Raw genomic sequence first — 57,671 nt, 5'->3', positions numbered from 1 at the left:
TATCTCATTTTAAATGAAAAAAGAATAATTTTAATTATTAGAAATAAAGTTTCTAAATAGTACACTCTATCTAATTTTGAAACTATAAATTATAACGGAATTAGATCAGTTATAGAAATAATCCATCTAAATAAACAGCTATCAATTCCTCTAACTAAATTAAAGATAAGTTACGAAGAGTCTAATATTTTAAAACATCAACTATCAGAGTTTTTAATTCGTAAAAAAACGATGTATAAACCCAATTAAACATGACAAAAAAAATAATCCAGTATTTGGAAAGGATTGAAGCAGAAAGAAATATTAAAATACTGTTAGCATGTGAAACCGGTTCAAGAGCATGGGGATTCCCATCACCTGATAGTGACTTTGATATTCGAATTATTTATGTTCACACAAAAGACTGGTATTTATCATTAAACGAGAAAAAGGATAGCATCGAACTCATGTTCGAAAATAATGACATCGATATCACTGGTTGGGATTTGAGAAAATCATTACGACTTCTTCAAAAATCCAATCCTCCTCTGCTGGAAAGAATTCAATCTCCAATAATTTATAAATGTGATAAAACTTTTGTAGCCGACATAAATAAGATTGCATATTCTCAATACTCTAGAATTGCAACCATTCACCATTATTTGAGTATGGCAAAAAAATTCCTAGAAGAATTGAAACAGCATGATGAATTTAAATTAAAAAAGTTCTTTTATGCTTTACGTTCTGCTACCGCATGTAAATGGATTTTAGAAAAAGAGGAACTACCACCTATTGTTTTTCAAGAAATGATTCAAGGGTTAGAAATAGACCAACAATTGATAGATCGAATTAATGAGTTAATTAACCTCAAAGCAACAATTAGTGAAAGTTACATGCATTCAGGAGAAATTGAACTCATAAATTTTATAGAAACCTGTATAAATCAAGCTAACGATAAAAGGAATACACTGCCGAGTTCCCATGGTACATTAGAAGAACTTGACACCTTCTTTTTAACAACCCTTTCATAGAATGACAATTGATTATCTTAAAGAAAACAATCTAATAATTCTTGAATGTATAAGTGGAAGTAAGGCCTATGGACTAAACACTCCTACTTCTGACACAGACATCAAAGGTGTATTTATATTACCTAAAGAATCATATTACAGCTTGAATTATGTACCCCAAGTAAGTAATCAAACCAACGACATTGTTTATTTTGAGTTGGGACGTTTTATGGAATTACTCTCCGTAAACAATCCTAATATTTTAGAGCTTTTAAATACGCCAAAGTCAGCAATACTATATAAACATCCTTACTTAGAGAGAATTGATTCAAAAAAGATATTATCTAAACTCTGCAAAAATACCTTCGGGAAATTTGCTCTATCTCAAATTAAGAAAGCAAAAGGTCTAAAGAAAAAAATCATGAATCCTATAGGGAAAGAAAGAAAAAGCATTCTTTCTTTTTGTTATGTGAATCATAATAAAGGCTCCATAAGCCTCATAAAATACTTAGAACTTAAAAAATGGAAACAAGAACATTGTGGTTTAATTAATATCTCTCATATGAAAGATGTTTATGGTTTGTTTTATAATGAAAATGTAGAATACAAAGGAATTATTAAAAATGATTATTCTAACGATGTAAGTTTAAGTTCTATTCCAAAAGAAGAGGATATGCAAACGATCTTGTATTTTAATAAAGATGGTTACTCAAAATACTGTAAAGAATATAAAGAGTATTGGAACTGGGTAGAGAAACGTAATGATGATAGATATGAAAGTACACAAAGTCATGGAAAAAATTACGATGCAAAAAACATGATGCATACTTTTAGACTTCTAGAAATGGCTATTGAAATAGGAAAAGATGCTGAAATAAATGTAGTTCGTCCTAATAGAAATTTCTTACTAGATATTAAAAATGGAAAGTTTGAATATGATGATTTATTGAGCAAGGCAAATAAACTACAAGATAAAATGACCGAATCATTTGAAACATCATCTTTATCTGAAACGCCTGACATAGATTACATCAATAATCTATTATTTGAGTTGAGAGAGCAATTTTATTCAATAAATTTAGAATGAAAAACTTCATCTTCATAATATCACTAGTTTTAACCAGTTGCGTTGATACGAAAACACCTCAACCTGAAACCACTCACATGAAAACAACCATACAGCTAGAAAAAGAGCAAGTATCTATAGACCTTTCAAAACCACATGATATTAGTCTAGCGGTACAAAATAATGCTGGAGTTGGTGCGTGGTACATAAATCAGCCGGTCATTAAACATGTAGAGGTAGATGGATATGTGGGGAATGTAAAGTTGGGTGGCTCGACTAATTTTAATGACGTTAATTTTAATCCGCATAGTCATGGAACACATACGGAATGTATTGGGCATATTACAGAAGAGTTTCATAGTGTAAATAATGCTCTAGACGGTACATTTTTTAAAGCGCAATTGATAAGTGTAACACCACAAGAAATAGATGGCGATTTAGTCATTAATGAATCGGTGACAACTCCTCTAGCTACTGGAATAAAGGCTGTCATCTTGCGTACCATGCCTAATCCAGAAAGTAATAAGAGCAAGAATTATTCTAATAGCAACCCACCGTATGTAGATGCTGGATTAATGTTACGCTTTCGCGAAAGCGGAATCCAACACATTCTCATAGATTTACCTAGTGTGGACAAAGAAAAAGATAATGGTGCGTTACTGGCACATAAGGAATTTTGGGATTATAATGGTGAGCAACGACTGGACGCTACTATTACCGAGCTGATTTATGTACCTGATGTGATAAAGGACGGCTTTTACATGCTAGATCTTCAAGTAGCGCCTATAGAAAATGATGCTGCGCCTTCTCGTCCTATTCTCTACGAGATATTGTAACTTTGATTTATGGAATTATTATTTTTTCTCGGACTGGCATTAGGAGCAGTCGCTTCATTTTTTATTTTTAAATTCTTTTTTAAAAATAGCAAAAAAGAAAACACACGCGAGCAGAGCGTTGTTCTTATGGAGAAAATACGCTCGGTTTGTAAATTTATAACCGTAGAAGGAGATTTTTCTGAAATCTACCACTATCAAAATGTAAAAGACAAAATTGCCAACTTTCTATTAGGGAAGAAAAAAGCCATTATCTTAATTAATGCAAAGGCGCACATAGGTTTTGACCTTACTAAAATAGAAATGGATAGCGATCCTGAGAGAAAAACGATTGTTCTTAAGAACTTTCCGCAGCCGCAAATTTTGAGTATAGAAACCGATTTTAGTTACTATGATAAGTCAGAAGGCTGGGCAAATTACTTTACTAGCGATGATCTTACTGAGGTAACTCGCAATGCAAAGCAACACATTATTGATAAAGTACCAGAAAGCGGCCTTATGGAACAAGCTCGTAAAGAAGCTGTTCTTGCTATTAAAATGATGGAAGGACTCGCAGCAACCATAGGCTGGACTCTAGATTATAATGCCTTAGTTTTAGAAAAACACGAGGAGACTAAAAAACTAGATTCATAAGATGCAAATAGACCAACTTAGAGACTACTGTCTTTCTAAAAAAGGAGCCACAGAAGAGTTTCCCTTTGACGAGGTGACCTTAGTTTTTAAGGTAATGAACAAGATGTTTTGTCTCGCTGGTCTTGAAAAATGGGAACGTGGAGAAAAAACTATAAATCTTAAATGCGATCCTGACAAAGCCATAGAGTTAAGAGAGCAATATGATGGCACTGTAACAGGTGGTTTTCATTCTAATAAAAAACACTGGAACACCATATACACAGACCGTGATATGACGCGAGAAGAACTGCAACAATGGATAGATCACAGTTATGATCTAGTCGTTGCAAAACTGACTCGCAAAGACAAAGAACTTTTAAAAAACAGCTAATTGGATTCAAAACTCCTCACCTTTTATAGCGAGCGTATTGCTCAATTTACAGACTCTAGCAACCGTTTACAAAAAAAACTGCGGTTATCTAGTACGTTACGGTTTCTAGTATTTTTAGGTGGTTGTGCTGCCGTTTATTTACTGATTGATTACTGGCAGTATGCTTTATTAGTAGCATTTTTGATATTCGGTGTTTTCTTATTCTTAGTTTCTAGACATGAGAATTTAAAACGCAAGCGTGATTTTCAAATAGCGTTAAGAGATATAAATGGTAAGGAATTACAAATTCTAGATCGTGATTTTCATGGTTTTCCCGATGGTAAAGAGTTTCTAACCGAAGATCATGAATATGGTCGTGATATTGATTTATTCGGTGCAGGGTCTATATTTCAATACCTCAATAAAAGTGTTACTAAAGATGGAATTAAATCTCTTGCTCATAAATTAAACAGCAACGACATCTCTCAAATAGAGAAAAAACAAGGTGCTGTAAAAGAACTAGCAAATAAGGTCGATTTTAGACAAGAATTCTGGGCAACAGCTACATTGCTTGATAAGGAACGCAATCCCAAATCGATGTTAGAATGGGTAAAAGGTTATGAATCTTTTGTCCCTAAGATATTCTCCTGGTTATGCTGGTTGTGGCTAGCGTTAAGTATATCGACATTTGCTCTATACTTCTACGATCTAGTTACTGGTTATGTGCCATCTGCTGTGTTTTTTGCAGGTTTAGGAATTACAGGTAAGTATATTAAAAGAATCACTGCTTTTTCTGGTAATATAAGTAGTCTAGAATTGTTTTTTAGTCAGTACAGTCAGTTAATTCTCGCCATAGAAAATGAGAGTTTTGAAAGTGAATTATTAGTAAAATTGAAGTCAAAAATAATAACCGATGGTGCGCCGGCTTCAAAACGTTTTTATGAACTAGCAAGATCCATAGGTAGACTGGACCAAAGAAACAACATGCTTTTTGGTGTTATGGCAAATGGTCTGGGACTTTGGGACTTAAAACAAGTACATACTATAGAAAACTGGCTGCAAGAAAACGTGAGTCATATAGAAAACTGGTTACAAGCCGCTGCAGAGATAGATGCCATGAGCTCGCTAGGTAACTTTGCTTACAACCATCCTGACTTTACCTATCCTAAAATAGTATCAGGTGATTTTCAATTAAAAGCGACAGAGGCACATCACCCTTTATTAGATCCAAATAAATCCATAGGCAACAACATAGATATATCCTCTGGAGAGTTCTTTATCATTACTGGTGCAAACATGGCTGGAAAAAGCACGTTTTTAAGAACCGTATCTATGAAAATAGTACTCTCTAACGTAGGCTTGCCCGTACGTGCTCAACAGGCTATTTACAGCCCGATTAAGCTTATTACGAGCATGAGAACCAGCGACTCTTTAACTGATGATGAATCGTACTTCTTTAGCGAATTAAAACGTCTTAAATTTATAGTTGATAAAATAGAAACCGATCGGTATTTTATTGTTCTTGATGAGATTCTTAAAGGAACAAATAGCCAGGATAAAGCTAACGGTTCTCGCAAGCTTATTGAAAAACTCTCTAGAAAACATGCGACAGGAATTATCGCTACACACGATTTAAGCCTTACTGAAGTAGCAAACGAATACGACACGATTTCCAACTATTTCTTTGATGCTGATATTACTAATGACGAGCTCACCTTTGACTACAAGTTCAAAGATGGTATCGCTACTAACATGAATGCGAGTTTTCTATTGAGAAAAATGGGAATCGTGGATGAGTAGACAGTAGACAGTAGACAGTAGACAGTAGACAAAAATAAAATATGCAATCAAAATATGACGTTAAGTTTTAACTTAAAACGATCGACTTATTTAAGCGTTTTATTTTCTAAAATATCAAAACCAAAAAAACCTTCTTTTACTTCTAGCTCAACTATTTTGAATTCATTTCTTCGTTCATAAAATTGATTTGAGAAAACTAGTTGTTTGCGATAATACGAATTGTATTGAATTTCAAAAATTGGCTTTCTTTCATTTCTATGTCTTTTTCCTCCAGACATGGAAGACCTACTAATAATAGCATGTTTTTGAATTTCTATTTCCTCACTTGCAAAATAAAAATTCATCAAAAGAAAAATCGCAGAAGCGATGAATCCAAAACTAACTAAAGACTGTAACACAGTAAAAAACATAAGTCTTATACCACTATACATAGGGTATATTTTACTGTAGTTTCTTGATATCATAACTACACCTATTATAGTTGCTATAAATACTATGATTAATAATAATCTAGGATCTACAATAGTTTTGCGATAGATTAAAATTTGCCAACACAATAAAGCAAAACCTAGAAATAAAGAATAAGTGTAAACTCTTTTTGCAGTTTTCTCAGTCATACACTCGACCTGTATTAATCTCTTAACACACTAATTTTATTAAACACATCATAAATCACAATACCGGCGCAAACAGATATGTTCAAACTGTGTTTAGTACCATATTGATCTAGCTCTATGACTTCTTTACACGCGTCTACTACTTCTTGCTGGACACCTTTTACCTCGTTACCGAGAACAATGGCTACTTTATCACCTTTTGATGGAGAGAAATTATACAGATTTTGAGAGCGCTCTGCTTGCTCGATAGCACAAGTAGTATAACCTTGCTCATTAAGCTTATTTACTATATCCACAGTATCTTCTACATATTCCCATTCTATGGTTTCTGTAGCTCCTAAGGCCGTTTTTCTAATGTCTTTATGTGGTGGTTGAGCTGTGATACCACATAAATATATTTTTTCAACACGATAGGCATCTGCACTACGGAAAACCGAACCTATGTTATTTAAACTACGCACGTTATCTAACACAATTATCAAAGGTGTTTTATCACTTTCTTTAAAACCTTCTGTAGTAAGGCGGTCTAGTTCTTCATTAAGTAGTTTTCTCATCATGTGTCAAAGGTAAGAAGTTGTCTTTTCTTTCTAGAAAAATTATTTGCGTAAAGAGTTGTAATGATTCCGCTTTCGCGAAAGCGGAACAAAAAAAAGGATAGCCACAAATAGCTATCCTTTTCTATTATAAATAAGTTAGGTAAGATTATAGGTTAACCGCAGGGCAGTTACAACTCCATCTATCTTTTTTACATAAGAAATCGATACCTAAAGTAATCTGGTGAAAACCTCCATTTGCAAACTGTACATCACCAAACTGGTAACTGTAGTTATAACCAAAGGTAAATTCTTTGTATTTCACACCTAGAATAGGAGAAAGAAGAGAAAGGTTTTGTTCTTGTACGCTAGTTCCATCTAAGAACTCAGCCCCATCAAAACTCTGACGGTAAGAAAGTCCCATATAAAGAACACTAGTATCGTTAAGGTCATAATAAGCCTTTGCATTTATGTCCGTAAATTGTTCTCCAGTGCGATCTGTACGTTGATATAACACAGATGGTTCCCACTGCCAGTCACTATTACGTGGCGCAAATAAATAACCTACTGTTGCAACATAACGACGCTGGTTAGTACTTTCAAAACCTTCTGAATAAATTTCACGATTTTGAAAAAGTTTTTTAACAGTAAAGTGAGCATAAAATTCTTTGTAGAAGTAAGACATACCTATATCTACATTAAAGTAAGAATCACTTCTAAGAACTCCTGTAATTATTGGGTCAAAGTCTGCTAGGTTGAAATCTGACTCATCTAGTCTACTTTGTACTAAACCAGCACTCATACCGAAGGACAGTCTGTTTAAATCTTCAAAACCACCACCTATTTGTAGATGATAAGCGTAAGAAAGATAAGCACCAGTTTGTGAATGGTAACCGTTTTCATCATTAAACAGTATTGCTCCTATACCACTATTCTCTCCTATACCTGTATTAAAACTTAATGTCTGTAAATTAGGTGCGTCTTCTTGATCAAACCATTGCTGTCTTACTGTACCTCTTACTTTACCACATGCGGCAGCGCCTGCCATAGAAGGGTGAAGTAGATAATAGTTATCTGTAAGATAATCTAAATAAACTGGAACACCTTCTTGTGCGATAGCTAGCTGACCACTAAAAGCGATAGCTAGTAAAATGAATAGTTTCTTCATGTATAGTTTTATGTAACTCTCTAACGTTATAAATGTTTTATATCTTGTTAGTTAATTGATTTTTCAAGATTGAGAAAAATGACTTTTTAAGTCGCATTTAAAAAAACCTGGGATAAAAACACATTTTTATATAACAAGGTGTCAAATATATAAATTTTTGTTTTAGAAGGAGGTATAACAAGGATTATGTTGAAAACAAATGAAATAAAATCGCAAATTTGAAGTATCCACCTTTAGGATTAGAAAAATAAAAGCTTGCATAAGATTAATAGATTGATTTATATAAAGCTTTAGCTTGTTAAGCTCCTTATCTTTGTATTAGATTAAAACATAGTTATGGAGAATCATCAAATTAAGGTTGTAAAAACTAGTAATGAATCGATTGTAAAATTTGAAAGCAATCATTTCTTAGTAAAAAACCATAGTTACGAGTTTAAAAATATAGATGACGCAAAGCCATCACCACTAGCACAGCAGCTTTTTTATCTTCCTTTTGTAAAAACCGTTTATATCGCACAGAATTTTATTGCTATAGAAAAATACGATATTGTAGAATGGTCAGATGTACAAACAGAGGTTGCCGAGCAAATCGGAGACTTTCTGAATAGTGGAGAAAAACTCATTAAAGCAGATGAAGAAAAGAAGAAAGTGCCGGTAACTGTTTATGCAGAGGCCACTCCTAATCCCAATGCGATGAAATTTGTTGCTAACAAAAAGCTTACCGTTAATAGCAAGGAATTTAAAAGTATCAATGATACAGAAGCAAATACACTAGCAAGGGACTTATATAAATTCCCTTTCATCAAGGAACTTTATGTAGATGAGAACTATATTTCTATTCAAAAACATGACGTTATCTCTTGGGATGAGGTAACTCATGAGGTACGTTCTTTTATTAGAGAGTCGATAGAAAAAGGTAATTCTATAGGACAAACAAAACATGAAAGTGCTGCTATTATAAAAGAAAAAGGAGAATCTGTAGATCTACCTAAGTTTGAAAATCTAGATGACATCTCTAAAAAAATAGTTGAGATTCTAGATGAATATATTAAACCAGCTGTTGCAAGTGATGGTGGTAATATAGTTTTTGAAGGTTATGAAGAAAGTAGTGGTGAAGTAAGAGTTATTTTACAAGGCGCCTGTAGCGGCTGTCCATCTTCTACCATGACTTTACGTAATGGTATTGAGACGATGCTCAAAGACATGATTCCTGGTAAAATAGATAGAGTAGTTGCGTTAAATGGATAAAATGTGTATTTTAAATGCTTAATTTAAACTTAAATACACAACCATGGCAGTTTTAAAAGTAATAGAAGTATTAGCAAACAGCGATAATAGCTGGGAAGAGGCAACAAATAAAGCGGTTGAACATGCTTCAAAAAGCGTCAAGAACATAAGATCTGTTTACGTAAACGAGCAGAGCGCTCAGGTAAAAGACGGTAAAGTGTCTGAATACAGAGTAAATGTAAAAATCACTTTTGAGGTAAATTAATCTAACCTGCCTTAAATTCTTTAAGGTAAAAAGGTTCAAAATAAGCGACATCTACAGTGTCGCTTATTTTATACTTATCCATTGCTAAATCGCACATGGTAAGTGCAGTAGGGTTAGAAGTCGTATAAGTATGCTGGTCTTCCTTAATAAGATCTTTAAACTTAATTATACCTGTCCCGATAAATGTCACAGATCCACTTTGACGAAAGCGAGAAAAACTGTCTGTATCTAATATAACTGCGCTAGGTGGTTCTAGTTGATCTACCCCACCAAAAATAGCGGCATAGACTTCCATCCTTCTCGCGTCTAGCATTGCAATAGAAACATTTGAACTGATATTCTGTTTACTTAAAGCCTTTAAAGTACTCACCGCCATCATAGGTATGCCCAGAGCATAACACAACCCTTTTACTGTAGCTACACCTATACGTAAACCTGTATAAGAGCCAGGTCCCTCACTAACAGCAATACCGTCTAGATCGTTTACGGTAAAATTATTGCGTTTTAAGATTTCATTTATATAAACATGTAATCGCTCCCCATGACTATAACCATCGCTATTATCTTCTAGTACATCTAGACAGTAAGCAATACCATAGGGATTTTCAAAACCTCCATTATCTGACGCTAGCGCAACAGAACAATTTGTAGAGGTAGTTTCTACACATAAGATTAAAGCCATAGGGATACAGGTACTAATTTTCTTAATCTTCTAGAGAATTACTTCTCACTAGAAGAATCATTTTTCTTTGAATTTACTGCCTTACCAGATTTTAATGTTTTAGTAACCGTTCTATAAGGTCCCGTAATTACTTTATCTCCTTTATCAAGCCCAGAAAGTATAACAATATTCTTATCATCTTGAATACCTGTCGTTACTACTCTTAATTTTGCTTTGCCGTTTACCTCTAGATAAACACATTCAAATTTTTCATCGCTAGTAGAAATATCATCTTTTAGAAAAGATGCTTTTTCTACGGTATCGTTTTTAATAACTATAGAGCTAATAGGAACAGCAATTACATCATTCTTTTCTCTCGTGATAATATCTACAGTAGCCGTCATACCAGGTTTAAAAGGGCTATAGTTTTCACTCTTCCCTTCTACTAACTCTTTGTAACTATCTGGTAAAATTCTTACTTTAACTTTAAAGTTAGTCACCTGGTCTGCACTTAAAGTTCCAGTAGCGGTGTTTGCTATTTCTGTCACCTTACCTTTAAACTGTCTTTTAAGGTAAGCGTCTACTTCTACTATAGCTTTGTCACCTACTTCTATCTTAACAATATCATTCTCATTTACGTCTACCTCTACTTCCATTTGAGAAAGGTCTGCAACGCGTAGTAATTCTGTACCTGCCATTTGCTGTGTTCCTACTACTCGTTCTCCTAACTCTACTGCAAGCAGAGAAATAGTACCTGACATAGGTGCAAAAATACTGGTACGTGCTAGATTATCTGTTGCTTCATTAACAGTTGCACCAGCACTTTGAACTGAATAGTAAGCAGAACGTTCTGCAGCTTTTGCTCTCTCATAAGATGCAGTGCTGGTATCAAAATCGGATTGTGAGATAACTCCTTTATCAAAAAGAGTTGAACTACGCTGGTAGTTTGCTTTAGCCTCGGCAAGAGTTGCCTTAGATTGCTCATAACCAGCTCTAGTATTTGCTAGACCAGCTCTAGATCTACTAACACTAGACTGCAATAAATCTGGATTAATTCTTGCGAGTAAATCTCCTTTTTTTACCGCTTGTCCTTCTCTTATAGGTAATTCTATAATTTCTCCAGGTACTTCTGGTGATATACTTACCTCTACTTCTGGTGTAATTTTACCGGTAGCGCTTACTGTTTCTATAATATTCATGGATTGTACGTCCATGACCTCTACAGAAACACCTTTATCACTAGAGCCTGCAATCTTTTGGTATCCCAAAGAGCCTATAGCTATAAGAGCAAGTAGTATTACTATAATTATTATTGCCTTTTTCATGTTGGGATTTTAAAGTTTTACTTCTTCTGGAGCTATACCATTGAATAATTCCAATATTTTTAGCTTGAAAATATAATCGTATTTATTGCTTAATAAAGAACTTTGCGCGTTAGTAAGCGCGGTCTGTGCCTGATTAAAGTCAAAGGCGTTCATAAGGCCTACATTATAGCGTTCTCTAGCATACTCAAATGCTTGTTCTCTAGCCTCTAGCGCTGTCACTGCACTTTCATAAGCCGCCTTAGAGCCATTTGCATCATTATATGCTTGATAAATATTACGTTTTAGAGTCAGTTTAGTCTGGTCTTCGGTAAGCTTACTATTCTCTACATTTATCTTGCTGCGTGCTATATTATTGCTCACAGACCAACCGTTAAAAATAGGTACACTAAGACTTAACCCATAAGAAATACCGTCATTGCGAGATAACTGATCAAAGAATGGATCTGCGTTACCTATTGTAGATGTAAAGTTAGGAGCAACAACACTCTGGTTAGTCCCTTCTACGATACCTATCTGTCTAGTAGGCGCATCAGGATCTAAAAAGGAATTAAAATTACCCTGTCCTGACTCTCTTGTATTATAATTAAAGAAAGCTGAAAGTCTCGGTAAAACGGCTGCCTTTGCTATTTTATAATCTTGCTCAGCTAACAAGGTGTTTTGTTCAGCTATTTTCACTTCAAATCTTTTTGAGCGTGCATTCTCATAAATATCTGCTACGGCCTGATCTAGTACAAAACCATTAGGAGTACTTAAATTAGGATCCTGAACGTCAAAATTAGTATAATTCTCAAAATTTAGTATTTGAGCTAAAGCAATTCTAGAGTTTATAATATTGTTAGTAGCAGCTATAATTTGTTGTTCTTCATTTGCATAGGTCGCTACTATTTCTAATAAATCACCGCGTGGCAAAGAACCTGCTTCCACTAGTTGAGATGTAAGATCTATTTGAGCCTTAGTCTGTACATGTTGCGTCTCTAATCGCTTTAAATTCTCTTTGTTAAAAAGAACATTTAGGTAAGAGTTTGCTACATTGAGCAAGATGTTATCCTCTATTAGCTCAGAATTATATTCTCTTGCTAGAATACTCATTTTTGCTCTTTGTAATCTATACACATTTGCCCAACCATCGAACAAGGTAACACCAGACGAAATTCCATAAGAAGAGTTACGTGTGGTTTGAGTTTGTAAAACTCCAGTTGTAATATTTTGAGTAAGACCAGTATTCCATGAATTACTAGCACTGGCATTAAGTGAAGGCAAGAAGGAGCCTAAGGCATCTTTCTTATCTAACTTTGCAACTTCTGTACTCAGGTCAGCTTGCTTTATGTCTATATTATTCTTAACTGCATACTGGACACATTCTTGCAGGGTCCAGGTTTTTGATGATTGCGCTTTCGCGAAAGCGAAACTTAAAAGAACAATGCTGCAAATTATTAACTTCTTCATAATGTGATAATGTCTATATGTAGATCTAAAATGTAATTTGTTACAAAAATTATAGGTTCCCTATTAATTTCTTCTTCCTATAGGAGCTTTAAGTGGATTCCATACTTTAATTTCATCTGACTCTGTGACACCGCTTCTAATCTCTACGTTGATACCGTCACTTAAACCTAATTCTACGTCTCTTCTTTCAAATTCTTGATCACCAGTCTGAATTTCTATAAAAGGTTTTTTAGTTTTAGGATCGTATTGCACAAGGGCTTCTTTGATCGCTAGCACATCAGTAACTCGATCTAAGATAATACTTGCATTTGCGCTAAGTCCTGCACGTACAAATGTAGAATCTTGCGCAACAGTTTTTAATGTTCCCTTTATGGCAAATTGTATTGCTCCATTCTCTGTAATACCTTTGGGCGCGATATAGTCTAATACGGCATCAAATTTCTTGTTATTATAAGCCCCTACTGTAATCTCTAGCGGCAGGCCTTCCTTTATTTTCCCAACTTCACTCTCATCCACTTTTCCTTCAAAAATCATTTTTTTAACATCTGCAATTACTGCGATAGAAGTGCCGTCATTAAAGTTATTTGCTTCGATAACTTGATTTCCTTCTTTTACCGGCACATCGAGCACCATACCAGATACAGTTGCGCGTACACTTGTGTTAGCATATTTACCTAATCCAGTGGTAGTTCCTGTTCTAATGATGTCATAATTTTGCAATGAACTGGTTAAGCTTACTTGTTCTTGCTTATACCGTTGCACCGCATTATTGTATGCGTTTTGCGCTAGATCAAAATCATTTGCTGCGATTACTCCTTTATCAAAAAGTTCTTTCTGTCTGTCGTAAATTGCTTTTTGATTATCTCTAGCAAGTTTTGCAGTTTCTACCGCTGTACGCTGTCCTGCAATATTATTTTTTGCATTAGTAAGAGAACTCACATTAGGAACTACTTTAATATCTGCTATTAAATCACCAGCCTCTATATAATCACCAGCTTCTACGTGTATTTTATCAATCACACCAGAAATATTAGGTTTAATATTCACCTCCTCTTTAGGGACTATACTACCTGTAGCAACTGTTTCCTTTAGAATGGTCTTTTTCTCGGCTTGCTCTGTTTTATACTCCATAGGATCCTCAAGATCTTTAGTATAGATATACCAGATTCCTGCTGCTGCTAAGAGTAAAATTACTAATAATGTAATTACGGTTCCTGTACGTTTCATTTATAGTTTGTTAGTTGATGTTTTATTTTATTCGGTTCTTAATGCGTCTACCGGTTTCATAGTAGTAGCCCTAGAAGCCGGTATAAAACCTGCGAGTAGTCCAGCTACACTTAATATGATTAAAGCAATAACGACTACGACAATATTCACAGAAGGATTTGCAAAGTTTTCTACTGGTCCATTATTATCAAGAAAATAATTCATTAACCAGATGAGTCCTGCCGAAAATGCAATTCCTGCAAGACCTGAAATCAAAGTCAAAACTATGGATTCTTGCAAAATTTGTGATTTTATATCCCAAGGAGTAGCACCTAATGCACGACGCACACCTATCTCATTAGTACGTTCCTTAACTACAATGAGCATGATGTTAGAAATACCTATACCGCCAGAAAGCAGTACCAGTGCTCCTACAAAGTATCCTACAAAAGAAAGGATATCAAATAACCCAGTAAATTTTGCAAATAACTCTGCTCTATCAAAATTACCTATAGCACGTTTATCATCTGGATGGACGCTGCGTTGTTCTCTCATAATGCTAAGAACTTGCCTTTTAACATCTGTTATGCTTACTTTATCATGAGCAGTTATGGCCATCCACTGTACATTATCAGCAGTATTAAAGGCTTTGGCAAATGATGTAAATGGAATAAAAATAGTATTTGCCTCTTCCTCGCTATTTCCTTGTGTATTTGGGTTTTCAAAAACACCTACTACCTTAAAGTTTACACCTTGTACTTTTATATACGTTCCTATAGGCTCCTCACCTATATCATAAAGTGATTTTACGACATCAGTACCTATTACAGCACTTTTCATTTCTTTTTGAATATCAGAGTAGTTGAGCCACCTACCCTTTACAATATCCATATATTGTTGGTAAATGTATTCTGGGTAATCACCATTTACCTGGAACGCACCAGTTTTTTCACGACGAGTAACATTATTTGCTCCTTGATAACCGCCTAATTGCTGTCTAGGTGAGACATATTTAAGTGAAGGCATTTTTTCTTTAAGCACTTCCACATCTACAAGTTTAAACTGAACCCTACGTCCTTTATTCATGCCCTTATAAGGTACTGAAGTACGTTGTCCCCACATAAACATAGAGTTAGTCGCACTATTTGCAAAATTTGCAGTGGCACCATTTCTCAACCCATTAGTTAACGCTAGCAATGCTACTAAAATAAAAATTCCCCAAAACACACCAAAAGCAGTGAGCAATGTTCTCAACTTATTAGCATTAAGTGCTTCTATTATTTCTATCCAGCGATCTCTATTGAACATATTACTCGTCTCTTAAGGCTTCTATAGGTTTAATATTTGCTGCTCTTCTAGCAGGAATAAAACCAGCTAATGTTCCTGCAACAATTAGGATAATTACCGTAGTTATAGAAGTTGTGAAATCTACTGTAGGATTGTTTATAAAGTCGGTCTCGGCATATGGCGCAATTAACTGTAATAATCCCACACCAGCAAACAGACCTATCAATCCAGAAAGTGCAGTTATAAAGATAGACTCTTGTAAAATCATCCATATAATTTCACTAGGTAATGCACCTAGTGCTTTACGTATCCCTATCTCTTTTGTTCTCTCTTTAACAACTATCAACATGATATTTCCTACTCCTACTATACCAGCAATAATAGTACCTATACCTATAAACCAAAAGACCATTCTTATGGTGTCGATTAAGCTATAGATTTTTTTTGCCTCTTCGAGCGTATCGTTCACTCTTACAGCGATCCTATCGTCTGGAGCAACACTAAATTTTGTTCTTAAATCTAGATCTATAGATTGCGTCATTGCAGCACTAAGAGCCACAGCTTCATCAAAGTTGTCACTCATTTTAACTGTATAAGCAATACGGTTAATGTTCTCCCCTGCGTTAAATACTTTTTGAGCGGTGGTCATGGGAATAAACAACCTAGTCTCTTCTCTTGTACCACCAGGATCTGTATAAACACCTACCACAGTAAAATTAATGTTGTTGTTCACTAAAATAATTTCTCCAATAGGATCCGTATCAGAAAAAAGATCTTCCTTCATTTGATATCCTAACACGGCAACTTTACGAGACTCGTCCACATCGGACTGACTCAAGAAACGTCCCTGAGTTAAAGTTGCATTTTCAATAAATTGTTGATCTGGAAACGCTCCTTCTATGCGGTAACTACCTTGTTTTTCTTTGTAATTGATCTCTCCACCCCAAGTATTATAAAGGCTTGTCTTATATTCTATTTGATCCTCATACTTCCTATTAAGAGTCTCATAGTCAGAATTAGTCATTTGTAGTCTTCTACCAGGATTGAGACCGTTGTATCCTTTGGTAGTAGTTCGTGTACTTACTTGAATGCGATTAGTAGCATCACCCTCAAACTGAGCACGAACCCCATTTTCTATACCAGACGAAAAGCCTAATAAAATTACTAATATAAAAATACCAGCGGCTACAGAAAGGCTTGTTAAAAAAGTACGTAACTTATTTTTACTAATGGTTTCAAAGATTTCTTGCCATCTCTCGATATTAAACATGAGCAGATGCTTTAACCTGATTTACTAATCTATCATCTATAATTCTACCATCTTTAAGATTCACCACACGTTTAGTCATTTCGGCTATATCAGGTTCGTGTGTTACAATGAGAATGGTTCTACCTTCTTCATTAATACCTTGAATAAGCTCCATAACCTCATAAGAAGTTTTGGTATCTAGAGCTCCAGTAGGCTCATCGGCAAGTAACACTTTAGGATCACTAGCAAGAGCACGTGCTATGGCCACTCGTTGTTTCTGACCTCCAGAAAGTTGATTAGGCAAGTGATTTGCCCAGTCTGCAAGACCTACTTTCTCTAGATAATGCATGGCTTTTTCATCTCGTTCTTTACGACCTACTTTCTGATAATAAAGTGGCAAGGCCACATTATCAACGGCCGTCTTATAATTAATCAAATTAAAAGATTGAAAAATAAACCCTAAGAACTTGTTGCGGTATTGAGCAGCAATTTTTTCATTTAAGTTTTTTATAGGAGTATTATCGAGCGTGTAGGAGCCTTGGTCTGCCTCATCTAGCATACCTAGAATATTGAGTAACGTAGATTTTCCAGATCCTGAAGACCCCATTATGGAAACTAACTCACCTTCTTTTACAGAAAAATCGATACCTTTTAAAACGTGTAATGAGGTGTTTCCTGTAACGTAAGACTTTTGCAGATTAGTAATTTCGATCATCGGTGGTGTTTATGAAACCTAATTAAATGGCCTATTTCTATAAGGCTATAAAGTTGCACACTTGTTACACTAAAGATTATAATAAAATGTTAATATCCTACAATCTACCTCTATTTTGAATCTCTATAGATAAAACTTACAAATAATTATGACTCGATATCCTTAGAACCCTTTTGGGTGTTCTTATATATCATGTAAATAATAGCACCTACTAACAGGTATGGAAAGACCATTAAATAGGTGATTCCGTTGTTAAGCCCTTCAGCAGCTGCGGTATCTCCAGAGCTTTCTATAACAGCACGGCACATGGCGCATTGCGCTTTCGCGAAAGCGGGAAAACTAAAAACAATAACTAGAATAAATATCTTTTTCATAGTAAAATATTAATAGTAAGGTTGCATAAAAGCATACACTAGAACACCAGTAATGGCCACATATAACCAGATAGGAAAGGTCCAACGAGCTATCTTTTTATGCTTTTCAAACTTTTTATTCCATGCAAAATACATCGTGTATAACACTAATGGCAGTATAATACCAGAAAGAACGATGTGGGTTAAAAGTATGAATAAATAAAGTGCTTTGAGCGGTGCTTCATCTGGATAAGATACTGGATCATTACTAATTTTAGAAATTACATAACTAACCAAAAACACAGCACTTAACAAGAAAGCTGTGGTCATTACCCACCTGTGCGCTGTTCTACTTCCTTTTTTAATCAGAATAAAACCTGACGTTAACAACACAGCGGTCATACCATTAATAACTGCATGAAATAATGGTAACAAACCTGATTCTATACCTAAAAAGTTATAACGCTCTGGCATAAGCATTAAAAAAACAACTACTAGCGGTACTAGAATAGAAATAATTATAATTACAGCGGGACCTCTTTTCTCTAACATATTTTACTTATTTAAAAGTGTTTCTGCATCTTCAATAATCTCGTTTAATTGAGCAGGTATATCATTTTCCTGAACACCACTATAGTGATATATCCAGTTTTCATTATCCTTATCGATACGCACTTTACGAGAGCGTATGTAACCATCACGATCTACTAACGCAAAATTGCCACTGTGTTCAAAACGTATCGCCTCGTCATCACTCTCGCCTATATAAGCGTTAAACCCTTCACGACTTAGTTTATAAGTAGCCTCTTTATCTCCTACTAGAAATTGCCAGTGATCATTTGCATCATACTTAGCAGCATACTCTTTTAAGACGTCAGGCAGATCATGATCTGGATCTATGGTGATAGAAATAGTTCTAAAATCTTCATAATCCGACAGTGCCTCACTAATCTTAGACATGTTGATACTCATAGGAGTACAAATAGTAGGACATGTGGTAAAGAAAAAATCAATTACATACACCTTACCGAGTAGTGAATCGTTAGTAATAGTATCGCCATTTTGATTTACAAATTTAAAATCTGGGACTTTATTGAATTTCTTTAGAAACTTATCTCCTACAGGCAGGCGATCTTCTGACCGGTTACTATCTACTATCTTATCCTTATTTACATAATGAATGACGTTAGTAATAGCAAAGTATCCAAAAATAATAATTATGATACCTAACCCTATATAGTACGGAGTATCGCTTTTCTTATCGTTCATTTTTCTGAATTTTAACGTCTCTATTTTTCTTAAATGCAAATCTATACTCTGCCAGCAAGACTCTCATGTCATCCATCATTCTTTTATTAAGATTTGCGATAAGATAAGTATCATAGCCATATACCCTACCTAACTCAGGATCGTCATTACGACCTCTCAAAGACATTTGTTTATCTACAATAAACGCGTAGTCTGAAGAAAGATCTTTATTAAGAATTAAGTTAGAATCAAAAGAATTGAATAATTTATTTATAGCATCATCACTACCTACTAGAAAATGCCAGTCATTAAGGTCTGTACTTTCTGCCATTTGTAGTTTGATCTCTTCTATGTCTTTTACCCCTGCTTCTGGGAGTATACTTATCATTTGAAATCCATCAAATTTATGAAAGTCCTTGTATACTTTTTCATTTACATTAGAAACATACCCTAACCTTTTATAAGGTTGATCACCTAAGAATGTAATTATAGAGACACTGTCCTTTAAATATACAGGATCTCCATCTAGATTTCTAAAACCATCGAGATTTGAGACTTTTTCTGTAACAATAGTCAGCGTTTTAAAATGATGTTCTCCATTTAAAAAAAACAAATAGGTGAGTAATGGCAGGGCAAAGAGTATGACTAACACACTTATTATTGCTACCCTACTGGTTTGCTTAATCCCTTCGGCTTCAGGAAATTTAGACATAATTATTATTTAAAAATGAGGTATAAAAAAGGACGGAAAAACCGTCCTTTTGTATATGTTTATTGAGTAGCTATTAAAAGTCAAAACTTACAGCTGCATTTTTATAAACTTGATAAATATATTCACCTTCTACTAAAAGAATAACCATTAAGTATATAATTAAGAAAACTGAAGTCCAAACCACAGATCTTCTTAAACCACTTGTCTCATCTCTCATGTGCATAAAATCCCATGTGATATAATAAGCTTTTACTAAGGTAAGGATAATAAATATCCAGTTTAATAATTTGAGGCCTATGATCTTTCCATTTAAAAAATCTGGTTTAATGTAACCTAAAGCTACCTCTACAATTGTTATTAAAGAAAGGAATATTAATACACCCCATATCTTTTGCGTATTAGATTTAAACTTTAAAGTACCTCTAAAAATCGCTAATTTATGTCCGTCGTGTGCTGCGTGATCTGCCATCTTAATGTCTTAAAAAAATTATACTAGGTAGAAGAATGTAAATACAAATACCCATACTAAATCTACAAAGTGCCAGTAGAGACCAACTTTCTCTACCATTTCATAACTACCTCTTCTCTCATAAGTTCCTAGAAGAACATTAAAGAAAATAATAAGGTTAAAAATTACACCAGAGAAAACGTGAAAACCGTGAAATCCTGTTATAAAGAAAAAGAAATCTGCAAATAAGGGAGCGCCGTATTCATTTTCAGTAAGGTTTGCACCTTCTACTACACCTACAGCATCCTTATTTAATTTAATTAAAGCATCTTCTCTAGAGAGAACTAGTTTTTCACTAGCACCAGTTTCTTCATTTACGATTAACTGTTGTGTTCTTATAGTAACATTAGGATTATCTACAAAACCCTTCTTAACCTCTTCAATAGTATAAGTAGCGTTATACTCACCAGATGTAGTATACCATATACCTTCACTATTACCATAAGTCTCGACATCTCTAGGACCTACTTTGACAAATTCATTTAAGGCAACCCTTTTACCTGTTTCTACATCTAGAAACTGAAGTATTTTACCACCTTTAGTTTTTACTGCTCCATACTCACCATTGATAAAGTTTTTCCATTCCCAGGCTTGTGAGCCTACAAATATAAAACCACCTATAATGGTTAGTAACATATAGAGCGATACTTTTTTCTTGTTCATGTGGTGCCCTGCATCTACTGCAAGTACCATAGTAACCGAAGAACCAATAAGGATAAAGGTCATCAATGCCACATAAAACATAGGCGCATCAGTGCCATGTAAGAATGGGAAGTGATTGAATACCTCATCTGCGATAGGCCATTCTTCTATAAATTTAAATCTCGAGAAACCGTAGGCTGCAAGAAATCCTGTGAAGGTTAATGCATCCGATAGGATGAAAAACCACATCATCATTTTTCCGTAGCTGACGTTAAGCGGCTTAGACGCTCCACCCCATTTTTGACCTTCGGTACCAGTAGTAGCTACTGTTGTGTCCATAACTTTAGATTAGTTGTAATATATTGCAAAAATAGGTTAAAAAATATCTTTAGCAAAAACTAAAAACAGAAGAAGAAAAATCCATAGCACATCTACAAAGTGCCAGAAGATTGCTCCTAACTCAAAACCTAACATTTCTTCCTTAGAATATTTTTTTGTCACAGCCTTAAATGTAATGACTGTGAGGGATATAAGACCAGCAACTATATGAGCGAGGTGTGCCATTACCATGATGTAAATAAACGATCCAGCGACACTACTTCCTTTTCCTGTAAAGAAAATACCTGCATCGGTTAATGACCCAAAAGCAATAAATTGCATGATCACAAAGACAGTTCCCAGTAAAAAAGTGATAAAAGTAAGGATAGCTGCACCAGATAAATTATTACTTCTCAAAGCTTTCTTTCCTAGAAATAAAGTAAGAGAACTAAGTAAAATAACACCGGTACTATAAAAAAATTCTGCAGGTAAATCTACATCAACCCAGTCTCTACGGCTACTACTTATAATATATGCACTAGTTAAGCCAGCAAACATCATGGTAAGACTCATTATAGCAAACCACATCATTTGTTTTTTAGACCTTGCGATCTTCTCTTTAAAAGGCAATTGCGTTATATCTATCATTTTATCTTATAAATTTATCTACCACATAAATTATCTGTATAAGTGTAATATAACTAACACTTACTAACATTAATTTTTTTGCAATAGCGTTACTTCGTTCTTTATATAATTTAATCGCGTAGTATAAAAACCACACTCCTAATAAACCGACTATTACCGCACTATAAGGCGTCATGTATAAATCACCAGTTACACCAAAAACAGGCACCAAAGATATCATAACAGTCCATATGGTGTATAAAATAATTTGCACCGCCGTACCTTTATCTGCTGCGCCAGTAGGTAGCATTTTAAACCCTCCAGCTTTGTAGTCGTCTTCTAGCATCCATCCTATCGCCCAAAAGTGAGGGAATTGCCAAAAAAACTGCAACATAAATAAAGTTCCCGGCTCAATCCCAAAATTCCCACTAGCAGCCACCCAGCCCAGCATATAAGGAATCGCACCTGGAAAAGCACCCACAAAAACACATAATGGCGTTCTGGTTTTTAATGGTGTATAAACTGCCGCATAAAGTAAGATACTTAAAGCACCAAAAAATGCGGTAGCAAAATTGATTAAAAACAACATATAAATGCCACTCAAAGCCATTACCACACCGTAAATCCAAGCATTTCTAACAGACACTCTCCCAGTAGGCAACGGTCTGTTTTGAGTACGCTTCATTAAAGCATCTAGATCTTTCTCTATAATCTGATTAAATACATTTGAAGAACCCACTAGAAAATAACCACCTATACATAAAAGAACAAGGGTTTGCCACTGATAAGTGTCTGTAGCTAGAAAATATCCAGCAATAGATGAAAACACCACCACTATGGACAGTCTAGGTTTAGTAATCTCAATGTAGTTTTTAAACGTACTAGGAGATCGTTCTATGGCATTTACTTCTGTCAAAAAAAAGCTGTTTTTAAAGGAGTGCAAAGATACCTCACAAGTCCTTTGTTGCAAAGGTTTTAAAAAGCTTTCGTTCTAATTAAAATTAATTGCATGATTAATTATTTTAAAAGTGAATCTGATAAGTGTACCGCTTTCGCGAAAGCTACATTTCAAAAAAAAAAGAGAATCATTACAATTCTCTTCTAATTTTTAAAACATCGATAATTTTATCCCACCACAAAATTCACAATCTTACCAGGCACAATAATCGTTTTACGTATTTGCTTCCCTTCCAGTTGTTGTTGCACTTTTTCATTATCTAGCACTAGCTTTTCTAAATCTTCTTTTGAAACGTCTACTGGTAAGTCCAGTGTAAATTTCATTTTACCGTTAAAAGAAATAGGATAAGTCTTACTACTTTCTACTAAGTGCTTTTCATCAAACACTGGGAAAGGCGCTTCACTTATCGACTCGTTATGACCTAATAGTGACCATAATTCCTCTGCAATGTGCGGTGCATAGGGCGATACTAGAACAGCAAGCGGCTCTAACACCTCACGACTGTTACATTTTTGAGCAGTTAACTCGTTTACCGCAATCATAAAACTACTTACACTGGTGTTAAATGAAAAGTTCTCAATGTCATCTTGCACCTTTTTAATAGTCTTGTGCAAGGTTTTCATGCTATCTGGTGATGCTTTTTCATCACTAACAGAAAAACCAGCATCGTTATGATACAGTTTCCATAGCTTTTTCATAAAACCATACACTCCGGTAATTCCTGCTGTATTCCATGGCTTTGCTTGCTCTAGCGGACCTAAAAACATCTCGTACAAACGCAAGGTGTCTGCTCCAAACTGATCGCAAATGTCATCTGGACTAACGACGTTGTATTTAGACTTGGACATTTTCTCAACTTCTCTAGAGACTTTGAATGTTCCATCTTCAGCAGTAATGAATTCTGTTGCTGCATAATCTGGACGCCATTCTTTAAAGGCTTCTACATTAAGATTATTGTAATTATCTACTAATGAAACATCCGTATGAATCTTCACTTCATTGTAATTAAACACAACGTTTTTTACATCATACTTATCAAAAGAGAATAAGTTTGAATTATCTCCATCCAAATTTTCTAGAATTGCATTTTCGATTTCTTTTTCATAATCGTGATCTGGAAAAAAACCTTTACCATCTGAAACTGCAAATCGTGTGTTCAAATTTCCTTCTTGCGAAAACTTTATTGCAATCGATTTATCTTTATCCATTTTTTCAAAAAGACCAAGCTTTAATTCGAAATCAAATTTGAATTTAATTGAAAGTCTATTTACAAAAGCACTCTCACCAAGAATCATCCCTTGATTGATCATCTTTTGGAACGGTTCTTCTACAGTGACTTTACCTAGATCGTGTAATAATTTTACCCAGAATCTACTGTACAGCAAGTGACCGGTTGCATGCTCGCTACCACCTATATATAGATCTACGTTATTCCAGTATTCTTGTGCTTCTGCAGAGAACATCTCGTTTTCATTGTTAGCATCCATATATCTAAACATGTACCAAGAACTACCTGCCCAACCTGGCATGGTGTTCAATTCTAGTGGATACACACAATCACGATCGTCATCGTTAGAAACTACTTTATTTTCTTGAGTACACCAGCTCCAGGTGGTAGCACGACCTAGTGGCGGCGCGCCATCTTCAGTAGGTAAATATTCATCTACCTCTGGTAATGCGATAGGCAAGTGCTCCCTATCTATCATTTGTGGCAAACCGTCTTTGTAGTATACTGGAAATGGCTCACCCCAATAACGCTGTCTAGAAAATACCGCATCGCGCAATCTGTAATTGGTTTTTCCTTTTCCAGAGCCTACTTCTTCTAATTTTTCAATCGCTGCTGCCATAGCACCAGTCTGATAGCTCATTCCGTTTAAGAAATCACTGTTAGATAGCGGCGTTTTATCTTTTGGCGTGTAGGCTTCTTCACTGATATCTACACCTTCAAAAATATTTTTAATTACAGGCATACCATCTTGACCAGCAAAATAGTTTGCAAACGCATGATCACGCTCATCACCGCACGGTACTGCCATTACAGCGCCAGTTCCATAACCTGCAAGCACATAATCACCTATCCATACCGGCACTTGCTCACCGCTTAATGGATGCCTAGCATATGCTCCTGTAAATACTCCAGAAATAGTCTTCACATCGGCCATGCGTTCTCTTTCTGAACGTGCGGCAGTTGCTTTTTTGTAAGTTTCTACCGCGTCTTTTTGTGCCGCAGTAGTAATTTGATCTACTAACTCATGCTCTGGAGCAAGTGTCATAAATGTCACACCATAAATAGTATCTGGTCTAGTGGTAAAAACATCTATTTTATGGTCATCTAGTTGAAAAGACACCATCGCACCGACAGATTTCCCTATCCAGTTGCGTTGTATTTCTTTAATAGATTCTGCCCAGTCTAATCCTTCTAGACCTGTTAACAAACGCTCTGCAAAGGCGCTAATTCTCATCATCCACTGGCGCATTTTCTTGCGCACTACAGGATGTCCACCACGTTCTGAAACACCATTGACAATTTCGTCATTTGCCAAAACTGTTCCTAATCCTGGACACCAGTTCACCTCTGTATCTGCTAGAAAGGTTAATCTGTAATCTAATAAAATCTCTTGTTGCTCTTTATCTGTAAACGCGCTCCACTCTGCCGCCGTGAACTGTCTCAAATCTTCGTCTGTAGCAGCGTTGATGTTGTTTGTTCCGCTTTCGCGAAAGCGAGATTCTAACAAACTTATAGGTTGTGCCTTATCTAAGTCCTTATCATACCAGCTATTGAATAGCATGATGAAAATCTCTTGTGTATATTTATAATAATCTGGAGAAGAAGTTCTTACCTCACGATCCCAATCAAAACTAAAACCGATGCGATCCATCTGATTGCGGTATCCAGCAATTTTGTTTCCAGACTTATCAGTTCCTCCTTCTATGTTAGTTTTAGTAGTCGCTGCAGGATGTTGCCCAGTCTGTATCGCATATTGCTCTGCAGGTAGTCCAAAACTATCATATCCCATAGGGTGCAGGACATTAAAACCCTTGTGACGCTTATAACGGGAGACGATATCACTAGCAATGTAACCTAGGGGATGACCTACATGAAGTCCAGCACCACTAGGGTATGGAAACATATCGAGTGCATAGAATTTAGGTTTACCTGATGTATTGCTGGCTTTAAAGGTCTTATTAGTAGCCCAATATTTTTGCCATTTTGCTTCTATTGCTTTGTGATCGTAGAGTAACATATTTTGTTCTTGTAATAAGGCGCAAAAATACTAAAGCGTTTCTGAATTGTGGTATTAAATAAGTTTTGAGATAAAAAATGGTTTTTGCGCATAATCTATATGCCATTTTCTCCCTAATTTAAAGACTAAAAAACAAGTTATATCGTTTGTGAAATAAAATAACTATCTGGAAATCGTTATAGGTGTGTTACTTTGTTATTTTTGTATCACAATTCAAGTAGCTGTAAAATTTATGTCATCACAGTCCAGTTATCAAAAACGTCGTTTATTCAGCTCCTATTTTTGGGTGGTGATCAGTTTGTTTTTGGTACTTTTTATGCTAGGTCTTCAAGGTTTTTTCTTGCTCAACAGCCAGAAACTGGCCGATTATTTCCGTGAGCAGGTACCTATGTCTATCTATTTTAAGGACACCGCAAAGGATGTGGACATGAGACAACTAGAGAAGAGCTTACAAATGGCAGACTATACAAAGAATGCTGTTTTTGTGAGTAGTGAAGAAGGTGCACAACGTACCAAAGAAGATCTAGGAGAAGATTTTATTAAAAAATTAGATGGATTTAACCCTATACCTAACTCTATAGATGTGAGGCTTAATGCAAATTTTGTTACCGCAATAGAAATACAACAAATTGCAGACCGTCTTGCTGCAAAAGAATATGTGCAGGAAGTAAGCTATGATAAACCGCTGGTTTCACTACTTAATAAAAATGTAAAGCGCATCTCTTTCTGGATGCTTATCGTGTCTGGAATCTTTGTTTTAATAGCATTTCTATTAATTAACAGCTCTATAAGATTAAGCGTTTATGCAAAAAGGTTTACGATAAAAACTATGCAAATGGTAGGCGCTACCAAAGGTTTTATACGCAAGCCATTTATACTGACTAGCATAAAATTAGGATTAATCGCTGCGATACTGGCTCTAGGATTACTAGCTGTTGTCGTTTATTATGCAGACGGTTTTGTACCAGAATTAGAAATACTAGAGAATTATAAGATGCTGACTATTTTATTTGTAGGCGTTCTAGTTTTTGGAATATTAATAAGTTTGATCAGTACATTTTTTGCAACGACACGTTATTTGAATTTAAAAACAGATCAGTTGTATTATTAGCAAGCAAAACCTTTCCCTAGCATTAAAGGGTAGGCTTATATAAAGAGTGATTAAAGTAAAATTTTCTCAACCTATATGGTTGGGAATGAAAAGTGAGAACAGATAAACAGATTCTGCGATTGATGCAGAATGGCAATATTATAAAAATGAAAAAAGGAATCATTAAAGAATCTTACCATAAAGCTTCTCAACCTATTGGTAAACAAGAATCTGCCGAAGCAGAAGAGAATATCAAGCCTAATTTTGAATTTGTTTTCAAAAAGAAAAATTATCTATGGATGGTAATAGGACTAGTAGTCATTGCTACAGGATTTGCCCTTATGGCTGGTGGTGGCAGTGAAGATCCTGCTGTTTTTAACGAGGCTATTTTTTCGTGGAGACGCATAAGACTTGCACCTATGATGGTTCTTGCAGGATTTGGTATCGAGATGTATGCTATTCTTTTAAATCCAGATAAAAAATAAATGGAGACTATAGACGCATTTGTTTTAGGAGTTATTCAAGGACTAACCGAGTTTTTACCTGTTTCTTCTAGCGGCCACATAGAATTAGGAAAAGCGGTTCTAGGAACAGATATAGCAAACAAAGAGGAGAATTTACTTTTTACAGTGGTAGTACATTTTGCCACAGCGCTAAGTACCATTATCGTTTTTAGAAAAGATATTATAGAATTACTTAAAGGTATTTTTGCTTTTAAGTGGAATGAAGAGACTCAATTTGCTTCTAAAATTGTTCTATCTATGATACCTGCCGTTATAGTAGGTTTATTATTTGAGAAACAACTGGAAGAACTTTTTGAAGGTAAAATAATTCTAGTCGGATTTATGTTAATCATTACTGGTTTACTGTTATTTCTAGCAGGCCGCGCAAAGAAAACAGAGAAAGGTGTCAGCTGGAAAGATGCCTTAATTATAGGAGCATCACAAGCCATAGCAATGTTACCAGGTATCTCTAGAAGTGGTGCAACTATTTCTACCTCTGTATTACTAGGTAATGATAGAGCAAAAGCCGCTCGATTTTCATTCTTAATGGTTGTTCCATTAATTTTTGGAAAAATCGCAAAGGATTTATTAGATGTAGTAAAAGGTGACACTATTATAGAAAATGTATCTACAACTCCTTTAATTGTTGGCTTTTTTGCAGCGTTTATAGTAGGGTTACTGGCTTGTACCTGGATGATATCCTTAGTACGTAAAGCAAAACTTCATTACTTCTCTTACTACTGCTTTGCGGTAGGTATAATAGCCATAATTGCTGGTCTAGTTAATTCTTAAATAATCTAGCACAAAATAAATAATTACTTTTAGCATACTAAAAATTAGAAATGCAAAAGTTAATTATAGCTCTCATATTAGTTACAAGCACTGCCGTCACGGCACAACAAACAACCGTTAAAGGCGCTTTTTTAGAAAAATGGAACAACTCACGCGATTACCTTATCGCTGTTGCTGAGGCGATGCCAGAAGAGTTTTATGACTATAAACCTACTACACGCCAAAAGTCTTTTAAAGAACAACTCTTACATATTCAAGGTAATATCAATTGGATAAACAGTACTTATTTTTCAAGACGCGAGACAGAAACAGCGTCACAAGATTATTACAGCTTTAATAAAAAGCAAATCATTGATTTATTGCAGCATACTTTTAATGACGCACACAACAGCATTAATATCACCACAGATCAGGAATTAAAAGAGGTTGTAAAATTCTTTGCTGGACCTAAATCAAAATTGCAGCTCATGAATTTACTCCAGGATCATGTAACACACCACCGTGGTCAGTTATTAGTTTACCTAAACCTTAAAGACATCACACCACCTAGCTTTAGTGGTTGGTAGATTCTTAATTAATTTCATAAAAAATGGCTTCCATCTCTAGAAGCCATTTTTAATTATTAATTAGATGTATATGAGTCCGCTTTCGCGAAAGCGGAACACATATTCATTACACTCTTTTATTCAAAGTCTGCATCTTTAACTGTGTTCACAGATACCTTTTCTACTTTAAAAGCAAGATTTTGCCCCATCATTTGTTGAGTTATAGTCATAGGAAACTTAACACCGCTGGTCGCTTTGTAATCTGCATACTTAACCATAACAGCTACTTTCTGACCTTGTGCTTCTTGAGTAGTTTCTTCAGCCACCTTTAAACCTGTATTTACATCATAAAAAGCCTTTTTATTATCAGACCATTTAATAACATAAACTTGGTTATCGCCCATCATTTCAGCACCTACAAGAATTGCTTTATCTGCTGCATAAAGTTCTGGAATAAACATAGCCTCTACTTGTGCCAGTTCTAAGTCTGCACCAGATAATTCCTGACTACCGCGCATACCACTAACACTTCCCTTGTTGTTTGCAACGACCTGGCGCATCATAGTATTACCAGCCATTTTAAGCGTTTTTACTAGTTTATCATTTTTGGCAGCTTTCATATCTAATATAAGATCACCTTGAGGTGTGGTATAAATAGCAAAGTACGAAGTAGAATTTACTGCAGCAACAGCATCTTTACCACCTATAGCTTTTACATAACTATCTACTACCGTTTGAGCTGTTAAACCAGCAGGAATTTCTATAGTAGAAGGACGCTCTGTCTCGTTTGCATCTTTGTCATAAAATTTAATCGGTACTGTTTTACCATTTAATTTCATTTTTTCAAGAGGCTCAAGAATATCAGCAGCTTTACCTACTAATACGATACGCAAGTTATCTGGGTTTAGGTATTTATTTGCAACACGTTTAACATCTTCTTTAGTTACCTTATCAATGTTGGAAATAAAGTTCTTATAAAAATCTTTATCAAGATTATTCTTCTCGATATTAATAGAACGACTTGCTACTACAGACTTATCCTCTGACTGCATGATAAAGCTACCTAAGAACTTTGCCTTTGCAGTAGAAAGCATCTCGTCCTCTACATACTCATCTCTGATTCTATTCAGTTCTTTAAAAGTCTCTACTAGGGCACTATCAGTAACCTCATTACGCACCTTTGCAGTTGCAGTGAAAGTTCCTTTATAGTTTCTACCTGTACCTATATTAGAACGTGCACCGTATGTATAACCATTTGCCTCACGCAAATTCATATTAAGGTAAGAACCGAATGATCCACCAAACACATAATTTGCAACAAGAACAGCGTAATAGTCTGGATCGCTCATCTTTAATTCAGAAAGACTCATAACCGCAAGCTCTGTCTGAACTGCGTTAGGTACATCAATTAAGTTAATTTGAGTTTCCTCTACGTCAGCTAATACTGGAAGAACGGACTTAGTAGCCATTCCTTTATCCCATTTACCGAAATACTTTTTTACTAATTTCTTAGCTTCTTTCTTCTCGATATCACCAGTGATGATTAAATAGCCATTAGACGGCTTAAAATAATTTTTATAAAACGTGTTAACGTCTTCTAGAGTCACAGAGTTGATAGTTTCCTCTGTAGAGAACTCTCCAGCTGGGTGATTTTTACCATAAACTAAAGCACTACGTACTTTGCCAGCAATGGCAGCTGCGCTGTTCTCTCCAGATTTTAATCCTTCAATAGCTTGAGACTTTTCAAAATCTAATTCCTTTTGTGTAAAATTAGGCTTAAAAGCTGCTTCAGTAAATAGTTGAAAGATTTCTTCTTTGTACTTAGAAAGACCACCTGCAAAACCACCGTTTACACTTACAAAGATATCTGCACCCAGATAATCCACCTTTTCATTAAACTCCTCCTTAGAAGTCTCTGCAGTACCCTTACCTAATAAAGCACCAGTCAAAGACTGTACTCCGGCCTTATCACCTTCATAAACAGGCGGATTATTAAGATCAAGACTCATGTTTATAGTAGGCAGTTTTTTATCTGATACTACAAGAACTTGAAGCCCATTCTTTAATACAAATGTATACGGTTTACCTAAGTTAATTTCTGGAGTTGGTCCAGAAGTAGGCATTTGTGATCTATCAATCTGTGCAATGGCAGTAGCTCCTGTAAGGAATAGTACCATTAAAAATATAAGTTGCTTTTTCATTGTGGTAATTATTTTTTTGTAATGGTAAACTCAGTTCTTCTAGATTGTTCTAACTCTTGATCAGAACAATTTTTGCTTTCACAATCTATAATAGGATTATCTTCTCCGCGCCCTACAGCTTTAATCCTGTTAGGAGCAATACCTTTTGCCAGTATATAGCTTCTAACAGCATCTGCACGTTTTTGAGAAAGAGTCTTATTGTAAGCGTCACTACCTTTAGTATCCGTATACGTTTCTGCAAGAATCTCCATCGATGCGTTTTTATTCATTATATTAACGATACGATCTAACTCTTTGCTTGCGCTAGCTGTTATTAGAGCCTTATCGTTATCAAAGTAAATCTTGTTGATTTGTAATTTATTATCTACTATCTTGATTTCGTCCACAGCAGCTTTCATTTCCTCTTTTGTAGGAGCGGTTCCGGCAAGGTAATCTAGTTCTAATCTTTGATTAGAATTTAAATATTGATTTGCAACACGCTTAATATCCTCGCGAGTGATACCTCTATAAATATCTAACTCTTGATTAATAAGACTAGTGTCTCCCATTAACATGTGGTAACGAGCTAATGAAGCTGCAATACCTTCTACACGTGAATTTGAACTTACATATTGTGCTTCAAATTGGTTTTGTAATTTTTGATATTCTCTTTCTGAAATTAATTCTGTTTGAAGCTTTAAAATTTCTTCATCCATCACTTCTGCTAACTTGTTCAACTCAATATCTCCTTTGGCAAGAGCACCCATCGTGTAAGTTCCATAATCTTGATTAGACTGTCCGAATGCTAAAACCTGAAGCGCTATTTGCTCCTCATCTACCATTCTTTTTTGCATTCTAGAACTAGCTCCACCAGTAAGTACTGCAGAGATGTAGTCGATCACATAAGCATCGCGATCTGTAGACTTAGGCGTGATATAAGAAAATATCTTTACTGGAATCTGAATGTTAGCATCGTATTCTGTAGCAAAACGTGTTGAAGTAATAGGCTGTTCTACGATCACCTTACGTGCATTTCTAGGCGCTTTGTTTTTAATAGGACCAAAATAGTCTTTGATCATATTTTTAGTAGCATTGATATCGATATCTCCCGCTACCACCAGTACCGCATTATTAGGGTTATAATACTTATCATTGAAGTCCTGAAATTCAGAAAGCTTTGCAGCATTCAAATCTTCCATAGATCCAATAACACTCTGTCCATAAGGGTGAGATTTAAACAAATGCTTATCAATACCAGTTCTATAGATAATAGCTCCATAAGGTGCATTATCTATACGCTGGCGCTTTTCTTCTTTTACAACTTCATTTTGAGTATCTACTCCTATCTGCTCAATTTTAGGATGTAACATACGCTCACTCTCCATCCATAAACCCATTTCTAGATTATTAGAAGGAAAAGTTTCATAATAATAAGTACGGTCTTGGGTAGTGTTTGCATTATTACTACCGCCATTTGCAGAGACTATATCAAACCATTTACCTCTCTCTATATTTTCTGTACCTTCAAAAAGCAAGTGTTCAAAAAAGTGAGCAAATCCAGTTCTTCCAGGCTCCTCATCTTTTGCACCTACTTGATACATTACACCTGTAGTTACAACTGGCGCACCATTTTCTTGATGCAAGATGACGTGAAGGCCATTATCAAGGTCATACTCGGTATATTGTACCTCTTGAGTAAAACCAATTGTTGTTGCAAAAGCAACTACAAAACTTAAAACAATTTTTTTCATTTGATAGTTTTTATTGAAATTAGTATCTTTTTTCTAAAGATTGTTACACGTAAAAATTAAATAAATCCCAAAAATAAATGCTTTGAACCACAATTGAGTTAAAGTAAAATCAAAATAGCTGGTAAATAGACCACTATGAACGAGCTTTGTAAGTAAACCAATTTTTATGAAAGCAACACATACTATAAAGTACGCACTCTTCATGGCAACAGCCTTAATAATTTATTTCATACTCATCGATATTATAGGATATGCTGGGCAAAGCTATCTTAGTTTTTTCAACGCTGTAATAGTAGGTGCTGGTATTTACTTTGTGATTAAGGATGTTTACAAGAATAAAAAAGAGTTTAAATACATGGATGGCTTTGTAGCTGGTATCAAAGCAGGATTTATCGCCACCATCATATATACCATATTTATGGCAATATATCTATTTGAGATACATCGAGAATTATCATTAGAATTAAAAGAACAGGTCGCAGTAGCAGGAGAAGGTATAGAAATGGCATTATTATTATTTATATTCTTATCCGGACTGGCTACTTCCATTGTGTTACCCTTAGTTATTTTACCGATCTACAAAAAATCTTGGAATACAAAGGATATTAGAGAAAAGCAGAAGCCTTTAAATAATTAAGACAACAAATTATTGTATAATTTGTTGATAACTTTGCTATCTAAGCTAATAGAACTATATTTGCAGCCCGAAATTAATAATAATAAGCAACAATTATGTACGCAATCGTAGAGATAGCAGGGCAACAATTCAAGATCGAGAAAGATCAAAAGTTGTTTGTACATCGTTTACAAGAGGATGAAGGTGCGTCAATAAACATTGACAAAGTTCTTCTTTTAGGTAATGGTGACAACATCACACTCGGCGCCCCAGCTGTAGAAGGAGCATTTGCAGAAGCAAAAGTTCTGGGACACCTTAAAGGTGACAAAGTAATCGTTTTTAAGAAAAAACGTAGAAAAGGATACCGTAAGAAAAACGGACACCGTCAGTACCTAACTCAAATTCAAATTTCAAGCATTTCTGCATCTGGTGGAAAGAAGTCTGAATCTAAGAAAGCTGCAGCACCTGCAAAAGCAGAAAAAGCTCCAGCTAAGAAAGCTGCTGGTAAAGCAGACGATCTTAAGAAAATTGAAGGTATCGGTCCTAAAATAGCATCTACTCTAGTAGAAGCTGGTATCGTAACATTTGCAGATCTTGCTAAGGCAGATCCTGCAAACATTTCTGAAATCATTGCTGGCGTAAGAGGTAATCACATACCAACTACATGGCCACAACAAGCACAGCTTGCAGTGGACGGTAAATGGGATGAATTACAAGAATTACAAGACCGTCTAGACGGTGGAGTAGAAAAATAAGTTTAACCGCATCTGAATTTTATACAGATCATAAAATAAATTATCATGGCTCATAAAAAAGGAGTAGGTAGTTCGAAAAACGGAAGGGAATCTCACTCAAAACGTCTAGGCGTTAAGATTTACGGAGGTCAAGCAGCAATCGCTGGTAATATCCTAATCCGTCAGCGCGGTATGGAACACCACCCAGGTGAAAACGTATATGCTGGTAAGGACTTTACATTACATGCAAGAGTAGACGGACTAGTGAAGTTTACTAAGAAAAGAAACAATAGATCTTACGTATCTATAGTTCCTGTAGCTGAAGCTTAAGAACGAGTTCTTTTTTAAAAATAAAATCTCAAATCGATTTATTCGGTTTGAGATTTTTTTTGTTTCAATAATTATTGCAAATAGTTATACTAACTACATCACAACTTTATAATGAAACATATTTTTAAGACATTCATTGTTAAATAGATAGCAGTCTTATATTCTATTTATTCTAGTGACAACAAGGAGGAAAGAAACAATGAAACAAAGTGAAATATAGCACACAAAAAGTTTCAGCGATCGCGTCAACGGAAACCGACGGTATTATATTGTTATTTTCAAAAAAGGGAATTCGGATTACTATAAGAGAAATGACAACTATGTTTACCTTACCGATGTAATTATCTATACTGTTTATACAGATAAAAACGTACCTTATTACCTTATTGGTGGCATTTCAAAAACTATAGTAAAACCCATATTGCTCAAAGAATTTAAAAGAAGAGACCTAAGTGTTTCAGGTATATAATTATATCATGCGACGCTTCTAACTGCAGCACCACTGCTGTGTGTACACCGCGATGTCATGGAAAAAGCTACACTCCATGTAATAATGAAAAAAACTGTAAGAACACAGTTTCCACTGGTGGTGTTGCGTTCACACCAGATTAAAAATACGAGAATAGCAACTAATCAGCATACAATGAGAGAGAAGCGTTCAAATATTTATAGAACTAAGTAATTCCTTAGGAGCGCGTTTTATAAAAAACCTCTAAATCCTGAAAGATGATCGTTGTACACCTTAAAAACAAAATTTAATTTGCCAGTCCAGCCCTACCCAATTCCACTATAAGAGAATCACAAAAAGCACCTTCTTCTAACTCACCTATATTTGCTATTTGAATACTATAAACTTCATAAAAACCTGTCAGATCCACTATAGAGGTGTCTCTAAGAGTATTGAGACTTGTTACCAATCTAGAGACAGGCCAGTCATTCATCTTAATAGAATCTCTAGTGATTTTAAGACCAGCTTTACCGTAAACACCAGCTGCGTTACCGCCTATAATAAAACCATTAAGATAAGCTGTATTCACTTCTTTTTTAGGAAAATCTGTACTGCATGATGCTGTACACCATGCGATCAATAAAACTATAATAAACTGCTTCATAATAAAAGGCTTCATTAGGTTTAACGAATATAAAGTTTCTTTATTCTAGAACGAAACAAAGGACAATACTTAAGAGATAAAAAAATCCCGATTAAATGTATGGTACATTTAATCGGGATTTCTACTAACTTTTATAAAGAATTACACTCTAATTCCTTTAAGACGTTTTTCGATCTTTTGTTTTTTTGCAGTAAGCAATTTCATGAGATCCATTATCTCTACATCTTTCGTTTCCTTGTAAATCTCATTAAGGCCTAGAATAAGCTCCTTTGCTTTTCTTGATGAATGTACTCTATCACTAGTCGACATATTACTCATCGATGCTCCTAGCCATTCATTTGCGTCTTTTATTATATCCATTTCTTCTTTAATTTTATATCGCTTTCGCGAAAGCGTAACTATTTAAAAGCAATTACGATGCCAAAAGTTAGTCAATTTTTTTGAATTTCCTAACAAAAGGCTAGAATATTTAAGAATTCTTAATATCTATAATATTCTGGCTTAAAAGGACCATCTACTTTTACGCCTATATAGTCCGCTTGATCTTTCTTAAGCTCTGTAAGCTCTGCACCCATTCTTTCTAGGTGAAGTGCCGCCACCTTTTCATCCAAGTGCTTAGGCAACATATAGACCTCATTCTCATAAGCATCTCTATTATTCCAAAGTTCAATTTGCGCCAAAGTCTGATTAGTAAATGAGTTACTCATAACAAAACTAGGGTGGCCAGTTGCACAACCTAGGTTAACAAGACGACCTTCAGCAAGAAGTATGATATCCTTACCATTAACAGTATATTTATCTACTTGTGGCTTAATCTCTACTTTAGAATCACCATGATTAGTATTTAAGTAAGCAACATCTATCTCATTGTCAAAGTGTCCGATGTTACAAACAATCACCTTATCTCGCATAGCCTCAAAGTGCTCACCGCGTATAATATCTTTGTTACCAGTAGTTGTAATTACGATATCTGCATTACCTACCACATTTTCAAGTTTTTTTACTTCAAAACCATCCATTACAGCCTGTAAAGCACAAATAGGGTCGATTTCAGTAACTGTAACTATAGAACCAGCTCCTTTAAAAGAGGCAGCTGTACCTTTACCTACATCACCATAACCACAAACTACTACTCGCTTACCAGCTAGCATGGTATCTGTCGCACGACGTACGGCATCTACTGCACTTTCACGACAGCCGTATTTATTGTCAAATTTAGACTTAGTTACAGAATCATTTACATTGATGGCTGGCATCACTAGAGTACCATTTTTCATACGCTCATATAATCTATGAACACCAGTGGTAGTCTCTTCAGATAAACCATTAATACCAGCAGCAAGTTCTGGATATTCATCAAAAACCATGTTAGTTAAATCACCACCATCATCAAGAATCATATTTAACGGCTTGCGATCTTCTCCAAAGAAAAGAGTCTGCTCGATACACCAGTTAAATTCTTCTTCATTCATACCTTTCCAAGCATAAACCGGGATACCAGCAGCAGCGATAGCGGCAGCGGCATGATCTTGTGTAGAGAAAATATTACAAGAAGACCAAGTAACATCTGCTCCTAAAGCGACAAGAGTCTCGATAAGAACAGCTGTTTGAATAGTCATATGAAGACATCCTGCAATACGGGCTCCTTTAAGCGGCTGTTCATCTTTATACTCCTCTCTTAACGACATTAAACCAGGCATCTCTGCCTCAGCAAGTTTAATTTCTAAACGTCCGTACTCTGCAAGGGACATATCTTTAACCTTATTAGGTACGTAAGGAACTGTTTTATTACTCATAGAATTTTATTTAAGAATGATAAGTCGTTGATTCTATTCAAAATCAACAAATTAAAAGCATTATTTATTTATTAAATTGCGGCTACAAACTTACAAAAAATCAATCGGTTTTTATGCCCATTTTTCATTCCCTTAACAACCGAGATAATACAGAGGTTTTTATCTGGAAAATAACTGAGACTGAAGCTTTTCTAAGATCAGGAATAGAGCTGTCAGAAAATTCAAAAAACAGGTTATTCACCATGAGTTCTAACCTACATAGGAGAGGTTTTTTAAGTATAAGACATTTACTTAAAATAGCTGGATACAGTGATTTACAATTGTTTTACACAGATAATGGTAAACCGCATCTAGAAGATGGAAGGCATATTTCTATAACACATAGTTTTGAATTTACTGCTATTATTATAAGTGACGTACCCATAGGGATAGATATTGAAAAACAACGTGAGAAAATCAAACGTATCGCTCCTAAATTTATAGGCTACGAAGAAGACTTCATATCTTCCATAGATAACGCTGTTAAGGAACTTACAGTAGTCTGGGGAGCAAAAGAATCTATGTATAAGCTTTATGGTAAAAAAGGTCTGGGTTTTAAAGCGCATTGTTTAGTAGAGCCTTTTAAAATGGATAGTGACTTAACTATCTCTCGTATCGTTTATCAAAATGACAATTTAAAGTTTGATGTTTACTTTCACGAAATCGAGAATTTTATGCTAGTTTATGTAATTCCATCACGCAATGCCTGATATTCTAAAAACAATTGAACAATCAAATCGCTCTTTGTCCATTCTTATAGATCCAGAAAAAATGGAGATAGATGCGATTCCCGCTTTCGCGAAAGCGATAATCTTCACTATCCACAACCTTAAAGGCAAACTACAAATAGATCAATTTTATTTTTTTGTCGGTGGCAGCACGATGGAGAACGTAAATTTTGACAAATGGGTTAAAGAATTAAGAGAAAATTGCAATATACCTATCGTTATCTTCCCAGGATCTCACCATCAACTATCTGAAAATGCCGACGGATTATTATTTTTAAATCTAATATCTGGACGCAACTCTGATTTTTTAATAGAACAGCAAGTCCATGCTGCAAATAAATTAAAGAAAACAAAACTAGAGGTTGTTCCTACTGGATATATCTTAATAGATGGCGGCAAAGAGACAGCTGTGCAACGCATCTCGCAAACCCTGCCATTACCACAGCGCGATATGGATTCTATTGTGAATCATGCATATGCTGCACAACTTATGGGAAATAGATTAGTTTATTTAGAAGCTGGTAGCGGCGCTCTAAAATCGGTTTCTACAGAGATAGTAAGAGAAGTAACGCAGCAAATTGACATACCACTAATAGTAGGCGGCGGTTTGCAAACTATTAAAGATATACAATGTATTTATGATGCAGGCGCACAAATGGCTGTAGTAGGAACGGCAATTGAAAAGAATATCAAATGGAATGGCTAAATTTGTAAGAGAGAAACTAAAAAAATGAAAGCATCCATAGAACTTACCATGTCTCCTTTACAGGACGATTATGAACAACATATCATTGATTTTATAAAAACCCTGCGCGAGTCTGAATTTGAGGTTTTAGAAAACCCACTTGCCACACAAATTTATGGAGATTTCACTCCTATGATGAGTTTCTTAACTAAAGCAATGGAAAAAAGTATGGAAGAGACTAAAGCAGTTCTCTTCTATATGAAAGTTGTTAAAACAGACCGTCATAATTATGAGCCTTTCTTTTAATGGCAGTTTTAGAATTTATTTTCGGACAGTATAGAGACTATAGTACAACACATATTGCATTAGAGATAGCTGCTCTCATTATTAGTCTGGTCAGTGTTTATTATTCATTTAAGAACAGTGTTTTAGTCTTTCCTTTTGGAATAATTTGTACTCTAATTTTCGTCTACTTATTATTTCAGTGGAATCTACTTGGCGACATGGTGATCAACGCTTATTACTTTATCATGAGTGTGTATGGCTGGTATTTCTGGTTAAACGGTAATAAAAACAATAAAGAAGTAGACATTTCAAAAACTACAAGAGCAGAATGGTTAACCGCGATCGCAATATCAGTAAGTACTGGACTAGCTATATATTTACTCTATTATATTACAAATAGGCTAGAAAATTGGGTTTCTTATGTAGATATGATCACTACTGGAATATTCTTTGCAGGAATGTGGCTCATGGCCAGACGCAAACTAGAGCACTGGTTAGTTCTCGCTTTAGGTAACGTTATATCAATACCTCTATATTTTTACAAAGGTTATAGTTTCAGTGCGATACTTTATATATTTCTCTTTATTATTGCCATCCTCGGTTATCAAGAATGGAAAAAATACCTCAACAAAAAGCCTTCGACGGTTTAAAAATAGTTCTTTACGGACCTGAAAGCACTGGCAAAAGTACTCTTACAAAGCAACTTACACAGCATTATAAAACTGTTCATGTGGAAGAATTTGCTCGTGATTACTTACAAGACAAGTATGACAAAACACAAACTATATGTGAGTATAAAGATTTAATCCCCATAGCAATCGGTCAGCGCATATCTGAAAATGAAGCAATTAAAGAAGCAACTGACTATTTATTTTGCGATACAGATGTCTTAGAAACCTATGTATATTCTATGGCTTATTTTGATAAAGCACCAGAGGAGCTTAAAACAGCTGTAAGTAAAAGTGATTATGACTTATATTTACTGCTAGATGTTGACATTCCATGGGTAGCAGACGATTTAAGAGATAAACCAGAAGATCGCAAGGGAATGTTCAAACGTTTTGAACAAGGATTACAAAATTTTAATAAAAAATACGTAATCATATCTGGTACTGGAGAGGATAGATTTAAAAATGCTCTAGCGGCCATTGAAAATATTACAAATTAATGAAGTTAACTGACCTACATAAAAAGCAACTCATTGAAAAAGGCATTTCTGAAAAAGTACTACATAAACAGTTAGATCGATTTAAAACAGGTTTTCCTATAGTCAGATTAGATAGACCTGCTTTAATAAATGACGGCATTATTTCTTTAAAAAAACTTAACAAAATAGAGCTGATTAAATTTTATGAAGAACAAGTACCACAACTTGATATAATAAAATTTGTCCCTGCCAGTGGTGCTGCCACGCGCATGTTTCAATTTATACATGAGTTTTTAATTGTATTTAACCCACATGAAGACTCTATAAATAGTTACATCAACCTTAATAAAGCACCAGAACTATTTACCTTTTTTATCGGGATGGAAAAATTCCCTTTCTATAAAAAGATTATAAAATCTTTAAAAAAGAAACATAAAGATTGGGGTGCAAAACCAGTACAGTCTAAAAAGATTCTGTTCATACAAGAAATGCTTTCTGAAAACGGTTCTAACTATGGCTCCATGCCCAAGGGCTTAGTCCCATTTCATAAATATAAAGACCACACAGCGACAGCCTTTGAAGAGCATTTATTTGAAGCTTCTATATATGCCAGTAGTAATCAGCTAGCAAGACTTCATTTTACCATAGCACCTGCTTTTAAAAATCACTTTAAAGAAGAATTTGATCGCATTCAAAAAATAGTAGAAGAAAAAACAAAAACTAGATTTGAGATCAGTTTTTCACATCAATCTGACAGCACAGACACTATTGCGGTAGATAGTAACAATAAGGCAGTTGTTCTAGAAGATGGGTCTCTATTCTTCCGTCCTGCGGGACATGGAGCATTATTAGAAAATTTAAACGAGCTAGATGCTGATTTAATTTTTATTAAAAACATAGATAACGTAACCACGTCTGCATATGAAAAGCAGGTTAGTGAATACAAAAAATTTCTTGCCGGTTATTTAATACAAATTAGGAATAAAACTTACCACTATCTTAAAACTATAGATAGCAAGAAAATAAGTGATGAGTTGAAACAAGAGGTAGAAAGTTTTATCACCCAACAGCTCGATAATGTACTACCGACAGATTATAAGAAATATGCTTATGAGTACCAATTAGAGTATTTATATGAAAAACTTAATCGTCCATTGAGAGTTTGCGGTATGGTTAAAAATGAAGGAGAACCTGGAGGTGGCCCTTTCTGGATTCACAATCAAAAAGGCGAACTCTCACTTCAAATTATAGAAAGTGCACAAATTGATCCTAAAAATAAAAGCCAACAAGCTATTGCCGTAAAAGCAACACATTTCAACCCAGTAGATCTAATTTGTAGTGTACGTGATTACAAAGGAAACAAATTTAATCTCATGGATTTTTGTGATGAAGAAACCGGTTTCATAACTCATAAATCTCGCAAAGGAATGTGTATAAAAGCACAAGAGTTACCAGGATTATGGAATGGCGGCATGGCCTACTGGAACACCATTTTTGTAGAAGTACCATTAATTACTTTTAATCCTGTAAAAACAGTGAACGACTTACTAAAATCTGCACACCAGCTAGATTAATGAATATAGAACAACTACATAAAGAAGTACAATATAAAGCAGTTGCCAGCAGTGGTCCCGGTGGACAAAATGTAAATAAGGTGGCCACAAAGGTTCAATTGTATTTTGATGTTTTAAATAGTCTCGCTTTCGCGAAAGCGGAACACGAAAGGATTAAAACAGCGTTATTTAAACAACTTACTAGCGATGGCTTTTTACAAGTCAATTGTCAAGAATCCAGAAGTCAGGCCAAAAACAAAGAACTGGTTTTTAAAAAACTACTTGCCATACTTTCCAAAGCTAGTGTAATCATTAAAGTACGTAGAAAAAGGACTGTACCTAAGTCTGTTAAACGCAAACGTCTTAATGATAAGAAGAAACATAGCGACAAAAAAAAAGATCGCAATTATAGATATTAAACCCTATTACTATGAAGAACTTGCTATACATGCTCGTGTCAGTTTTATTGATTTCTTGTAATCAAAAAACTAAGGAAAGCACAACAACTCCTACAGATTCTAGCATCTTAGAGGTAGAAGAAATAACTAATGAATTTGCTATAGTCATTCATGGTGGCGCAGGCACTATAAAAAAGGAGAACATGACTCCAGAACTAGAAGCGCAATACAATGAGAAATTAACAGAATCGATAAAAGCAGGTCATGAAATCTTAAGAAATGGCGGCAGCGCCATGGATGCCGTAGAAGCAAGCATAAGAATTATGGAAGACTCGCCGTTATTTAACTCTGGTAAAGGAGCAGTTTTTACGCATGACGGCATCAATTCTCTGGACGCTAGTTTCATGGACGGTACAACACTCAATGCTGGTGCAATTGCCGGTGTGACTACGGTTAAAAACCCTATCTCACTAGCCAGAAAAGTGATGACAGATTCTGAACATGTATTATTAAGTGGTGCTGGAGCAGACTCTTTTGCAACATCCCTTGATGACAAAAACATTGAAATAGTGGATAATAAATATTTCTACACAGAGCGTCGTTTCAAATCTTTACAGCGCGTCTTAGAAAGAGAAAAAGCTAAAGATCAGAAAACAGTTGCACGATTAGAAATCGAAGATCCTTTTATAAAAGATTCTAAATATGGTACTGTAGGATGTGTTGCTCTCGATAGAAACGGAAATATAGCAGCAGGAACTAGTACTGGCGGTATGACCAATAAAAAATATGGCCGTATAGGCGATTCTCCGATTATAGGAAGTGGCACCTATGCTAACAATAAAACTTGTGGTGTATCGAGTACGGGACACGGCGAGTATTTTATAAGAGCACAAGTGGCTTATGACATAAGCGCATTAATGGAATACGGTGACCGCACACTAGAAGAAGCAACGGAAGAAATAATTCAAGAAAAATTAGTGGATCTAGGTGGTACCGGAGGGATAGTTGCACTAGATAGATTAGGAAACATTTCCATGGAATTTAATACCGCTGGAATGTATCGCGCCATGATGGGTGACAATGGAAAACTAACAGTAGGGATGTATAAAGAGTAATGCGCTGTGAGTTTGTGGGTTTGTGAAAAAAAATGAAAATTCTGAAATAAACTCACAAGAAAAAGAGGAATTAATTCCGCTAAATAACAAGAACGCCGCGACGCGACAAATTAAATTCCTAGCGGCAGACTTCAGTCTGCCATTGGTGAATACAATCATAGAAAAGAAAAAAAAATGAAAATAATATCTTATAACGTAAACGGCATCAGAGCAGCGATGAAGAAAGAATTCATCAAATGGTTAACAGCTGCAAATCCAGATGTTCTTTGTTTACAAGAAATTAAGGCACAAGAAAGTCAGATAGATACAGAGGCATTTAAAGAAGCTGGGTACGAGCACCAATACTATTACAGCGCACAAAAGAAAGGCTATTCTGGTACAGCTATTATTTCTAAGATAAAACCAGATCATGTAGAATATGGAACCGGTATAGAAACTATGGACTTTGAAGGTAGAAACATTAGAGCCGATTTTGGCGATCTATCTATAATGTCTATGTATTTACCTAGCGGTACTAATGATGAACGACTGGGCTTTAAATTTGAATATATGGAGCAGTTTCTAGAGTATTCTAAGGAATTAAGAAAAGAGCGTCCTAATTTATTAGTTTGTGGTGATTATAATATTTGCCATAAGGCTATAGACATTCATAATCCTGTAGGACTTAAGAAAACCTCTGGATTTTTACCAGAAGAACGTGAGTGGATGGACCGTTTTGTAGAAAGTGGTTTTATAGACACTTTTAGAATGTTTAATCAAGAGCCTGACCAGTACTCCTGGTGGAGTTATCGTGGTGGTTCTCGTGCTAGAAATAAAGGATGGAGACTAGACTACCACATGGTAAACAACTCTTTAAAAGACAGAGTAAAACGCGCTGTAATTTTAAGCGAGGCCGTACATAGTGATCACTGTCCGGTAATGGTGGAGATAGATTGATTTAAAAAATTAAGCTGTAGCCATCACGTTCTTGAATATTTAGACTAATTACATAACTGTAAACCTAACTCCACTAATTTTATTTAAGCAACTATCTAATAGTAAGCTTAATCAGTTATGCGGTTAATTAGCACCTGCCAGCACCACTACAAATTCACCCTTAGGTTTTTTGTGTTCGAAATGGGCAATAGCTTCTGTAACCGTACCTCTAAAATGCTCTTCGTAGAGTTTTGTTATCTCACGAGATACAGAAACCTGTCGTTCTTCTCCGTAGTGCGATTTAAAGTCGGCTAGAGTTTTTAATAATTTATGAGGCGATTCATAGAACACGATCGTTCTCGTTTCTTCTTTGAGAAATTCTAGGCGTTTTTGCCTTCCTTTTTTAACAGGCAGAAACCCTTCAAATATAAATTTATCACATGGCATTCCAGAAACTGTAAGAGCAGGCACAAAAGCCGTTGCACCAGGTAACGATTGTACTTCTAACTCATTTTCGATAAGCTTGCGAGTTAGTAAAAAACCTGGATCACTTATCCCTGGAGAACCAGCATCAGTAATAAGAGCCATAGTCTCACCTGCTTGTATTCTCTTTACAATAGTGTCACTTATTTTATGCTCATTATGCATGTGGTAAGATAGCATTTGAGTAGCAATACCATAATGCTGTAATAATTTACCACTAGTTCTCGTGTCCTCGGCAAGAATAATGTCTACCTCTTTTAATACTTCTACCGCACGATAGGTCATGTCTTTAAGATTACCGATAGGTGTAGGAACGAGGTAAAGTTTCATGTGTCTTATTTATTTTACAAAGATAAAGAAGTATAGATGTAAGAAATGACTTTTAAATCTCTAACATTTTATATAACACAGTATGTTTTTATAGAGATGGCTATAGGTGTTCCGCTTTCGCGAAAGCGGAATTAAAACAAATATATACTCCTTAATAAAGCTTTCTAGAAGTATATTTGTTCTATGACTAGAGATGAACAATTAAAAGATAGATGGGCGCGTACAGTAGCGTTTTTTCAATCTCGATTTGCAGATGGTGATGAGATGGATCTAGACGCTATATTATTTATAATAGGCCTGCAAGAACTAGGTCAATTGCATCGCAAGTTTCAAAAAGATGAAAAACTACAATTGATGCATATAGCTATATGTAGGGTTTTAGAGCCTTATGGTTATTATGAATTTTCTCATTATGACGATGATAAATGGCCACATTACATTGTTAAGGAGAATTTGCCACCTCTTAAAGCTGGAGAACAGTCTTTATTAATGAAAGAAGCGATTGTAAATTATATGGTAGTAAGCGAGGTTATAGATTAACTTATTTATCACTACTTTTTCTCTCTCTAGTAACTAAAACTACGGCTAGAATAATAACACCTGTCGAGACTCCTTGCCACAAGTGGAATTGTTCTCCATCCATAATTCCCCATGTGAGACCTATCACCGGCATTAAATAAGTAACAGAACTAGCAAAAACTGGCGAGGTAATCTGGACGAGTTTGTTGAACATAATTTTTGCTACAACGGTTCCTAAAACCGATAAGATTATCATATACATTAAACTACGTTGTACCAGAGGACTAGAATAGTCCAGGGAAGGACCGTCTGCACTGAAAAATACTAAGGTAGCGAGTGGAGCTATGAATATAAAATTACCAGTAGCAATAGCGAGCGGCTTAATATTTTGAAGATGTTTTTTAATAATATTCACGTTAACTGCATAACAGGTACAAGCAATTATAACGAGACCTACAAATAAATAATTTTGATCTGGATGACTATCCATACCTGCAAGAACTAATCCTACAGCACCGGCTAGACCGATAACAACACCTAAAAGTTGCTTTTTTGAAAATGAAATTCCAAAAATTATAGCTCCTATTATTAAGGTTATTAATGGAACTGTAGAATTGAGAATGGCACTTATCGCACTGTCTATTTCTGTTTGAGCATAAGCAAATAAGAAAGCTGGAAAAAATGTACCTAGTAAACCAGAAACTGCTAGCCATGGCCAGTGCTTTCTTTTAGTTGCCGTAAAAGATTTCCATCCTATTCCAGCAAGTATAACTCCGGAAATCATCGTACGTACTGCACCTAGTTGCAGCGGTTGTAACACTAACTCTCCATTATTTTCACCGAGAGCCTTTTTAATTAAGATAAAAGAAGATCCCCAAATTAAGCTTAAGATAATTAGATATACGTATTTGAGCTTAGAATTATCCATAGAAATTAAAAGTGTAAAGATGAAATTTATAACTACTAGAAGTGCAAAATAATTACAAAAGTGTTGTGTACTTCTTTTATTCTTTCCACGTTAAAGTTTCCATCATTTTTACCATGTCTCTTTTCACATAATCTACCGCTGGTAAAATAGAGTCATAATTAGGCTGTGTATAGAAATATAAGGACGCTGTAAGAAAGTGTTTTGTACTGTCAGTGACATAAAATTGCGCATTAGAAGCCGCATTTCCCTCTATTTCATACATCATACCATAGGCAGAATTCATTTTATTTACAAATGGGTAATCAGCTATTATATCTGCTTTTTGATTATGGTCATAGGACAGTTTCTGACCGTCGATGAGAAGTTTTCTTAAATTATCTTTTACCGGTCTGTAGTTTAAGTAAACTGTAGCATCCATGACAGGGTATTCTATTTTCATAGAACAATCAGTTTTAACCAGTATTCTAGCATATTCATTTACCTTGAAAGAAAACGGACAGTCCAGATTGTTAGACTGTACGTAGTCGCCTTTAGGAAATTCTAGTGCGAGCTGGCCGCTAGGTTTAGGTAACACCTCTCTATCGTTACAGCTAGAGACTGTGATAATAAGAGTTAATACAAGTAGTATTCTTAAGCTAGCGTACATTTAATTTGTTTAATGCGTTTATTATCCATTACCTCTATTAAAAAGGTGATGTTATAAAAAGTTATTTTATCTAATTTTCTAGGAAAGTGACCTGTTTGTTCTAATATAAAACCAGCTAGGGTCTCTGACTCACCTTTATTATTATCAAATAGTTCAACCTCTTCTTCTTCTAGATCTAAAACTCTATAAAAATCTTTTAATTGCGTTTTTCCTTCAAAAACATAATTCTTATCATCTAGCTTTGAATAGACCAGATCTTCCTCATCAAACTCGTCACTGATGTCCCCTACTATCTCTTCTATAATATCTTCTAGAGAAATTAAACCGCTAGTACCACCATATTCATCTACTACGATAGCTATGTGTTTTTTCTTCTCTTGAAACTCTTGTAAAAGGTCATCTAGCTTTTTGTTTTCTGGTACAAAATAAACCTCTCTAAGAAGTTTAGTCCATTCAAAATTCTTACGGTCTATATAAGGTAATAAATCTTTTACATAAAGAACACCAGTAATATGGTCTATACTTTCTTTATAACACGGTATACGTGAATATCCATGTTCAATTACTTGCGGTATGATATCCTTAAATAATAACGTGTCATCCAGAGCAAATACATCAGTACGATTGCGCATCACATTTTTAGTATGCGTATTACCGAAACTTACAATACCCTGCAACAGCTGCTGTTCTTCGTCTGTTGTGTCATTCTCATCCGTCAATTCTAGAGCCTGAGATAATTGAGATATAGTAATATTAGATTTTTTACTACCTAGACGGTCCTGTATCAACAAGGTCACATATCGCATAGGTAAACTGATAAAACTGAATATTTTATCCAGAATATTAAGCGGTATCGCCATAAAACTGGCAAAACCTTTAGGATTGCGATTTGCGTATACTTTAGGAAAAATCTCGCCGAATAGTAATATCAAAAAAGTAATAACAACAACCTCAAGAACAAACCTAATGTCTAGATCAAATTGAAACCCAACATCTACAGCAATAGGTTCAATATTTGCAAACCACAATTCACTAAGAATGCCGAATATTAATACAGATGTTATATTGATCGCATTATTAGCTATCAATATAGTAGCTAGTAACTTCTTAGGTCTATCCAGTAATTTTTTTACAACACTACGTCTAGAGAAATCTTCATTTTCATCATCTAACTCTGTGCTGGATAGAGTAAAAAAAGCAACCTCGGCACCACTTATAAGTGCACTACCTATTAATAAAAGTATAAAAACGGCAAGATATATAAATTGATATCCACTGGAAATCAATGAAATATTAAGTAAAAGCGCTGCGTCAGGATCCAATTAGTATGAATTAATTCTTTTAAATTAAAATGGTAAATCATCATCGTCGCTAGCACTGCTGTCACTAGCTACAGGCTGGCTGTAAGTATTGCTAGATGGTGATTGCGGCTGTTGTGGGGCTGCAGCCCGAGGTTGCTGCTGTGTTTGAGTACGTGCAGGAGCGCTTTGTTCTGGCCTACTAGGTGCAGCGGCTTCATTTTTAGGTGTTAAGAAAGTAAATTCTTGCACTTGAATTTCGGTTGTGTAGCGTTGCTGTCCATCTTCTGCAGTCCACTGACGGTTTTTAATGCGCCCTTCTACATATACCTTATCCCCTTTTTTTAGGTATTTCTCACATACTTCGGCAGCTTTGTTACGTACTACACAATTGTGCCATTCTGTATTTGAAACACGCTCACCAGTACTGCGGTTAACATATTCTTCATTTGTCGCCAGCGGGAATCTACCTATGCAATTTCCACCTTCAAAGTACTTCATCTTCACTTCGTCTCCCGTGTGACCTATAAGTATCACTTTATTTACTGTACCTGCCATAATTAGTCTGTATTGAATTTATAAATATATTGTCTTGTATGGTTGTTTAAAAAGATGTCAAAGATATGGAAAAACGCCCACGTCGCTAGATGGTTAGGCCATGTAAATTACAAAATTGTTCTATTTCAACTGCCAAAAATCTCTCATAAAACGTTCCATCAATACATGTACTGGTCTTTCTTGAGCCTCTTTAATAGTAATAGCACCATCTATCTCATCTTCTACTTCCACAATCCAGAAATAGGCATGTATTTTTCTATGAGACAGTTTATGAATAATAGGTTCTTGATTGTATACGCTTTCGCGAAAGCGAGACCCACCAACAATATTTTTAAATATACCATGTCCTGTAATCTCAGCAGGCAACAGTGCACCACCAGCTTCTATATAAGGAAACTCAAATAACCCAGCCCAAATACTACTGTTATCTCGCTGGTTGAATAGCAGTTTTCTAGATGGTGTCTGTAGTACTATGTAGTGATGGAAAAGGTTCTTAACCTTAGTCTTCTTGATCTTTACTGGTAAATATTCAATTTTATCCTTTTTAAAAGCAATACAATGCGATTGAAAAGGACATGTGTAACAATTAGGGTTTTTAGGCACGCACTGTATCGCGCCCATTTCCATTATCGCCTGGTTATGCGTAGCAGGATCTTTCTTGTTAAGCAAATTGCTTGCTAATTTCTTGAATTCTTTAACACCAGCAGGCGCATTAATAGGTGTTGCAATACCATATATACGTGATAGCACACGATACACATTACCGTCCACGACAGCAACCGCTTCATTAAAGGCAAAACTAGCAATCGCAGACGCGGTATAATCACCTACTCCTTTTAAAGTAAGCAGTTCTTTATAGGTATCAGGAAATTTAAGATCATTATCGACTATTTGCACGGCGGCAGCTTGTAAATTTCTAGCACGAGAATAATAGCCCAAACCTTGCCATAATTTAAGTACATCATCCTGGGGTGCGGCAGCAAGTTCTTGAACTGTAGGGTATTTTTTAACAAAGTTTTTATAGTAAGGTAACCCTTGTTTAACGCGAGTTTGCTGCAATATAACTTCACTAAGCCATATAAAATATGGGTTTTGAGTATCTCGCCACGGCAGCTCTCTTTTGTTAACTGCATACCAATCAATAAGTTGTCTAGAAAAGTCCATAAAAAGCATTAAATTGCAGGCTGCAATATATATCTTCTTAAATTTTAATTGATTAGAGATTTCATATTTACTTTTTTAGGGTATATTTGCGCCCTGTTTAATAAACCCTAATTAAATTAAAATTTAAAAATGACTAAAGCAGATATCGTATCTAAGATTTCAGACAAACTGGGAATGGAGAAGACTGATGTACAGGCAACTGTTGAGTCTTTCATGAATGAGGTGAAGGATTCTCTTGAAACTGGAGAGAACGTATATTTACGTGGTTTTGGTAGCTTTATTGTAAAAACTAGAGCAGAAAAAACTGGACGTAACATTTCTAAGAACACAACAATTAAAATTCCTGCTCACAATATACCTGCTTTTAAACCAGCTAAAGTTTTTGTAGACGGAGTAAAATCAAACGTAAAAGTTAAGTAAAAAAATAAAAGATATGCCAAGCGGTAAAAAAAGAAAGAGACATAAGGTAGCAACGCACAAACGTAAAAAACGCAGACGTGCTAATCGTCACAAGAAGAAAAAGTAGTCTTAGACTACTTTTTTTTTATTTTTAAGAGTTCTTTGAAATAGGGTTGCAACTGACAACTCGTTGATTATACAAGTAGTAACAGACTTGTATTGAAAACATATAAACATACTTTACTTGATACTAATCGTTAGTACATGTAAGGTTATAAACATTACAGGAATTATGGATAAAGAAATTATTATCCGTTCCAGTGCTACAAAAATCGATTATGCTCTTACTAAAAATGGAAGACTAGTCGAATTACACAAAGATGAAGAAGAAAATAAGTTTGCGGTAAGTGATATATTCATTGCAAAATCACGTAAGGTACTTTCTGGGCTCAACGCTACATTTGTAGACGTAGGCTATGAAAAAGATGGTTTTTTACACTATCACGACCTAGGTGTTAAATACCTTACCCAACTTAAATTTACCAAACAAGTTTTAAGTGGTAGACGTAAAAACTTTACGCTTAAGGACATTAAATTTGAAAAAGATTTAGAAAAAAACGGTGCAATTGAAAACGCGATCACACCGACACAACCTATTCTTGTTCAAGTAGTTAAAGAACCTATTTCTACCAAAGGACCTCGCCTAAGTGCAGAGCTTTCTTTGCCAGGTAGATATGTTGTTCTTGTACCTTTTTCTGATCGCATCTCTATATCTCAAAAGATAGAGGATAAAGAAGAAAAAAGCCGTTTAAAAAGACTTGTAAAAAGTATTAAGCCTCAAGGATTCGGCGTTATAGTACGTACAGTCGCAAAGGGTAAACTCGTAGCAGAGCTGGACCAAGATTTACAAAATCTTGTAGTAAAATGGGAGACCATGTGTAGCAAAATACACAAGGCACAATTCCCTACTAAGGTTATGACTGAAGTAAGTCGAACCAATTCCCTTATGAGAGATGTCTTTAATGACACCTATACTTCCATAGTCGTGGACGACCAAGAAGTATGTGATGAAATTAAAGATTACTTAAAAACTATTGCCCCACATAAAGAGTCTATCGTAAAATATCACAATCCGAGAACATCTGTTTTTGAGAAATTTGGTATAGAACGTCAGATCAAAACATCATTTGGCCGTACAGTATCTATGAGTAAAGGTGCATACCTTGTCATAGAACACACTGAGGCCATGCATGTTATAGATGTAAACTCTGGGAATAGATCTAATAAAGCAGACAGTCAGGAAGACACTGCACTAGAAACCAACATGATATCTGCAACTGAGATTGCGCGCCAGTTAAGGCTTAGAGACATGGGTGGTATTATAGTAGTAGATTTTATAGACATGCGTAAAGCAGAGAATCGCAAGAAACTCTATGAACACATGAGAGATGAAATGTCTGAAGACCGTGCAAAACACAAGATCCTTCCACCTAGTAAATTTGGTCTTATCCAGATTACTAGACAGCGTGTAAGGCAAGAAGTAAATATCAAAACTCGTGAGGAGAACCCTGATGGAAATGGAAAGGAAATACAAGCTCCTATTCTAGTCATACAGGAAATTACCGAAACATTAGAACGACACCTTAAAGCTGGAGTGAAAAAGATAACGCTCAATGCGCATCCTTTTATCGCTGCTTTTATAACAAAAGGATATCCTTCTATACGATCTAAATGGTTTATGAACCATAAAAAATGGGTCAAGGTAGTACCTAGAGATGCCTATACTTATCTAGAATATAAATTCAAAGATAAGGACGGTAAAGAACTTAAATAATTATAAACGCCTATAGACATTGATCTATAGGCGTTTTTTTATATCTGTTTTTAAGAGTTTCACTACTGCGAAAACGTGCAAACAATAACCTCTCTCAAAGATTATATATTTAAACCATTAATGAACAATTATATGATGAGACTCTATCTGGCCTTGATGAGTTATTTTAAGAACATAAGTCCCTGGTATTAATCCAGAAACATCAAATGAAGTCCCTATTTTATGACCTTTTATAAAAATCTGACGTAAATCTGTAAGATCAAACATTTCTATAACTACATAATAATCACAAATAGGATCTCCTTCTACAGTAGTAAGATAATCGTAACAGTTTGTTGGTGTAAAAGTCCAAGTAGGATTTACATTAAAAGAAATAGTAATATCTGTATCTGCTGGTACTGGTGATATGATAAAATTATCACTCATATCATTACCAGGAGGGTTTGCTGTTGTTGTACAGTCTCCATCACATACATTTAAATCAACACTATATTCTTTCCAGTCTGACCAGCCACAAGCATTACGAGCCCTTGCTTCAAAAACAAACAACTCATCACATTGTGGAAAAATAGCTACTCTACGATCTTTACCACTTCTATAATCTCCATCCCAGTAAGCTTGAGATTGAGGTGATTTTCTCATTTCTACTTCAGCATATTCTATAAAACTTGGTGCATCAATATCAAATTGAATAGAAACCTGCTCACAATATTCAAAACTAGATGGTTGAATTGATAAAGCGGGAATATCATAATTTAAAATTCGTACATTATCTCCCATTATTGGTACTCCTACATATATTTCTCTATAGAACGATTGACCATTCCCTACATTAACTTGAATGTGACCCCAACCATCTTGTAAACCTTTAATTTCTGCAGAATGACCATTACTAGAAACAACTCTAATATTTGAACTTGTTATAAATGTTGGGTCAGTCACAAGCTTGCACTCATTCTCAAAACCTATTCTAATTACCTCATCAACACATATAGAGTTTGAGGTAAAAAATGACGGACTTGTAATAGGATAAACAGGATCTAAAACACTGCCATCATTCAAAGCTAGATTACCTAATAACCAGTCGATACTTTCTTGACTAAAACTTGTATGTCTGGTATTCAATTCTTGACCAAAATATGTGTCAAATGGAGTAAGTTTATTAGACTCACAAGCTAAATTGTAATCCAAAGGATTGTTCCAATTTTGATCTGGTTCTAAATGTGCAATAGCTGAGAACGAAGGAATAAAGGAATGAATAGGGTTTAACTTTCTCACCTGAGTATCCGTACTAACATCTGCTCCAAAAATATGAAATTGTGCTAGTGCAAAATGAAGAGCAGTGTATCCTAATGGAATATGTCTTATATCTACAGGAGGCTCTCCTTCATTTACGGCTACTGCAATATCATCTTGCGCACCAAAGTATCCACCTGGAACATTATCCATAACACCACGATCATTTAAATTAGGAGATTTAATCGTTTTGTTTTCCGGCAGTTTATAAAATTTAGCTAACCTAGACTCAGTATATGTAGGCATAAAATGAGAATCTAAAGTTGCAACATGCGTCCTAAAAACAATATTACCTATAGGTAAATTAATCTTAACTCGAGCAAAGGTTTTTATATTTAAAACTCTTTCACCATCATCAGCAAAATCTAAATTTCCAGTTTGAGTCTGTAAATCTGTCATTTTACTACCACTCAATGAGCCGTTTATAATAGATAGATTTTTAGACTTTATAGGGAAACCTTGAGAGTTAGCAACACCATTAATCGATTGATTATTATAATGTGTCTGAAAGAAATTACTACCTCTATCTTGTGAAAAACCTTGTAAAACAGTATGTCCGTCTAATCTAGTTTGATCTACATGATGATGAGACAGTCCTGGAGCCTGACTATGCGATTCAATAAGTTGCTGTTGGGCGGCAGGACTACCTAATTGGAGGTCATAGAAGTCTGCAGCTTCTGGAGAAAAGTCACGCAACAAGTAAATCAATGCCTGATCTCCCAAAGGAATGTTTGCTCCTAAATGTGGACTGTCTATACTAACCCAATGTGATACATTATGATCCCATATGTCATCTCCTGTTTCTTCTTCTTTTTGCTCCATATAAGCAAGGGCGTAACGAGATATTTGCCCACCCATACTAGGACCTACTAATTTTAAAGTAGCATTGGGGTTAAAACCTTTTGCGATATCTCTAGTTTGCTGGATCAATTTAATCAATGCCATAGCGTTGCTCTCAATATAATAAGCACCACCATCTATTTCTACTTCCTGACCTGTATTTTGATCAGTAGTGGGATAGGTAGGATGATTGACCATGATAACATCATAACCTTCTTCTCTCAAAGTCGTCAATGCATTTTTATCTTGACCATTTTCACTTTCATAAAATTGAAAATCAAACATACTATCATGTAGTGCAGGATTGAATTGTCCATTTTCTGCATTATCACTAGCACAATCTTCATCCTGACCGCAATCACAATCTTCTATTTTACGCTTATCGCCTGGATCAAAACCGTCTAGTATAATTATAGGGTTGTCCAGTTGATTATTACCACCATCATTCTCTGAATAAAAAATACGGTAATCGATCTCTGCAAAAATATTAGGATCGTTGATATTATAGCCCTGAAATGGAATGTCGGCAACTATCCTTCCATTTTCTTTAAATGTAGCACCAGCACAAACTGGAGACAAAGTTTTAGGTACTACAGTAGGCTCATATTTAAAATAGATTTTAGATTTAGTGGTGATGGTCGTATTATCTTCATAAACAATATTATAAACCGCTATTTTCTCTCCATCAGTACTGTAATTAACAGTTATTTGTTGTGCTGTTAGATTAAAATTAGAGATTAAACTCCTACTAGTGCCATCACCAAAATCTGCGGTTAAGGTCTTAATTCGCTGTTGCTGGTTTTGAAAGAAATAGGCAGAATCTATTTTATAGGTAATGCCTGTTCCTACTGCTGCTTTATCTAGTGGTGCAATAACCGTAGTATGTAGGGTATAAAATGGTGGCTGTCCGTTAATTTGACTGAATTCTTGGGTGTCTTCATTATAGAGCAAACCTCCATTTTGCTCATCATCTACATGATGGTTGAGTAATTGAAAGTCAGTATTTAGGATTCCAAGAGGTACTATATTATCTGACTCTACTTTTATTTGATCTTTAAGCACACTGGAAGAGACAAACAAGTTATCGTTACTGGCACGATGCATTTCTAACAGTGCCTGTTTAAAATAATCATAGTTTGCGGTATCAAAACCTTCTTCTCTATTAAAATTGTAAAGATTGGCCAGTTGTAGAGTACGTTCATAAATAATACCACTAGTTACTCCGGTTTGGTTGACATTGACCAGAGCATCGTCAAGAGTTTTCTCTTGATTTTGTGCAGTGGCGTTACATAAGGATAGTGCTATCCCTATGCTAAGAATAATTCTTTTCATAAATTTGAATGTTTAATAGTTAATAAATTAGAGTGTTGCTGTTAAGCATTTATAGACTGCCGTTGGCGCGGCAGTCTATTTAACTAATTAAAAGAGGTGTTTTGTAAGGTAAAAGCTTCTAGGTCAAATCTTCCAAGTACGATATTAATTGTATCATTAACATTTTGAGTGTTTATTAATTTCATATCAAATGTTGCATTATGAAAATTTGTAACTCCCGTATTAATTTGATTCGATATTTCGATTTGTCCAGAATTTGGAAAAGTAATATATCTTTGATATCCTAATTGATCATTCTTCCATATTCTACAATGAGCATATGTATTGTTTAAACCATCTAAACTGCTCAATCCATTAGAGTCTTGCATTAGATAAATTTTAGATGAATTATATCGGAAATTTTCAATATGAATAAGTAAGCTAGAAGTTTTATTGCTCTTGAAATCATCAATCTTATACTCGACATTAGTTGATTCTGTTGTGATTATTCTAAGACCTTTATTATCACTATTAACAGTAATCCTACCATCTCTAGGTTTAAAGAACTTACCATCAATCAAACAACCAAAGGTGTTTTCTCCTGTCATGGTAATGGGTGGTAATAAACTTTCTTGAGATGGAGCGTCGTCACTGTCGCAAGTAGTTATTAGTAATGCTACGAGTAGAATATAAATAGTTTTCATGGTATAAAGATTAAAGTTATCTATAAAATAGATATAATAATATTATTATGTTTGCGTAAAATTGATCAATAAATGATTACAAGATTTACATATTCTTTTAAAAAACATGAAGTCTAACAGCTCATCAGGAGGGAAAAAATCTTGCTGTATCGACATTTCTAATTTATCATGATCTAAAGAATAAAATGTTAAATATTTACTAAAAAAAAACAATAGCGCTTATAGAGTTATAGATAAGTTCCTGACTAACAGATACTAAATACTTGAAAAGAATTTCATTTAATGATTTAATAACACTACTTAACTCTACTAAATACTGCTTTTAAATCTTTTAGGAATCAACTACAATTTCTCAATATTTTCTAAAATTATTCCTTACCACATTAATTACCTAGTACCTTTGAAAAAAATTTAAGCAGCATGCAGCCTAAAACACCTTCACAATCATTTACTACCGTAACCGATATGGTCTTGCCTAGTGAGACAAATCCGCTGAATAACTTATTCGGTGGTGAGTTACTAGCTCGTATGGATCGCGCGGCGAGTATTGCTGCCAGACGTCATTCTAGACGCATAGTCGTTACAGCTTCTGTAAATCACGTAGCTTTTAATAGAATGGTACCGCTAGGAAGTGTTGTAACCATAGAAGCACAAGTAACAAGAGCTTTTAAGACCTCTATGGAGGTTTATATGGACGTATGGGTAGAAGATCGTGAAAGCGGTGAGCGTACTAAAGCAAATGAAGCTATTTACTCTTTTGTTGCAGTAGATGATACTGGACAACCTATCGCAGTTGCTCCTATAAACCCAGAAAGCGAACTTGAAAAAGAACGTTATGATGCGGCTTTAAGACGTAAACAATTAAGTCTTGTTCTTGCAGGAAAAATGAAGGCAACAGATGCTACAGAATTAAAAGCACTATTTGCTGAATAAAGTATACAAACTACTAGCATTAAAAAACCGCTATACACCTAATTATAAGGTAAATAGTGGTTTTTTGTGTTTAACTAGAACTTGCCCGTTACAAAAAAAGAGTGAAAGTTATAAAGTCAACCTCGTTAATCTTA

Annotated in this window: 60 protein-coding genes and 1 pseudogene; 28 read left to right on the top strand and 33 right to left on the bottom strand. The window is 35.1% G+C overall.

What is annotated here, in order from left to right; all coding sequences use genetic code 11:
* Positions 1-251: 251 nt before the first annotated feature.
* The 6 genes from Q0838_RS05620 (at position 252) to Q0838_RS05595 (ending at position 5,670) form a co-directional block, all read left to right on the top strand.
* Positions 252-1,010 (top strand): nucleotidyltransferase domain-containing protein, encoded by a 759-nt coding sequence (locus Q0838_RS05620; protein ID WP_298952235.1) that lies wholly within the window; start codon positions 252-254, stop codon positions 1,008-1,010.
* A 1-nt stretch (position 1,011) separates the two neighbouring features.
* Positions 1,012-2,076: a nucleotidyltransferase domain-containing protein gene (locus Q0838_RS05615; RefSeq protein ID WP_298952234.1), complete on the top strand. Its 1,065-nt coding sequence runs from the start codon at positions 1,012-1,014 to the stop codon at positions 2,074-2,076.
* A 77-nt stretch (positions 2,077-2,153) separates the two neighbouring features.
* Positions 2,154-2,891: a cyclase family protein gene (locus tag Q0838_RS05610; RefSeq protein ID WP_298952233.1), complete on the top strand. Its 738-nt coding sequence runs from the start codon at positions 2,154-2,156 to the stop codon at positions 2,889-2,891.
* A gap of 9 nt (positions 2,892-2,900) precedes the next feature.
* Positions 2,901-3,521 carry a DUF4230 domain-containing protein gene (locus Q0838_RS05605; RefSeq protein ID WP_298952232.1) on the top strand — a complete coding sequence of 207 codons (621 nt, stop codon included), beginning with the start codon at positions 2,901-2,903 and terminating at the stop codon, positions 3,519-3,521.
* Between the two features lies 1 nt (position 3,522).
* Positions 3,523-3,891 (top strand): MmcQ/YjbR family DNA-binding protein, encoded by a 369-nt coding sequence (locus Q0838_RS05600; RefSeq protein ID WP_298952231.1) that lies wholly within the window; start codon positions 3,523-3,525, stop codon positions 3,889-3,891.
* Entirely contained in the window at positions 3,892-5,670 is a 1,779-nt protein-coding gene (locus Q0838_RS05595) for a DNA mismatch repair protein MutS (RefSeq protein WP_298952230.1), read from the top strand.
* An 86-nt stretch (positions 5,671-5,756) separates the two neighbouring features.
* Here Q0838_RS05595 and Q0838_RS05590 read toward each other — a convergent pair whose 3' ends face one another.
* The 3 genes from Q0838_RS05590 to Q0838_RS05580 all read right to left on the bottom strand — a co-directional run bounded on the left by Q0838_RS05590 (position 5,757) and on the right by Q0838_RS05580 (position 7,988).
* Positions 5,757-6,287 carry a hypothetical protein gene (locus Q0838_RS05590; RefSeq protein WP_298952229.1) on the bottom strand — a complete coding sequence of 177 codons (531 nt, stop codon included), beginning with the start codon at positions 6,285-6,287 and terminating at the stop codon, positions 5,757-5,759.
* A 14-nt stretch (positions 6,288-6,301) separates the two neighbouring features.
* Complete coding sequence (locus Q0838_RS05585; protein ID WP_298952245.1) at positions 6,302-6,841, bottom strand: RNA methyltransferase; 540 nt, start codon at positions 6,839-6,841, stop codon at positions 6,302-6,304.
* Between the two features lie 148 nt (positions 6,842-6,989).
* On the bottom strand, positions 6,990-7,988 hold the full coding sequence (locus tag Q0838_RS05580) for a type IX secretion system membrane protein PorP/SprF (protein WP_298952228.1): 999 nt from the start codon (positions 7,986-7,988) through the stop codon (positions 6,990-6,992).
* A 336-nt stretch (positions 7,989-8,324) separates the two neighbouring features.
* Between Q0838_RS05580 and Q0838_RS05575 the strand changes: the two genes are divergently transcribed.
* Both Q0838_RS05575 and Q0838_RS05570 read left to right on the top strand, forming a co-directional pair.
* Complete coding sequence (locus tag Q0838_RS05575; RefSeq protein ID WP_298952227.1) at positions 8,325-9,236, top strand: NifU family protein; 912 nt, start codon at positions 8,325-8,327, stop codon at positions 9,234-9,236.
* Positions 9,237-9,279: 43 nt separating this feature from the next.
* Positions 9,280-9,480 carry a dodecin family protein gene (locus Q0838_RS05570; protein ID WP_298952226.1) on the top strand — a complete coding sequence of 67 codons (201 nt, stop codon included), beginning with the start codon at positions 9,280-9,282 and terminating at the stop codon, positions 9,478-9,480.
* Between the two features lies 1 nt (position 9,481).
* On the opposite strand, the gene tsaB is transcribed toward Q0838_RS05570, so the two are convergent.
* The 16 genes from tsaB to Q0838_RS05490 all read right to left on the bottom strand — a co-directional run bounded on the left by tsaB (position 9,482) and on the right by Q0838_RS05490 (position 25,980).
* A complete protein-coding gene (tsaB, locus tag Q0838_RS05565; protein WP_298952225.1) occupies positions 9,482-10,162 on the bottom strand; it encodes a tRNA (adenosine(37)-N6)-threonylcarbamoyltransferase complex dimerization subunit type 1 TsaB in 681 nt (226 codons plus the stop codon).
* 38 nt (positions 10,163-10,200) lie between these two features.
* The gene (locus Q0838_RS05560) at positions 10,201-11,466 is read right to left on the bottom strand and encodes an efflux RND transporter periplasmic adaptor subunit (RefSeq protein ID WP_298952224.1); all 1,266 of its coding nucleotides are present in this window, start codon (positions 11,464-11,466) and stop codon (positions 10,201-10,203) included.
* 9 nt (positions 11,467-11,475) lie between these two features.
* Entirely contained in the window at positions 11,476-12,912 is a 1,437-nt protein-coding gene (locus Q0838_RS05555) for a TolC family protein (protein ID WP_298952223.1), read from the bottom strand.
* Positions 12,913-12,975: 63 nt separating this feature from the next.
* Positions 12,976-14,139: an HlyD family efflux transporter periplasmic adaptor subunit gene (locus Q0838_RS05550; protein ID WP_298952222.1), complete on the bottom strand. Its 1,164-nt coding sequence runs from the start codon at positions 14,137-14,139 to the stop codon at positions 12,976-12,978.
* 27 nt (positions 14,140-14,166) lie between these two features.
* Complete coding sequence (locus Q0838_RS05545) at positions 14,167-15,426, bottom strand: ABC transporter permease (RefSeq protein WP_298952221.1); 1,260 nt, start codon at positions 15,424-15,426, stop codon at positions 14,167-14,169.
* 1 nt (position 15,427) lies between these two features.
* On the bottom strand, positions 15,428-16,675 hold the full coding sequence (locus Q0838_RS05540; protein WP_298952220.1) for an ABC transporter permease: 1,248 nt from the start codon (positions 16,673-16,675) through the stop codon (positions 15,428-15,430).
* On the bottom strand, positions 16,668-17,369 hold the full coding sequence (locus Q0838_RS05535; protein ID WP_298952219.1) for an ABC transporter ATP-binding protein: 702 nt from the start codon (positions 17,367-17,369) through the stop codon (positions 16,668-16,670). The genes Q0838_RS05540 and Q0838_RS05535 overlap by 8 nt, the downstream gene beginning before the upstream one ends.
* A gap of 146 nt (positions 17,370-17,515) precedes the next feature.
* Positions 17,516-17,743, bottom strand: coding sequence for a hypothetical protein (locus Q0838_RS05530; protein ID WP_298952218.1), 228 nt, complete (start codon positions 17,741-17,743; stop codon positions 17,516-17,518).
* Between the two features lie 9 nt (positions 17,744-17,752).
* Positions 17,753-18,274: a DUF420 domain-containing protein gene (locus tag Q0838_RS05525; RefSeq protein WP_298952217.1), complete on the bottom strand. Its 522-nt coding sequence runs from the start codon at positions 18,272-18,274 to the stop codon at positions 17,753-17,755.
* A gap of 3 nt (positions 18,275-18,277) precedes the next feature.
* Positions 18,278-18,991, bottom strand: coding sequence for an SCO family protein (locus Q0838_RS05520; protein WP_298952216.1), 714 nt, complete (start codon positions 18,989-18,991; stop codon positions 18,278-18,280).
* Positions 18,981-19,682, bottom strand: coding sequence for a membrane or secreted protein (locus Q0838_RS05515; protein WP_298952215.1), 702 nt, complete (start codon positions 19,680-19,682; stop codon positions 18,981-18,983). Before Q0838_RS05515 ends, Q0838_RS05520 begins: the two co-directional genes overlap by 11 nt.
* Positions 19,683-19,755: 73 nt before the next feature.
* Positions 19,756-20,151: a cytochrome C oxidase subunit IV family protein gene (locus tag Q0838_RS05510; protein ID WP_298952214.1), complete on the bottom strand. Its 396-nt coding sequence runs from the start codon at positions 20,149-20,151 to the stop codon at positions 19,756-19,758.
* An 18-nt stretch (positions 20,152-20,169) separates the two neighbouring features.
* A complete protein-coding gene (locus tag Q0838_RS05505) occupies positions 20,170-21,171 on the bottom strand; it encodes a cytochrome c oxidase subunit 3 (protein WP_298952213.1) in 1,002 nt (333 codons plus the stop codon).
* 36 nt (positions 21,172-21,207) lie between these two features.
* A complete protein-coding gene (locus Q0838_RS05500; RefSeq protein WP_298952211.1) occupies positions 21,208-21,798 on the bottom strand; it encodes a cytochrome c oxidase subunit 3 in 591 nt (196 codons plus the stop codon).
* A 1-nt stretch (position 21,799) separates the two neighbouring features.
* Positions 21,800-22,693: a heme o synthase gene (gene cyoE / locus Q0838_RS05495; RefSeq protein WP_298952210.1), complete on the bottom strand. Its 894-nt coding sequence runs from the start codon at positions 22,691-22,693 to the stop codon at positions 21,800-21,802.
* 209 nt (positions 22,694-22,902) lie between these two features.
* Positions 22,903-25,980: a class I tRNA ligase family protein gene (locus Q0838_RS05490; RefSeq protein ID WP_298952209.1), complete on the bottom strand. Its 3,078-nt coding sequence runs from the start codon at positions 25,978-25,980 to the stop codon at positions 22,903-22,905.
* Between the two features lie 232 nt (positions 25,981-26,212).
* Here Q0838_RS05490 and Q0838_RS05485 point away from each other — a divergent pair, with 232 nt between their 5' ends.
* The 4 genes from Q0838_RS05485 to Q0838_RS05470 all read left to right on the top strand — a co-directional run bounded on the left by Q0838_RS05485 (position 26,213) and on the right by Q0838_RS05470 (position 28,931).
* Complete coding sequence (locus Q0838_RS05485) at positions 26,213-27,091, top strand: permease-like cell division protein FtsX (protein ID WP_298952208.1); 879 nt, start codon at positions 26,213-26,215, stop codon at positions 27,089-27,091.
* 146 nt (positions 27,092-27,237) lie between these two features.
* On the top strand, positions 27,238-27,555 hold the full coding sequence (locus Q0838_RS05480) for a DUF3098 domain-containing protein (RefSeq protein ID WP_298952207.1): 318 nt from the start codon (positions 27,238-27,240) through the stop codon (positions 27,553-27,555).
* Entirely contained in the window at positions 27,556-28,365 is an 810-nt protein-coding gene (locus Q0838_RS05475) for an undecaprenyl-diphosphate phosphatase (RefSeq protein ID WP_298952206.1), read from the top strand.
* A 50-nt stretch (positions 28,366-28,415) separates the two neighbouring features.
* Entirely contained in the window at positions 28,416-28,931 is a 516-nt protein-coding gene (locus Q0838_RS05470; RefSeq protein WP_298952205.1) for a DinB family protein, read from the top strand.
* Between the two features lie 116 nt (positions 28,932-29,047).
* Here Q0838_RS05470 and Q0838_RS05465 read toward each other — a convergent pair whose 3' ends face one another.
* The 3 genes and pseudogenes from Q0838_RS05465 to Q0838_RS05455 form a co-directional block, all read right to left on the bottom strand.
* Entirely contained in the window at positions 29,048-31,111 is a 2,064-nt protein-coding gene (locus tag Q0838_RS05465; RefSeq protein ID WP_298952204.1) for a pitrilysin family protein, read from the bottom strand.
* Between the two features lie 8 nt (positions 31,112-31,119).
* Positions 31,120-31,509 carry an OmpA family protein gene (locus Q0838_RS05460; protein WP_298952243.1) on the bottom strand — a complete coding sequence of 130 codons (390 nt, stop codon included), beginning with the start codon at positions 31,507-31,509 and terminating at the stop codon, positions 31,120-31,122.
* Between the two features lie 27 nt (positions 31,510-31,536).
* Positions 31,537-32,841 (bottom strand): annotated as a pseudogene (locus Q0838_RS05455) (pitrilysin family protein); the annotation flags it as partial.
* A 166-nt stretch (positions 32,842-33,007) separates the two neighbouring features.
* Between Q0838_RS05455 and Q0838_RS05450 the strand changes: the two are divergent.
* The 3 genes from Q0838_RS05450 (at position 33,008) to rpmA (ending at position 34,521) form a co-directional block, all read left to right on the top strand.
* On the top strand, positions 33,008-33,478 hold the full coding sequence (locus Q0838_RS05450; RefSeq protein ID WP_298952181.1) for a hypothetical protein: 471 nt from the start codon (positions 33,008-33,010) through the stop codon (positions 33,476-33,478).
* Between the two features lie 95 nt (positions 33,479-33,573).
* Complete coding sequence (rplU, locus tag Q0838_RS05445; RefSeq protein WP_298952179.1) at positions 33,574-34,212, top strand: 50S ribosomal protein L21; 639 nt, start codon at positions 33,574-33,576, stop codon at positions 34,210-34,212.
* 45 nt (positions 34,213-34,257) lie between these two features.
* Positions 34,258-34,521: a 50S ribosomal protein L27 gene (gene rpmA / locus Q0838_RS05440; RefSeq protein ID WP_104514332.1), complete on the top strand. Its 264-nt coding sequence runs from the start codon at positions 34,258-34,260 to the stop codon at positions 34,519-34,521.
* A gap of 755 nt (positions 34,522-35,276) precedes the next feature.
* Here rpmA and Q0838_RS05435 read toward each other — a convergent pair.
* The 3 genes from Q0838_RS05435 to ahcY form a co-directional block, all read right to left on the bottom strand.
* Complete coding sequence (locus Q0838_RS05435; RefSeq protein ID WP_298952175.1) at positions 35,277-35,633, bottom strand: hypothetical protein; 357 nt, start codon at positions 35,631-35,633, stop codon at positions 35,277-35,279.
* A 141-nt stretch (positions 35,634-35,774) separates the two neighbouring features.
* Positions 35,775-35,993, bottom strand: coding sequence for a hypothetical protein (locus tag Q0838_RS05430; RefSeq protein ID WP_104514330.1), 219 nt, complete (start codon positions 35,991-35,993; stop codon positions 35,775-35,777).
* 119 nt (positions 35,994-36,112) lie between these two features.
* A complete protein-coding gene (ahcY, locus tag Q0838_RS05425; protein ID WP_298952171.1) occupies positions 36,113-37,429 on the bottom strand; it encodes an adenosylhomocysteinase in 1,317 nt (438 codons plus the stop codon).
* A 113-nt stretch (positions 37,430-37,542) separates the two neighbouring features.
* On the opposite strand from ahcY, the gene Q0838_RS05420 reads away from it, so the two are divergent.
* The 9 genes from Q0838_RS05420 to Q0838_RS05380 all read left to right on the top strand — a co-directional run bounded on the left by Q0838_RS05420 (position 37,543) and on the right by Q0838_RS05380 (position 44,315).
* Positions 37,543-38,178 (top strand): 4'-phosphopantetheinyl transferase superfamily protein, encoded by a 636-nt coding sequence (locus tag Q0838_RS05420; protein ID WP_298952169.1) that lies wholly within the window; start codon positions 37,543-37,545, stop codon positions 38,176-38,178.
* A complete protein-coding gene (locus Q0838_RS05415) occupies positions 38,171-38,902 on the top strand; it encodes a geranylgeranylglyceryl/heptaprenylglyceryl phosphate synthase (RefSeq protein ID WP_298952167.1) in 732 nt (243 codons plus the stop codon). Before Q0838_RS05420 ends, Q0838_RS05415 begins: the two co-directional genes overlap by 8 nt.
* Positions 38,903-38,926: 24 nt before the next feature.
* Positions 38,927-39,187: a hypothetical protein gene (locus Q0838_RS05410; protein ID WP_298952165.1), complete on the top strand. Its 261-nt coding sequence runs from the start codon at positions 38,927-38,929 to the stop codon at positions 39,185-39,187.
* Entirely contained in the window at positions 39,187-39,816 is a 630-nt protein-coding gene (pnuC, locus tag Q0838_RS05405; protein ID WP_298952163.1) for a nicotinamide riboside transporter PnuC, read from the top strand. The genes Q0838_RS05410 and pnuC overlap by 1 nt, the downstream gene beginning before the upstream one ends.
* Positions 39,777-40,334 (top strand): ATP-binding protein, encoded by a 558-nt coding sequence (locus Q0838_RS05400; protein ID WP_298952161.1) that lies wholly within the window; start codon positions 39,777-39,779, stop codon positions 40,332-40,334. Before pnuC ends, Q0838_RS05400 begins: the two co-directional genes overlap by 40 nt.
* Positions 40,334-41,887, top strand: coding sequence for a DUF4301 family protein (locus Q0838_RS05395; protein WP_298952159.1), 1,554 nt, complete (start codon positions 40,334-40,336; stop codon positions 41,885-41,887). Before Q0838_RS05400 ends, Q0838_RS05395 begins: the two co-directional genes overlap by 1 nt.
* On the top strand, positions 41,887-42,285 hold the full coding sequence (gene arfB / locus Q0838_RS05390) for an alternative ribosome rescue aminoacyl-tRNA hydrolase ArfB (RefSeq protein ID WP_298952157.1): 399 nt from the start codon (positions 41,887-41,889) through the stop codon (positions 42,283-42,285). Before Q0838_RS05395 ends, arfB begins: the two co-directional genes overlap by 1 nt.
* An 11-nt stretch (positions 42,286-42,296) precedes the next feature.
* Complete coding sequence (locus Q0838_RS05385; protein WP_298952155.1) at positions 42,297-43,379, top strand: isoaspartyl peptidase/L-asparaginase family protein; 1,083 nt, start codon at positions 42,297-42,299, stop codon at positions 43,377-43,379.
* Positions 43,380-43,553: 174 nt separating this feature from the next.
* Positions 43,554-44,315 (top strand): exodeoxyribonuclease III, encoded by a 762-nt coding sequence (locus Q0838_RS05380; RefSeq protein WP_298952153.1) that lies wholly within the window; start codon positions 43,554-43,556, stop codon positions 44,313-44,315.
* A 123-nt stretch (positions 44,316-44,438) separates the two neighbouring features.
* Here Q0838_RS05380 and rsmI read toward each other — a convergent pair whose 3' ends face one another.
* The gene (gene rsmI / locus Q0838_RS05375; RefSeq protein WP_298952148.1) at positions 44,439-45,107 is read right to left on the bottom strand and encodes a 16S rRNA (cytidine(1402)-2'-O)-methyltransferase; all 669 of its coding nucleotides are present in this window, start codon (positions 45,105-45,107) and stop codon (positions 44,439-44,441) included.
* A 183-nt stretch (positions 45,108-45,290) separates the two neighbouring features.
* Here rsmI and Q0838_RS05370 point away from each other — a divergent pair, with 183 nt between their 5' ends.
* Positions 45,291-45,647 carry a hypothetical protein gene (locus Q0838_RS05370; protein WP_298952146.1) on the top strand — a complete coding sequence of 119 codons (357 nt, stop codon included), beginning with the start codon at positions 45,291-45,293 and terminating at the stop codon, positions 45,645-45,647.
* Position 45,648: 1 nt separating this feature from the next.
* On the opposite strand, the gene Q0838_RS05365 is transcribed toward Q0838_RS05370, so the two are convergent.
* The 5 genes from Q0838_RS05365 to mutY all read right to left on the bottom strand — a co-directional run bounded on the left by Q0838_RS05365 (position 45,649) and on the right by mutY (position 50,220).
* The gene (locus Q0838_RS05365; RefSeq protein WP_298952144.1) at positions 45,649-46,554 is read right to left on the bottom strand and encodes an EamA family transporter; all 906 of its coding nucleotides are present in this window, start codon (positions 46,552-46,554) and stop codon (positions 45,649-45,651) included.
* Between the two features lie 76 nt (positions 46,555-46,630).
* On the bottom strand, positions 46,631-47,200 hold the full coding sequence (gldD, locus tag Q0838_RS05360; RefSeq protein ID WP_298952143.1) for a gliding motility lipoprotein GldD: 570 nt from the start codon (positions 47,198-47,200) through the stop codon (positions 46,631-46,633).
* Complete coding sequence (locus Q0838_RS05355; protein WP_298952141.1) at positions 47,185-48,522, bottom strand: gliding motility-associated protein GldE; 1,338 nt, start codon at positions 48,520-48,522, stop codon at positions 47,185-47,187. Before Q0838_RS05355 ends, gldD begins: the two co-directional genes overlap by 16 nt.
* Before the next feature lie 24 nt (positions 48,523-48,546).
* Entirely contained in the window at positions 48,547-49,056 is a 510-nt protein-coding gene (ssb, locus tag Q0838_RS05350) for a single-stranded DNA-binding protein (protein ID WP_298952139.1), read from the bottom strand.
* 120 nt (positions 49,057-49,176) lie between these two features.
* Positions 49,177-50,220, bottom strand: a complete 1,044-nt coding sequence (gene mutY / locus Q0838_RS05345; protein ID WP_298952137.1) for an A/G-specific adenine glycosylase — start codon at positions 50,218-50,220, stop codon at positions 49,177-49,179.
* Positions 50,221-50,349: 129 nt separating this feature from the next.
* On the opposite strand from mutY, the gene Q0838_RS05340 reads away from it, so the two are divergent.
* Together Q0838_RS05340 and Q0838_RS05335 are read left to right on the top strand one after the other, a co-directional pair.
* Positions 50,350-50,640 (top strand): HU family DNA-binding protein, encoded by a 291-nt coding sequence (locus Q0838_RS05340; protein WP_104514313.1) that lies wholly within the window; start codon positions 50,350-50,352, stop codon positions 50,638-50,640.
* Positions 50,641-50,911: 271 nt separating this feature from the next.
* The gene (locus Q0838_RS05335) at positions 50,912-52,453 is read left to right on the top strand and encodes a ribonuclease E/G (RefSeq protein ID WP_298952134.1); all 1,542 of its coding nucleotides are present in this window, start codon (positions 50,912-50,914) and stop codon (positions 52,451-52,453) included.
* Between the two features lie 117 nt (positions 52,454-52,570).
* Here the strand turns inward: Q0838_RS05335 and Q0838_RS05330 are convergent, their stop codons facing one another.
* Positions 52,571-55,921, bottom strand: coding sequence for a hypothetical protein (locus Q0838_RS05330; protein ID WP_298952133.1), 3,351 nt, complete (start codon positions 55,919-55,921; stop codon positions 52,571-52,573).
* 83 nt (positions 55,922-56,004) lie between these two features.
* On the bottom strand, positions 56,005-56,604 hold the full coding sequence (locus tag Q0838_RS05325) for a hypothetical protein (RefSeq protein WP_298952132.1): 600 nt from the start codon (positions 56,602-56,604) through the stop codon (positions 56,005-56,007).
* 420 nt (positions 56,605-57,024) lie between these two features.
* Here Q0838_RS05325 and Q0838_RS05320 point away from each other — a divergent pair, with 420 nt between their 5' ends.
* Complete coding sequence (locus tag Q0838_RS05320; RefSeq protein WP_298952131.1) at positions 57,025-57,537, top strand: acyl-CoA thioesterase; 513 nt, start codon at positions 57,025-57,027, stop codon at positions 57,535-57,537.
* Positions 57,538-57,671: the final 134 nt, after the last annotated feature.

Origin of the sequence: uncultured Nonlabens sp. (assembly GCF_947495285.1) — a bacterium.
GTDB lineage: Bacteria > Bacteroidota > Bacteroidia > Flavobacteriales > Flavobacteriaceae > Nonlabens.
The sequence above is the reverse complement of the archived record's forward strand: the minus strand, read 5'-3'. Positions and strand labels throughout refer to the sequence as shown.

Excerpts from the sequence above, each read along its gene's own strand:
- Q0838_RS05620 (WP_298952235.1), top strand. The coding sequence starts at position 252 with ATGACAAAAAAAATAATCCAGTATTTGGAAAGGATTGAAGCAGAAAGA.
- Q0838_RS05615 (WP_298952234.1), top strand. The coding sequence starts at position 1,012 with ATGACAATTGATTATCTTAAAGAAAACAATCTAATAATTCTTGAATGT.
- Q0838_RS05610 (WP_298952233.1), top strand. The coding sequence starts at position 2,154 with ATGAAAACAACCATACAGCTAGAAAAAGAGCAAGTATCTATAGACCTT.
- Q0838_RS05605 (WP_298952232.1), top strand. The coding sequence starts at position 2,901 with ATGGAATTATTATTTTTTCTCGGACTGGCATTAGGAGCAGTCGCTTCA.
- Q0838_RS05600 (WP_298952231.1), top strand. The coding sequence starts at position 3,523 with ATGCAAATAGACCAACTTAGAGACTACTGTCTTTCTAAAAAAGGAGCC.
- Q0838_RS05590 (WP_298952229.1), bottom strand. The coding sequence starts at position 6,287 with ATGACTGAGAAAACTGCAAAAAGAGTTTACACTTATTCTTTATTTCTA.
- Q0838_RS05585 (WP_298952245.1), bottom strand. The coding sequence starts at position 6,841 with ATGAGAAAACTACTTAATGAAGAACTAGACCGCCTTACTACAGAAGGT.
- Q0838_RS05580 (WP_298952228.1), bottom strand. The coding sequence starts at position 7,988 with ATGAAGAAACTATTCATTTTACTAGCTATCGCTTTTAGTGGTCAGCTA.
- Q0838_RS05575 (WP_298952227.1), top strand. The coding sequence starts at position 8,325 with ATGGAGAATCATCAAATTAAGGTTGTAAAAACTAGTAATGAATCGATT.
- Q0838_RS05570 (WP_298952226.1), top strand. The coding sequence starts at position 9,280 with ATGGCAGTTTTAAAAGTAATAGAAGTATTAGCAAACAGCGATAATAGC.
- tsaB (WP_298952225.1), bottom strand. The coding sequence starts at position 10,162 with ATGGCTTTAATCTTATGTGTAGAAACTACCTCTACAAATTGTTCTGTT.
- Q0838_RS05560 (WP_298952224.1), bottom strand. The coding sequence starts at position 11,466 with ATGAAAAAGGCAATAATAATTATAGTAATACTACTTGCTCTTATAGCT.
- Q0838_RS05555 (WP_298952223.1), bottom strand. The coding sequence starts at position 12,912 with ATGAAGAAGTTAATAATTTGCAGCATTGTTCTTTTAAGTTTCGCTTTC.
- Q0838_RS05550 (WP_298952222.1), bottom strand. The coding sequence starts at position 14,139 with ATGAAACGTACAGGAACCGTAATTACATTATTAGTAATTTTACTCTTA.
- Q0838_RS05545 (WP_298952221.1), bottom strand. The coding sequence starts at position 15,426 with ATGTTCAATAGAGATCGCTGGATAGAAATAATAGAAGCACTTAATGCT.
- Q0838_RS05540 (WP_298952220.1), bottom strand. The coding sequence starts at position 16,675 with ATGTTTAATATCGAGAGATGGCAAGAAATCTTTGAAACCATTAGTAAA.
- Q0838_RS05535 (WP_298952219.1), bottom strand. The coding sequence starts at position 17,369 with ATGATCGAAATTACTAATCTGCAAAAGTCTTACGTTACAGGAAACACC.
- Q0838_RS05530 (WP_298952218.1), bottom strand. The coding sequence starts at position 17,743 with ATGAAAAAGATATTTATTCTAGTTATTGTTTTTAGTTTTCCCGCTTTC.
- Q0838_RS05525 (WP_298952217.1), bottom strand. The coding sequence starts at position 18,274 with ATGTTAGAGAAAAGAGGTCCCGCTGTAATTATAATTATTTCTATTCTA.
- Q0838_RS05520 (WP_298952216.1), bottom strand. The coding sequence starts at position 18,991 with ATGAACGATAAGAAAAGCGATACTCCGTACTATATAGGGTTAGGTATC.
- Q0838_RS05515 (WP_298952215.1), bottom strand. The coding sequence starts at position 19,682 with ATGTCTAAATTTCCTGAAGCCGAAGGGATTAAGCAAACCAGTAGGGTA.
- Q0838_RS05510 (WP_298952214.1), bottom strand. The coding sequence starts at position 20,151 with ATGGCAGATCACGCAGCACACGACGGACATAAATTAGCGATTTTTAGA.
- Q0838_RS05505 (WP_298952213.1), bottom strand. The coding sequence starts at position 21,171 with ATGGACACAACAGTAGCTACTACTGGTACCGAAGGTCAAAAATGGGGT.
- Q0838_RS05500 (WP_298952211.1), bottom strand. The coding sequence starts at position 21,798 with ATGATAGATATAACGCAATTGCCTTTTAAAGAGAAGATCGCAAGGTCT.
- Q0838_RS05490 (WP_298952209.1), bottom strand. The coding sequence starts at position 25,980 with ATGTTACTCTACGATCACAAAGCAATAGAAGCAAAATGGCAAAAATAT.
- Q0838_RS05485 (WP_298952208.1), top strand. The coding sequence starts at position 26,213 with ATGTCATCACAGTCCAGTTATCAAAAACGTCGTTTATTCAGCTCCTAT.
- Q0838_RS05480 (WP_298952207.1), top strand. The coding sequence starts at position 27,238 with ATGAAAAAAGGAATCATTAAAGAATCTTACCATAAAGCTTCTCAACCT.
- Q0838_RS05475 (WP_298952206.1), top strand. The coding sequence starts at position 27,556 with ATGGAGACTATAGACGCATTTGTTTTAGGAGTTATTCAAGGACTAACC.
- Q0838_RS05470 (WP_298952205.1), top strand. The coding sequence starts at position 28,416 with ATGCAAAAGTTAATTATAGCTCTCATATTAGTTACAAGCACTGCCGTC.
- Q0838_RS05465 (WP_298952204.1), bottom strand. The coding sequence starts at position 31,111 with ATGAAAAAGCAACTTATATTTTTAATGGTACTATTCCTTACAGGAGCT.
- Q0838_RS05460 (WP_298952243.1), bottom strand. The coding sequence starts at position 31,509 with ATGAAAGCTGCTGTGGACGAAATCAAGATAGTAGATAATAAATTACAA.
- Q0838_RS05450 (WP_298952181.1), top strand. The coding sequence starts at position 33,008 with ATGAAAGCAACACATACTATAAAGTACGCACTCTTCATGGCAACAGCC.
- rplU (WP_298952179.1), top strand. The coding sequence starts at position 33,574 with ATGTACGCAATCGTAGAGATAGCAGGGCAACAATTCAAGATCGAGAAA.
- rpmA (WP_104514332.1), top strand. The coding sequence starts at position 34,258 with ATGGCTCATAAAAAAGGAGTAGGTAGTTCGAAAAACGGAAGGGAATCT.
- Q0838_RS05435 (WP_298952175.1), bottom strand. The coding sequence starts at position 35,633 with ATGAAGCAGTTTATTATAGTTTTATTGATCGCATGGTGTACAGCATCA.
- Q0838_RS05430 (WP_104514330.1), bottom strand. The coding sequence starts at position 35,993 with ATGGATATAATAAAAGACGCAAATGAATGGCTAGGAGCATCGATGAGT.
- ahcY (WP_298952171.1), bottom strand. The coding sequence starts at position 37,429 with ATGAGTAATAAAACAGTTCCTTACGTACCTAATAAGGTTAAAGATATG.
- Q0838_RS05420 (WP_298952169.1), top strand. The coding sequence starts at position 37,543 with ATGCCCATTTTTCATTCCCTTAACAACCGAGATAATACAGAGGTTTTT.
- Q0838_RS05415 (WP_298952167.1), top strand. The coding sequence starts at position 38,171 with ATGCCTGATATTCTAAAAACAATTGAACAATCAAATCGCTCTTTGTCC.
- Q0838_RS05410 (WP_298952165.1), top strand. The coding sequence starts at position 38,927 with ATGAAAGCATCCATAGAACTTACCATGTCTCCTTTACAGGACGATTAT.
- pnuC (WP_298952163.1), top strand. The coding sequence starts at position 39,187 with ATGGCAGTTTTAGAATTTATTTTCGGACAGTATAGAGACTATAGTACA.
- Q0838_RS05400 (WP_298952161.1), top strand. The coding sequence starts at position 39,777 with ATGGAAAAAATACCTCAACAAAAAGCCTTCGACGGTTTAAAAATAGTT.
- Q0838_RS05395 (WP_298952159.1), top strand. The coding sequence starts at position 40,334 with ATGAAGTTAACTGACCTACATAAAAAGCAACTCATTGAAAAAGGCATT.
- arfB (WP_298952157.1), top strand. The coding sequence starts at position 41,887 with ATGAATATAGAACAACTACATAAAGAAGTACAATATAAAGCAGTTGCC.
- Q0838_RS05385 (WP_298952155.1), top strand. The coding sequence starts at position 42,297 with ATGAAGAACTTGCTATACATGCTCGTGTCAGTTTTATTGATTTCTTGT.
- Q0838_RS05380 (WP_298952153.1), top strand. The coding sequence starts at position 43,554 with ATGAAAATAATATCTTATAACGTAAACGGCATCAGAGCAGCGATGAAG.
- rsmI (WP_298952148.1), bottom strand. The coding sequence starts at position 45,107 with ATGAAACTTTACCTCGTTCCTACACCTATCGGTAATCTTAAAGACATG.
- Q0838_RS05370 (WP_298952146.1), top strand. The coding sequence starts at position 45,291 with ATGACTAGAGATGAACAATTAAAAGATAGATGGGCGCGTACAGTAGCG.
- Q0838_RS05365 (WP_298952144.1), bottom strand. The coding sequence starts at position 46,554 with ATGGATAATTCTAAGCTCAAATACGTATATCTAATTATCTTAAGCTTA.
- gldD (WP_298952143.1), bottom strand. The coding sequence starts at position 47,200 with ATGTACGCTAGCTTAAGAATACTACTTGTATTAACTCTTATTATCACA.
- ssb (WP_298952139.1), bottom strand. The coding sequence starts at position 49,056 with ATGGCAGGTACAGTAAATAAAGTGATACTTATAGGTCACACGGGAGAC.
- mutY (WP_298952137.1), bottom strand. The coding sequence starts at position 50,220 with ATGGACTTTTCTAGACAACTTATTGATTGGTATGCAGTTAACAAAAGA.
- Q0838_RS05340 (WP_104514313.1), top strand. The coding sequence starts at position 50,350 with ATGACTAAAGCAGATATCGTATCTAAGATTTCAGACAAACTGGGAATG.
- Q0838_RS05335 (WP_298952134.1), top strand. The coding sequence starts at position 50,912 with ATGGATAAAGAAATTATTATCCGTTCCAGTGCTACAAAAATCGATTAT.
- Q0838_RS05330 (WP_298952133.1), bottom strand. The coding sequence starts at position 55,921 with ATGAAAAGAATTATTCTTAGCATAGGGATAGCACTATCCTTATGTAAC.
- Q0838_RS05325 (WP_298952132.1), bottom strand. The coding sequence starts at position 56,604 with ATGAAAACTATTTATATTCTACTCGTAGCATTACTAATAACTACTTGC.
- Q0838_RS05320 (WP_298952131.1), top strand. The coding sequence starts at position 57,025 with ATGCAGCCTAAAACACCTTCACAATCATTTACTACCGTAACCGATATG.